This is a genomic window from Myxococcales bacterium (assembly GCA_016712525.1).
Lineage (GTDB): Bacteria > Myxococcota_A > Polyangia > Polyangiales > Polyangiaceae > JAAFHV01.
In genome coordinates, this window is the sequence record JADJQX010000001.1 from 1835120 (window position 1) to 1892790 (window position 57671).

At 68.7% G+C, this 57671-nt stretch carries 44 protein-coding genes and 2 pseudogenes (2 of these 46 running past the window's edge); 17 read left to right on the forward strand and 29 right to left on the reverse strand.

Annotation, left to right across the window (positions count from 1 at the left end; translation table 11 throughout):
- A protein-coding gene (locus IPK71_07835; protein ID MBK8213646.1) for a hypothetical protein crosses the window boundary here: on the reverse strand, positions 1-121 show its 5' portion. It extends 1712 nt beyond the left edge of the window; the window shows 121 of its 1833 coding nt (coding positions 1-121); its start codon is at positions 119-121; its stop codon lies beyond the left edge, outside the window.
- A gap of 332 nt (positions 122-453) precedes the next feature.
- Between IPK71_07835 and IPK71_07840 the strand changes: the two genes are divergently transcribed.
- Positions 454-813: a hypothetical protein gene (locus tag IPK71_07840; protein MBK8213647.1), complete on the forward strand. Its 360-nt coding sequence runs from the start codon at positions 454-456 to the stop codon at positions 811-813.
- Positions 814-826: 13 nt separating this feature from the next.
- Here IPK71_07840 and IPK71_07845 read toward each other — a convergent pair whose 3' ends face one another.
- The gene (locus IPK71_07845; GenBank protein ID MBK8213648.1) at positions 827-1735 is read right to left on the reverse strand and encodes a LysR family transcriptional regulator; all 909 of its coding nucleotides are present in this window, start codon (positions 1733-1735) and stop codon (positions 827-829) included.
- 102 nt (positions 1736-1837) lie between these two features.
- Here IPK71_07845 and IPK71_07850 point away from each other — a divergent pair, with 102 nt between their 5' ends.
- The 4 genes from IPK71_07850 (at position 1838) to IPK71_07865 (ending at position 7573) form a co-directional block, all read left to right on the forward strand.
- Positions 1838-2956, forward strand: a complete 1119-nt coding sequence (locus tag IPK71_07850) for a homogentisate 1,2-dioxygenase (GenBank protein MBK8213649.1) — start codon at positions 1838-1840, stop codon at positions 2954-2956.
- Positions 2953-3987: a 4-hydroxyphenylpyruvate dioxygenase gene (hppD, locus tag IPK71_07855; GenBank protein MBK8213650.1), complete on the forward strand. Its 1035-nt coding sequence runs from the start codon at positions 2953-2955 to the stop codon at positions 3985-3987. Before IPK71_07850 ends, hppD begins: the two co-directional genes overlap by 4 nt.
- Positions 3988-4322: 335 nt before the next feature.
- The gene (locus IPK71_07860) at positions 4323-6191 is read left to right on the forward strand and encodes a PAS domain-containing protein (GenBank protein ID MBK8213651.1); all 1869 of its coding nucleotides are present in this window, start codon (positions 4323-4325) and stop codon (positions 6189-6191) included.
- Entirely contained in the window at positions 6188-7573 is a 1386-nt protein-coding gene (locus IPK71_07865; protein ID MBK8213652.1) for a sigma-54-dependent Fis family transcriptional regulator, read from the forward strand. The genes IPK71_07860 and IPK71_07865 overlap by 4 nt, the downstream gene beginning before the upstream one ends.
- Here IPK71_07865 and IPK71_07870 read toward each other — a convergent pair.
- The 4 genes from IPK71_07870 to IPK71_07885 all read right to left on the reverse strand — a co-directional run bounded on the left by IPK71_07870 (position 7540) and on the right by IPK71_07885 (position 12612).
- Positions 7540-8691, reverse strand: coding sequence for a hypothetical protein (locus IPK71_07870; GenBank protein ID MBK8213653.1), 1152 nt, complete (start codon positions 8689-8691; stop codon positions 7540-7542). The two genes, IPK71_07865 and IPK71_07870, sit on opposite strands and share 34 nt — an antisense overlap.
- A gap of 12 nt (positions 8692-8703) precedes the next feature.
- Positions 8704-9921, reverse strand: coding sequence for a response regulator (locus IPK71_07875; protein ID MBK8213654.1), 1218 nt, complete (start codon positions 9919-9921; stop codon positions 8704-8706).
- Between the two features lie 451 nt (positions 9922-10372).
- Complete coding sequence (locus IPK71_07880; GenBank protein ID MBK8213655.1) at positions 10373-10576, reverse strand: hypothetical protein; 204 nt, start codon at positions 10574-10576, stop codon at positions 10373-10375.
- Positions 10525-12612, reverse strand: coding sequence for a protein kinase (locus IPK71_07885; GenBank protein ID MBK8213656.1), 2088 nt, complete (start codon positions 12610-12612; stop codon positions 10525-10527). The genes IPK71_07880 and IPK71_07885 overlap by 52 nt, the downstream gene beginning before the upstream one ends.
- Before the next feature lie 150 nt (positions 12613-12762).
- Between IPK71_07885 and IPK71_07890 the strand changes: the two genes are divergently transcribed.
- Entirely contained in the window at positions 12763-13557 is a 795-nt protein-coding gene (locus IPK71_07890) for a hypothetical protein (GenBank protein MBK8213657.1), read from the forward strand.
- 4 nt (positions 13558-13561) lie between these two features.
- Here the strand turns inward: IPK71_07890 and IPK71_07895 are convergent, their stop codons facing one another.
- From IPK71_07895 to IPK71_07905, 3 genes are all read right to left on the reverse strand, one after another.
- Positions 13562-14680, reverse strand: coding sequence for a beta-ketoacyl-ACP synthase III (locus tag IPK71_07895; GenBank protein MBK8213658.1), 1119 nt, complete (start codon positions 14678-14680; stop codon positions 13562-13564).
- A gap of 154 nt (positions 14681-14834) precedes the next feature.
- A complete protein-coding gene (trxC, locus tag IPK71_07900) occupies positions 14835-15257 on the reverse strand; it encodes a thioredoxin TrxC (protein MBK8213659.1) in 423 nt (140 codons plus the stop codon).
- A gap of 33 nt (positions 15258-15290) precedes the next feature.
- Positions 15291-15848 (reverse strand): hypothetical protein, encoded by a 558-nt coding sequence (locus tag IPK71_07905; GenBank protein MBK8213660.1) that lies wholly within the window; start codon positions 15846-15848, stop codon positions 15291-15293.
- 236 nt (positions 15849-16084) lie between these two features.
- Between IPK71_07905 and IPK71_07910 the strand changes: the two genes are divergently transcribed.
- The gene (locus IPK71_07910) at positions 16085-17014 is read left to right on the forward strand and encodes a hypothetical protein (protein MBK8213661.1); all 930 of its coding nucleotides are present in this window, start codon (positions 16085-16087) and stop codon (positions 17012-17014) included.
- Positions 17015-17079: 65 nt separating this feature from the next.
- Here the strand turns inward: IPK71_07910 and IPK71_07915 are convergent.
- A pseudogene (locus IPK71_07915) lies at positions 17080-19096 on the reverse strand (EAL domain-containing protein).
- A 679-nt stretch (positions 19097-19775) separates the two neighbouring features.
- Between IPK71_07915 and IPK71_07920 the strand changes: the two are divergent.
- Positions 19776-21002, forward strand: coding sequence for a hydroxymethylglutaryl-CoA synthase (locus tag IPK71_07920; protein MBK8213662.1), 1227 nt, complete (start codon positions 19776-19778; stop codon positions 21000-21002).
- Here the strand turns inward: IPK71_07920 and IPK71_07925 are convergent.
- Together IPK71_07925 and IPK71_07930 are read right to left on the reverse strand one after the other, a co-directional pair.
- Positions 20975-21565 (reverse strand): hypothetical protein, encoded by a 591-nt coding sequence (locus tag IPK71_07925; protein ID MBK8213663.1) that lies wholly within the window; start codon positions 21563-21565, stop codon positions 20975-20977. The genes IPK71_07920 and IPK71_07925 overlap by 28 nt on opposite strands.
- Before the next feature lie 121 nt (positions 21566-21686).
- Positions 21687-22370: an NAD(P)-binding domain-containing protein gene (locus IPK71_07930; GenBank protein ID MBK8213664.1), complete on the reverse strand. Its 684-nt coding sequence runs from the start codon at positions 22368-22370 to the stop codon at positions 21687-21689.
- 85 nt (positions 22371-22455) lie between these two features.
- Between IPK71_07930 and IPK71_07935 the strand changes: the two genes are divergently transcribed.
- Positions 22456-23361, forward strand: a complete 906-nt coding sequence (locus IPK71_07935; GenBank protein ID MBK8213665.1) for a LysR family transcriptional regulator — start codon at positions 22456-22458, stop codon at positions 23359-23361.
- A gap of 206 nt (positions 23362-23567) precedes the next feature.
- On the forward strand, positions 23568-23873 hold the full coding sequence (locus tag IPK71_07940) for a hypothetical protein (protein ID MBK8213666.1): 306 nt from the start codon (positions 23568-23570) through the stop codon (positions 23871-23873).
- 18 nt (positions 23874-23891) lie between these two features.
- Here IPK71_07940 and IPK71_07945 read toward each other — a convergent pair whose 3' ends face one another.
- From IPK71_07945 to IPK71_07960, 4 genes are all read right to left on the reverse strand, one after another.
- On the reverse strand, positions 23892-24263 hold the full coding sequence (locus IPK71_07945; protein MBK8213667.1) for a hypothetical protein: 372 nt from the start codon (positions 24261-24263) through the stop codon (positions 23892-23894).
- A gap of 191 nt (positions 24264-24454) precedes the next feature.
- Positions 24455-25024, reverse strand: a complete 570-nt coding sequence (locus IPK71_07950; GenBank protein ID MBK8213668.1) for a hypothetical protein — start codon at positions 25022-25024, stop codon at positions 24455-24457.
- A 27-nt stretch (positions 25025-25051) separates the two neighbouring features.
- Positions 25052-26509 carry a carbohydrate-binding protein gene (locus IPK71_07955; GenBank protein MBK8213669.1) on the reverse strand — a complete coding sequence of 486 codons (1458 nt, stop codon included), beginning with the start codon at positions 26507-26509 and terminating at the stop codon, positions 25052-25054.
- A gap of 117 nt (positions 26510-26626) precedes the next feature.
- The gene (locus IPK71_07960; protein MBK8213670.1) at positions 26627-27460 is read right to left on the reverse strand and encodes a hypothetical protein; all 834 of its coding nucleotides are present in this window, start codon (positions 27458-27460) and stop codon (positions 26627-26629) included.
- Positions 27461-27632: 172 nt separating this feature from the next.
- Here IPK71_07960 and IPK71_07965 point away from each other — a divergent pair, with 172 nt between their 5' ends.
- The 3 genes from IPK71_07965 to IPK71_07975 all read left to right on the forward strand — a co-directional run bounded on the left by IPK71_07965 (position 27633) and on the right by IPK71_07975 (position 31418).
- Positions 27633-28907, forward strand: a complete 1275-nt coding sequence (locus IPK71_07965) for a hypothetical protein (protein MBK8213671.1) — start codon at positions 27633-27635, stop codon at positions 28905-28907.
- Between the two features lie 36 nt (positions 28908-28943).
- Positions 28944-30503 (forward strand): HD domain-containing protein, encoded by a 1560-nt coding sequence (locus IPK71_07970; GenBank protein MBK8213672.1) that lies wholly within the window; start codon positions 28944-28946, stop codon positions 30501-30503.
- 525 nt (positions 30504-31028) lie between these two features.
- On the forward strand, positions 31029-31418 hold the full coding sequence (locus IPK71_07975) for a hypothetical protein (GenBank protein ID MBK8213673.1): 390 nt from the start codon (positions 31029-31031) through the stop codon (positions 31416-31418).
- A 16-nt stretch (positions 31419-31434) separates the two neighbouring features.
- On the opposite strand, the gene pap is transcribed toward IPK71_07975, so the two are convergent.
- Together pap and IPK71_07985 are read right to left on the reverse strand one after the other, a co-directional pair.
- The gene (gene pap / locus IPK71_07980) at positions 31435-32940 is read right to left on the reverse strand and encodes a polyphosphate:AMP phosphotransferase (GenBank protein MBK8213674.1); all 1506 of its coding nucleotides are present in this window, start codon (positions 32938-32940) and stop codon (positions 31435-31437) included.
- A gap of 130 nt (positions 32941-33070) precedes the next feature.
- Positions 33071-33679 carry a hypothetical protein gene (locus IPK71_07985; GenBank protein ID MBK8213675.1) on the reverse strand — a complete coding sequence of 203 codons (609 nt, stop codon included), beginning with the start codon at positions 33677-33679 and terminating at the stop codon, positions 33071-33073.
- Positions 33680-33909: 230 nt separating this feature from the next.
- Here IPK71_07985 and IPK71_07990 point away from each other — a divergent pair, with 230 nt between their 5' ends.
- From IPK71_07990 to IPK71_08005, 4 genes are all read left to right on the forward strand, one after another.
- The gene (locus IPK71_07990; protein ID MBK8213676.1) at positions 33910-35544 is read left to right on the forward strand and encodes a hypothetical protein; all 1635 of its coding nucleotides are present in this window, start codon (positions 33910-33912) and stop codon (positions 35542-35544) included.
- Positions 35545-35691: 147 nt separating this feature from the next.
- Positions 35692-38004 carry a protein kinase gene (locus IPK71_07995; GenBank protein ID MBK8213677.1) on the forward strand — a complete coding sequence of 771 codons (2313 nt, stop codon included), beginning with the start codon at positions 35692-35694 and terminating at the stop codon, positions 38002-38004.
- Between the two features lie 361 nt (positions 38005-38365).
- Positions 38366-39604 (forward strand): hypothetical protein, encoded by a 1239-nt coding sequence (locus tag IPK71_08000; protein MBK8213678.1) that lies wholly within the window; start codon positions 38366-38368, stop codon positions 39602-39604.
- A 973-nt stretch (positions 39605-40577) separates the two neighbouring features.
- Entirely contained in the window at positions 40578-41027 is a 450-nt protein-coding gene (locus IPK71_08005; GenBank protein MBK8213679.1) for a hypothetical protein, read from the forward strand.
- A 335-nt stretch (positions 41028-41362) separates the two neighbouring features.
- Here the strand turns inward: IPK71_08005 and IPK71_08010 are convergent, their stop codons facing one another.
- The 11 genes and pseudogenes from IPK71_08010 to IPK71_08060 all read right to left on the reverse strand — a co-directional run.
- On the reverse strand, positions 41363-41734 hold the full coding sequence (locus tag IPK71_08010; protein ID MBK8213680.1) for a hypothetical protein: 372 nt from the start codon (positions 41732-41734) through the stop codon (positions 41363-41365).
- Between the two features lie 103 nt (positions 41735-41837).
- Positions 41838-44480 (reverse strand): hypothetical protein, encoded by a 2643-nt coding sequence (locus IPK71_08015; protein ID MBK8213681.1) that lies wholly within the window; start codon positions 44478-44480, stop codon positions 41838-41840.
- 475 nt (positions 44481-44955) lie between these two features.
- On the reverse strand, positions 44956-45405 hold the full coding sequence (locus IPK71_08020; GenBank protein ID MBK8213682.1) for a DUF2314 domain-containing protein: 450 nt from the start codon (positions 45403-45405) through the stop codon (positions 44956-44958).
- Positions 45406-45546: 141 nt separating this feature from the next.
- Positions 45547-46488, reverse strand: a complete 942-nt coding sequence (locus IPK71_08025; protein ID MBK8213683.1) for a hypothetical protein — start codon at positions 46486-46488, stop codon at positions 45547-45549.
- Positions 46489-46889: 401 nt separating this feature from the next.
- Positions 46890-47693 carry a hypothetical protein gene (locus IPK71_08030; protein ID MBK8213684.1) on the reverse strand — a complete coding sequence of 268 codons (804 nt, stop codon included), beginning with the start codon at positions 47691-47693 and terminating at the stop codon, positions 46890-46892.
- Complete coding sequence (locus IPK71_08035; protein ID MBK8213685.1) at positions 47690-49000, reverse strand: AAA family ATPase; 1311 nt, start codon at positions 48998-49000, stop codon at positions 47690-47692. Before IPK71_08035 ends, IPK71_08030 begins: the two co-directional genes overlap by 4 nt.
- A gap of 258 nt (positions 49001-49258) precedes the next feature.
- Positions 49259-51901, reverse strand: a complete 2643-nt coding sequence (locus tag IPK71_08040; protein ID MBK8213686.1) for a DEAD/DEAH box helicase family protein — start codon at positions 51899-51901, stop codon at positions 49259-49261.
- 41 nt (positions 51902-51942) lie between these two features.
- Positions 51943-53016 (reverse strand): hypothetical protein, encoded by a 1074-nt coding sequence (locus tag IPK71_08045; protein ID MBK8213687.1) that lies wholly within the window; start codon positions 53014-53016, stop codon positions 51943-51945.
- A 15-nt stretch (positions 53017-53031) separates the two neighbouring features.
- Positions 53032-53832: a hypothetical protein gene (locus tag IPK71_08050; protein MBK8213688.1), complete on the reverse strand. Its 801-nt coding sequence runs from the start codon at positions 53830-53832 to the stop codon at positions 53032-53034.
- The gene (locus IPK71_08055) at positions 53781-54182 is read right to left on the reverse strand and encodes a hypothetical protein (protein MBK8213689.1); all 402 of its coding nucleotides are present in this window, start codon (positions 54180-54182) and stop codon (positions 53781-53783) included. Before IPK71_08055 ends, IPK71_08050 begins: the two co-directional genes overlap by 52 nt.
- Before the next feature lie 45 nt (positions 54183-54227).
- Positions 54228-57671 (reverse strand): annotated as a pseudogene (locus tag IPK71_08060) (type I restriction endonuclease subunit R); it runs 574 nt beyond the window's last position.

The following is a 57671-nucleotide window of genomic DNA, read 5'->3' on the forward strand; positions in this document are numbered from 1 at the left end:
CACTAGCGACCGCCGTCTCGTCGGAGGCCTCGAAGCCACATCCTGCGAGGAGCCCGAGGGAGACGAGCGGAGCCAGCGCGGCAAACCTGGTGAGCGGACGAATCGTGAAACGTCGAATCATGAGAAGGTCCTGTCGTTGGGGTTCGGCAGTCCCTTGAGCAGCAAGCGTGCCGCCCGGAATCACGCGAAATTTCCCGCGTATTCGGGCCGATGGTTGCCCAGGAGGAAACGTTCGCCGGAAGCCCTGTTGCCTCGACGGAGACGGCGCCGCGCCTCGCCGATCCCTCGAGGCGTCCGGCGTATGGGCGCTACCGTCGAAGCTCGTGGAGGGGCGCAGCGTGGCGTCTCGGGCGGAGTTCTCGCGCGCGGAACGGTCCGTTCCAGAGTCCGGCGTCGCGGCACTCCTGCGCCGGTGCGACGCTACGTGAGGGGGCTCTTTCGAGGAGGTTCGTCATGGCGCGTTGGGTCGGAGCTTTGGTGTCGGTCGGTGCTCTCGTCGCGGCGGTGGCGTGCGGCTCGTCGGAGGACCCTGCGTCGACGAACCTCGGAGCTCGCTGCTCGGCCGCAGCCCAGTGCGGCTCGGGGACCTGCATCACGAGCGGCGACTTTCCGGGTGGGCTCTGCACGAAGCGCTGTTCCGCTCAGGCCGACTGCCCCGACGGGTGGGCGTGTGCGACCGACTCGAGCGGGATCTGCCTCCAAAAGTGCTCGGGCCCATCGGACTGCGCCTCGTACGGCGCCGAATGGACCTGCAAAGAAGAGAGCCTCCAGGGCTCGAGCGCTGGCAAGGCCATGCTCTGCTCGGGGCGGTGACCTCCCCGGCGGCTCACCCCCACGCGGCGACGAGGCGCTCGAAGAAGAGCCGGCCCGCGCGGCCGAGCGGCTTGTCCTTCGGGTGCACGAGCACGGGCGAGAACGTGTACTTTCCACCTCCCTCGTAGGGCACCACCACGAGCGAGCCCGCCCGGAGCTCCTCCTCGACGAGCGTCACCGGCACCCAGCCGTAGCCGAGGCCGAGCATGATCGCCCTCTTTTTCATGGAGAAGTCGCTCAGGTAGAAGACCCTCGGCCCGCCGAAGATGCGTGTGTCGGAGATGCGCTTCGACTCGCTCGAGTCGTGCACGGTGAGCTCCACGTGGCGCTGGAGGTCGTCGAGCGACACGCTCTCCTCTTGCGCGAGCGGATGGCTTCGAGAGGCCGCGAGCACCACGTCGACCGGGGAGAGCGGGTGCTCGACGAGCGCGTCGGAGCGCGAATAGTCCTTCACGAGCATCATGTCGGCCCGGTCGCGCTCGAAACGATCCTGAACCCCTCCCAAGAACTCCACGCGGACCTGGATGTGCGTCGGCACGCCGTCCTCGACGAGGCCACGAAGCGTCGCGAGCACGGGATCCATCGGCAAAATGCCGTCCACCACGATCTCGATGCGGGGCTCCCACGCCTCGTGGAGGCGGGTCGCGAGTGCCTCGAGCCTCCGCGCCCGCGCGAGCAGCATGCGCCCCTCGTCGAGCACCACGCGGCCCGCCTCGGTGAGCACCGCCCTGTGCCCCGAGCGGTCGAAGAGCGGGATCCCTAGGCCGTCCTCGAGCTGCTTCACGGCGTACGACACGGCCGACTGCGCGCGACGGAGCTCGGCGGCCGCCGCGGCGAAGCTCTTGTGGCGATCGATGGCGTCCAGCACCTCGAGGGCGTCGAGGGTGAAGGGCACTCGTGCGCGCGCGACCGGGTCGGGCATGCGGGCATTTTGCCCCGAAATCGCGCCTCGTTCGGATTTTTCGATGAAGCCCTTCGAAAGCTTCTACTTTCGCATGCGCCCCGCGGACCGTACGCCGAGGTCATGCATCACGTACGAGGGGTCACGACCCGCCAGGCGCACGTCGACGTGCCCGCGGGAACGGTCGAAGAGGAGCTCGGTCGCAACGGGTTCTTCGGGAAAGTGTCGCACCTTTACCGCTCTCACCCTCCGGTGGCCTGGAGCGACGTCGAGGGAGACCTCCGGCCGCGCGCCCTCGTCGCGACCGAGCTGCCGGGCCTCGACGACAAGGCCGTGTGGCCCAAGGCTCGGGTGGCGTTCCTCGAGAACGACGACGTGGTCTTGCACATGGCGCGCATCGCCGCCCCGATGGCGAACGCGTTCCGCAACGCCGACGCGGACGAGATCCTCTTCTGCCACCAGGGCGGCGGCGTGTGCCGCACCGACTTCGGCCCCATTCGCTACGACAGGGGCGACTACGTGGTGGTCCCTCGGGGCGTCATGTACCGCCTCGTCCCGGACTCACCCTCGGTCTTCATGATCATCGAGTCGACCGACGAGGTGAAGCTCCCGGATCGCGGCATCCTCGGGCGTCATGCCCTCTTCGACGAAGACGTGATCGGCGTGCCCACGCCCGAGAAGGCCCCCGAGGAGCCCGGTCGCACGTCGTGGGGAGTGGACGTGCAGCGCCGCCGCGTGATCTCGAAGATCACCTATCCGTTCGACCCGCTCGACGTCGTCGGCTGGAAGGGAGATCTCTATCCGTACAGGCTCTCGACGAAGGACATTCGCCCCATCACCTCGGAGAAGTACCACCTCCCACCGAGCGCTCACGCCACGTTCGTGATGACGAACGTGATCGTGTGCACGTTCCTTCCGCGCCCCCTCGAGACGGGCGACCCGGGCGCCATGAAGGTGCCCTTCTACCACTCGAACATCGACTTCGACGAGGTGCTCTTCTACCACGACGGGGAGTTCTTCAGCCGCGCCGGCATGAAGGCCGGAATGGTCACGTTCCACCCGCAGGGCATCCACCACGGCCCGCAGCCGGCCGCGATCCGCGCGAGCGTCACCAAAGAGCGCACGAACGAGCAGGCCGTCATGGTCGACACCCGAAGGCCGCTCTCGGTCACCGCCGCCGGCGCGAGCGCGTCGATTCCCAATTATCACCTGAGCTGGACGAACGAGGAGATCTCCCGATGAGCGTGCTTTCGAAGAACCCCACCAAGATGCGAGGCCTCGCGTTCGTCGAGCTGTCGGGCGACATGGGCACCCTCGGTGAGCTCCTTGGCAAGCTCGGTTTCTCGGCGACCCGCAAGGATCCCTCGCGCGCCGTGACGGTGTACGAGCAGGGCGACGCGGCCTTCGTCGTGACCTCCGAGCCGGGCACGTACTCGGCCTCGTTCCGCGAAGCGCACGGGCCGTCCGTCGCGTCCCTCGGGTTCCTCGTCGAGGACGCGAAGCTCGCCTTCGAGGTGGCCGTGGCCCGTGGTGCGCGCCCGTACGACGGGAAATACGCGCTCTCCTTCGAGGCGCCGGCCATCTACGGCGTCGGGGGGAGCCTCGTCTATTTCGTCGACGGCACCTCCCGCCTCGGCGCCATCGTCGACGCGACGTGCTCCGCCAAGCTCGAACCCAAGGGGAGCGACGTCGGCCTCTTCGCGATCGACCACCTCACGAACAACGTCGAGAAGGGCGAGCTCGGGCGCTGGGCGAAGTTCTACGAAGAGGTGTTCGGCTTCACCCAGGTGCGGAGCTTCGACATCGTCGGCGCGAAGACGGGCCTCTACTCGTTCGCGCTCCGCTCGCCTTGCGGCACGTTCTGCATTCCCATCAACGAGGACAAGGGCGATAAGGGCCAGATTGCCGAGTATCTCCGCGAGTACAAGGGCGCCGGTATCCAGCACATCGCGCTCACGAGCCGCGATCTGCTCGCCACGCTCGACCGCATGGCGAATCAGGTCCCCATGCTCGACATCGACGCGACCTACTACGAAAACTGCTTCACGCGCGTGCCGGGGGTCCGCGAGGATCCGAAGCGTATCGAGGCGCACAACGTGCTCGTCGACGGCGACGCTGAGGGGTACCTGCTCCAGATCTTCACGAAGAACTGCATCGGGCCCGTCTTCTTCGAGCTCATCCAGCGCGAAAACCACCTCTCGTTCGGCGAAGGCAACTTCGGCGCGCTCTTCCGCTCGATCGAGCGTGATCAGGAGCGACGTGGCGTGATCTGAGACTCGAACCCGTGACCCCTCGTCACTGACCGGCCTCGGCCCCGACCTTCGTCGGAGTCGAGGTCGAGTCGCGATCCGCCTGCTTTTTCCGCGCGAAGCGCGGAGGTGGTGCGCGGCCGGCGTCGGGGACGACGAGGCGCGCCGTCGACGCTCCGCGACTCGCGAGCGTTCCCGCGGCGCCGTGTGTTGCCTGGTCAGCCGGGGTACCTGGGAGCGCGCAAAACGTTCGCGTAGCCCTGCCGTGCTGCGCAGATCTCTGGCGCGTCCCTGGGAGGCCTGGTACCACGAAAGGACCGCGCCTCGGCGTGGTCGTGGGGGGAAGGGGGAGCAGGGGCATGCGCATTTCGATGTCGACCATCGACGAGGTCCGCGCGACGGACGCCGGCGGCTCGGCGCTCGTGGCACCACGTGTGCTTGCGATGGTCGGCGGAAGTGGTATCTTGTTCGACTTAAGGTCGGTGCGTCCGTCCTGGACAGACGTGTCCACCCTCGAGGTCGTGGATACAGAAGAGCTGGATGTCTTCGTGGTCGATTGGGAGGGCGCCCGCGGACTCGAGGACCATCCACCGTTCCAAAGGCTCGTTTCGCGCCTGCCCACGCTCCTCATCGTCGACCCCGTGGACGCGGAGGCGGCGGGGAAGTTGGCCTCACGGTCAGGGATCCAGGCCGTGGCTCACCGCCCACATGCCGTGCCCGAGCTCCCGCGTCGTCTCGCCGTCCTCTCCGAGCTCCGTCGTCTGCGTCGCGCCCTCAAGGTAACGGAGGCTGCGCTCCAGAACTCGGTGACGGGGCTCGCGATCTCGGACCCGAACAAACCCGATAACCCGCTCGTTTACGTGAGTCCGACGTTCGAGCGCATGACGGGGTATCGGGCAAGCGAGGTGATCGGCCGAAACTGCCGCTTCCTCCAGGGTGGGGCGACGTCCCCCGAGGCGCTCGAGAAGCTCCGCCGCGCGACCGCGGAGAGCCGCACCGCCCACGTCGTCATCGAGAACTACCGTAAGGACGGGTCGACCTTCTGGAACGACCTCACCATCTTCCCGATCCGCGACGAGGACGGCCGGCACCTCTACTACGGGGGTGTTCAGCACGACGTGACCGAGCTCTTCGAGACGCGGGCCGAGCTCGCCGACGCGCGCCAGGAGCTGGACGACCGGCACGCGTTCACGCTCGCGATCCTCGAGGGGCTCCAGGTGGCCATCGTGACGACCGACGCGCGCGGGATCGTGACCTTCATCAACCCGGCCGCCTGCGCGGTGATCGGCGCCGGACCCGAGTTGTGCCTCGGGCGCTCGGCCGAGTCCGTGCTCCAGCTCCCTTCGGCCGCTCGCGAGTGGGTCGCGACGCGCGTGCCCGGCTCGATGCGCGTCGAGTACGTGATCCGCGCCGAGGGAGGCACTACGCGAGAGGTCGGCGCGAGCATTCGCCTCGCCGAATACTCGCGCGAGGGGATAGGCCACTTCTTCGTCTTCCGCGATCTGGCGGAGACGCGGCAGTCCGAGCGTATCGAGCGCCTCGCGGCCGTCAGCACGATGGCGGCGGGTTTCGCGCACGAGGTCCGCAATCCGCTCGCGAGCGTCCGCATGTTCGGTGAGCTCCTCCTCGCCGAGCTCGATGCGAGCGGGGAGCACCACGACATCGTCGGCCGCATGCTCTCGCAGGTGAACCGCATCGAGCGGCTCGTGCGGACGTCCCTCAGGCTCGCGCGGCCCGAGCGCCCGCGCAAAGGGCACCATTGGCCATCCGTGATCGTCAACGCCACGCTCGAGGCGCTCGTCCCGCGGCTCCGGGACATGAAGGGCGAGCTCGACGTACGCGTCGAGGAGGGCCTCCCGCGGGTCCTATGCGACGACGCGCAGGCAGTTCAGATCCTCGTCATCCTCATCACGAACGCCCTCGACGCCACCCAGGACCCTTCGGGCGTGCTCCTCCGTGTGGGCACGCGCCGCGAGCCGACGGATTTCGACTCGCCCGCGAGGCGTGTCGTCGTGTTCTCCGTGGTGGACACGGGCCCCGGCGTGCCCGAGCACCTCCGAGCGTCCATCTTCCATCCGTTCTTTACGACGAAGGCGCAGGGCACGGGGCTCGGGCTCTCGATCGCCCAGCAGATTGCCCACGAGAACGGCGGGCGCATCGAGCTCGTCCCAGGTGACGGCGGAGGCAGCATTTTCACCTTGATCGTCCCCACCGAGGTGTCCGAATGACCGATCGTATTCTCGTCGTCGAAGACGATCCCGACTTCTCGTTCGCCCTCTCGAGGGTCTTGCGGTCGAACGGGTACGAGGTGCGCGTGGCGTCCGATGCGCAGGATGGCCTCAAGGCCGCGCGCTCCGCCTCGTTCGATGTCGTGCTCCTCGACCTCGGCCTCCCCGACGTTTCCGGGCACGACGTCCTCTCTTCGTTGGTCGAGGCCGACGCGCACGTCCCCGTGGTGGTGCTGAGCGGCCACGACGACGCGGCCTCGGCGGTGCGCGCGATGAAGATCGGCGCCTGGGACTACCTGACGAAGCCCACGTCGTCCGACGAGCTCCTGCTCGTCCTCGCGAGGTGCCGTGAGCGTGTCATGCTCCGCCAGCGCATCGAGGCCGCGAACCGCAACTCCGAGGCGACGAGCGCCGTGGGCACCTCGGAAGCTTGGCTCGACGCGCTCGCAGCCATCCGCGCCGCCGCCGCCTCTCCGCGTACGGCCGTGCTCGTGACCGGAGAGTCAGGGACCGGTAAGGAGGTGTGCGCGAAGCTCGTGCACTCCTGGAGCGAGCGGGCGAGCGAGCCGTTCGTCACCGTCAACGCGGGGGCCTTCGCGCCCTCCGTGCTCGAGAGCGAGCTCTTCGGTCACGAGGCGGGGGCGTTCACCGGCGCGCGTTCGGTGCGTCGCGGCGTGTTCGAGCTCGCGCGAGGCGGGACGCTCTTCCTGGACGAGCTCGGCGAGCTCCCGCTCGACCTCCAACCCAAGCTGCTCCGCGTCCTCGACGGGCACCCTTTCCGGCGCGTCGGCGGAGAGCGTGACATCGCCACCGACGTGAGGCTGGTCTCGGCGACGAATCGATCGCTCGAGCGTGAGGTCCGCGAGGGGCGATTCCGCCTCGATCTCTACCATCGTCTGCGCGTCGTGGAGATTCACCTTCCTGCGCTCCGTGAGCGCGGCGAGGACGTTGCCCTCCTCGCGGCTCATTTCGTCGGCGAGATCTCTCGGACCCTCTGCGTGGCGACGCCGATGATCTCGGACGACGCGCTCGACGCGTTCCGCGCGTACGATTGGCCCGGGAACGTGCGCGAGCTCCGCAACGTGATCGAGCGCGCGCTCGTCCTCCGGCGAGGGCACGAGATCTCCTTGCGTGACCTCCCCGCGGACATCGTGGCCGCGTCGAAGCGCAACCCGGCGCGACCTTCGGGGTTGCACACGCTCGAGCCCCAGGTGGGCCGGGTCCGCACGCTGGACGAGGTCGAGCGAGAGCACGTGATGAGCGTGTTCCGAAGTACCGAAGGAAACCTCTCCAAGTCCGCGAGGGTATTGGGTATTTCTCGCATGACGTTGCGAAAGAAGCTGCGCGACTACGGGGTCGTACCCGACGCTCGTGAGTCCTGAGAGGCGAGGCGAGGCGGGGTCGCTTGCGCCCCCTGCGTAGCGCCCAGAGAGCCGAGCGCGCGCCGCACGAGCGCGAGGTTGCGACCTGGGCGATCGAAGCGCAGGTAGAGCACGACGCGCGGCTCGGCGCCTCGCAGGAGCACCTCGAACCGGTCGTCGCCCGAGATGACGACCTCCTCGACGTCGTCCGCGAGCGGGTCGGCGTCGCCCGTGTGTGCGAGTGCTCTCCATAGACCCGACAGCTCGGCGCGTGGGCTTCCGGGTGGGTAGGTGCCAGTGGTGTCGATCGCGATCGCCTCTCGTACCCCCTCGATCTCGAGGGCACGGGCGACGAGGCTCGCGCCCACGCGACGAGGCTCGTCCAGCTCGGCGAGCCACTCGTTCATCGTGTCCACGTCGAAATCGACGTCGTCCTCGGGGGCGTCGGAGAAGGGTTCGTCGTCGAAGAGGTAGAGTAGCGTGGGCATGCCGCATCGGATCGTGCGCTCTCTCGCGAGCGGCGGGCGCGCGCCGACGACCTCGACGCGAGGCGCTTCGTCCGAGATGAGTGGGATCCCGCTCGCGGCGACGAGCCGAGCCATGGCGTCCACGCCGCGCGCGTCACCGAACACGGCGTCGATGGGCTCTCCACGCTCGACCCAGAGCTCGACGAAGGCGCGGGCTCGCTGGCCGTCTGCGGGTTTGTCGCTGCGCGCCAGGATGCGAATGCAGCAGGTGACGCGCCCCATCCAGGCCGCGCGGAGCACCGTCGTGAACTGGACGCGGGGGGCTGTCTTCGTGCGGCCGACCGCCGGCGCGAGGGCGACGAGGTCGGCGATGGTGCCGTATCCGGCGATGCCCGGATCGCGTCCAACGCGCGATGGGGCGGGGATCTCACCCGTGACACGGAAGAAGAACGTCGCGGCCGAGCCGCTCGAGGCGAGCCGCGCGACGACCGCGAGGCAACCCTCGAGCGCCGGGTCCAGGGCGAGCACGTCGTACTTGCGCGTGTTCTCCCCGACCTCGTTCGGTGTCGCGACGGTGACGCCGAAACCACCCGCCCGGAGCGAGGTGACGACCGCGTCCGCGCCGCGAACGTCGTCGACCACGTAGAGCAGGGACGGGTGGTCCTTGGGCATCGCGTCCTCCCGTCAGAGCACGAGGTCTCGTTCGACGTCGGCCAGCGTGATGCGCGCCATGCCGAGGTTGGAGCGGGTGCGGTCGAGCGCGAGGTAGAAGAAGACGTTGGGCTTCGTCTTCAGGGGGCGCACGAGGTGGTACTGCTTCCCGAGGGTGATGAGGATATCTTCGATATCGTCTTTCAGGTTCAGCGCCTTCGCGGCCTTGCGCTTGGCGCGGACCACCTCGGAGTTCGTGGCGCCGGCGACCTCGAGGTTCAGCGGTCCACCACCCTCGGTGGCCAGCACCATGCCGCTCTCCGAGTCGCAGAGGCACGCGCCGATGAAGCCGTCGAGAGAGTCGAGCTTGGAGAGAGAATCTTTGTAGTTTGCCATGTGTGTTACCGTTCCTTCTTGGGTATTCGTCTCGAGGCCCGTCGGGGGTGTGGAGGTCCCGTCGGGCGGGCGATTCGTGGGGAGCGCGGGGGGGGCGAGCGTCCAGCCGCTGTGGAGCTCGCCGTCGGTGCTTTCGGGGTCGGTCGCAGGGGCGCTGCGCGAGTCCTCGTCGGACAGGCGACAGGCCTCCATGAGGAGCTCCATCCACGGCGCGGAGATCGTCCTCTCTGTCGTGACTTCTCCTGCGCGCATGGAGAACGAGCCGCCTTGCCAGGTCATGATCTCGTAAAAGGCAGAAGCCCCCGTTTTGCTCCCGGCGACGGCGTGGGGGATGATTCCCCGATCGAACCATATCGTGCCGGAGCGATCGGGACGCTGGACCTCCAGCGCGCCGGTGGAGTTGGAGAGCGCATAGAGTTGGATGATGTCGGGGAGCGTCTGGACCAAGATCGCGCCGGAGAACCCGACCTTCCCTCGGGTCACGGCCCGCTCCAGGGCGCCCACGAAGTGCCCGAAATCGAACGGCTTCTCGAGGAACTCGATGGCGCCGCCTTCGATGACCTTCTCGCGTATCTCGCGGCTCGGATACGCCGTCATCACGATGACTGGCAATCTCGGGAAGAGGGATCGCGCGGCGAGCACGAGGTCCATGCCGCTCATGGCCGGCATACGGAGGTCGGCGACGAGCACGTCGAACGGGGTCCTTGCGAGGAGGTCGAGCGCGTCGTGCCCGCTCGTCGCCGTCGAGACACGGTACGCGGGGCGCTCCTTGCGGAGCCGCTGCGATACGGACCACAGGAGCTCCTCTTCGTCGTCGACGACGAGCAGCTGGGCGGTGGTAGGTGTCTGTTCCATTCCGTCGGCTCCCGGGCCAACGTAGTGCAGCGCGTATGCCAGCGACCGAAGGTCAGGATTTGCCGGTTATTCGCCGTGTGTCGGTGCGACGTGGCTCGATCGTGGTCGGCCAGAACGTTGCCGCTGGCCAGCCTCTGGCCACCACGCACGAGGCCCACGACGGACCTCGGTGCCCGGCGCCTGGGCTGGCCTTGCCTGCGGACCGCGCGCGGCCCACGCCGATGAGGAGATGCACCTCGCGCGCGTGCACCCGTGCCCCCGAGCTGCGTCTCGAGAGCGCACCTTCTCCGCCATGTGGGGGCGGCTCAGCTCCCTTCCGCGTGCGACGCCGAAGGTCCCCCGCTCCAGATCTTCGCGAAGAACGGTATGAGGCCCGGCTTCTTCGAGCTCGTCCAGCGCGACGACCCCCTCTCGTTCGGTGGGCTCGCGTCGCGTGCTCGGTCGGTGACGCTCACTTATTCGGGGTACAGCGTCCGGCTTTGCATAGGCAACCCTTTGCGCGACACTCGGGCTCCGCCAAACAATTGCGTCCACACGCCCCGCAGTTCTGAAAGTCGGTGTCGAGGTTCACGCATCGATTCCTGCATGCGCGCCACGACGAGCCTAGCTTGGCGCAATCGAGGCACTCCCTGTCATGCTCCGCGACGTGCTGCACACCTCGGGTGGGCTATTGCATGGCTTATTGCAGGCGCCGCAGCGCGCGGTGGTCTGCTCGACGCACTGGCCGTTGCAGTAGATGTACGCGTTCTGATGGGAGAGGCCTCGTGAGCAGGTGCAGAGCCCCGCGGCCTTGTCGCAGAACGTCGACTCCGTCGTGCAGTCGGAGTCTTGCTTGCACCGAATGGGCAATCGGGTCGGGTCGCCGGTGACGACGGGCGGAGGTGGCACGGGGCTCGAAGAACCCGACGCGCTGGGCGTCGGAGGGGCACCACCGTCGCTGGGTCGGTTGGAGGGGCCGGGTTTCGCCGGGAGAGCGCGCCCCGAAGGTGCTGCGGTCGCGGCTCCGGGATCGGGCGCGGCGTTGGACGTCTCCGTGGGCTCGGCGAGCGCCGTGGACGGGGTCGCGGCGCTCTTGCCCTTCGGCAGCGAGGCCGCGGCGTCGGGCGGATCCTCGGTCGTTCGCGCGAAGAAGACACCTACGATCACTGCGGCCAAGCCGAGCATCGCGACGATGCCAATCGCAACGCCGATGACGACGCCTTTCCCGCCGCTCGTGGACGCGCTCGCCGCGGGGGTCGGCACCGGATATCCCCCGGACGAGAGCTGCCCAGGAGGGAACGTGCCCTGAAAGCTCTCGGGCGGCCGCTGCATGGAGCCCGGCGGGTAGGTGCCGGGCATCGACGGAGGCGGGCCATGCATCGACGGAGGAGCCTGCATGGAGCCCGGCGGGTAGGTGCCGGGCATCGACGGAGGCGGCCCTGGCATCGGCGGCCGTTGCATGGAGCCCGGCGGATAGGTGCCTTGCATCGACGGCGGTGACCCCTGCGGAGCGCCCCCGTATGGCATCGAGGGTGGAGGCTGCATGGAGCCCGGTGGGTAAGTGCCGGGCATCGACGGGTGCGACGCTCGGGGCGCGGGCTGGCCCATCGCCGCGGGACCTCCGAAGCCGGCGTGTGTCGCGGGAGCGTAGGCCGCGTTGGGCGCGTGGAGCGAAGGAGCGCCAGGGAAGGGCGCGCCGAGGCTCGGCGCTGGTGCCTGCGGGGCGGGAGCGGCCTCGATGCGCGACCGATCGTTCACCGTGGCGGTCGTGTCGAGCGCGACGCCGGCCGCGAACGTCGCGGGGGCTCCGGACCCTAGCGCGAGGAGCCCGCGCTCTACCTCGGCCGCCAGATCCTCGATGCGTGCATGACGCAGGTTTCTGTCGGAGGCGAGCGCGCGCTCGAGCGTGGCGCAGAGCGGGGCCCCGAGCTCCGGCGCGACGTGGGCGACCGGGAGCCTTCGACCCGAGAGGATGGCGGCGATCACGGCCGCGCCCTGATCTTCGTAGAGCGTCTTGCCCGTCGCGAGGGCGATGAACGTGGCCGCGGCGCCGTAGATGTCCGCGCGTGCGTCGATCGTGGCGTTGCCGCCCACTTGCTCGGGCGCCATGTACGAGGGCGTGCCGAGGATGGTGGCGTGATCGGTGAGGGGGCGCTCTCCGCTCGAGGTGTCCTTCGCCAACCCGAAGTCGACGATCTTGAGGATGGGGCCGAGCGGGCCGCCGTCCACGATCATGAGGTTTTGAGGCTTGATGTCCCGGTGGACGAGCCCGAGCATGTGCACGGCGGCGAGCCCCGCGAACATCTGCTTGGCGAGCGGCAGCACCTCGCGCGCCGAAAAGGGCCCGCGGAGGCGCAAGAGCTCGCCCGCGTTCTGCCCCTGCAGGTACTCCATGGCGAGGAACGCGACCTCACCCGGGTTCGCCTGAAAGTCGACGATGCGCACCACGTGCGGGCTCGCCACCTGCGCGAGCGTCCGCGCCTCCCGCAAGAACCTCGCGCGGAGCTCCGGATCGGCGCCCTCGTCCTCGTGGAGGAGCTTCAGCGCGACACGATCGCCGAGGTCTCGCCTGCGCGCCTCGTACACCTCGCCCATGCCGCCCGCGCCGAGCTTTCGAATGAGCTCGTAGCGGCCGCCGAGAATGGCGCCGATGGCACTGGACGTCGGGTTCATGGAGCGCGTATTCGACGGACCTGCGCGCGTATGCTTCACTTGCATACACCGTAGGATGCCAATTCTTCATGATCGCACGGCAACACCGCGCGCGAAAGTTCTCGTTTGCCAACCTCGGGCCTTAGTGCGTTTCTTAGGTCGCGCAGGTCGCGGCCGAACAGGGGCTCACGCATGGTAAGCGCGCGTGCCATGGACGCCCGCGCACGGGCTTGGCTCGCTCTTGGCGGGCTCTTCACGGGCGTGGTGGCATGCAGCGGTGCGTTCTCGGCAGCGGAGCGTGACGCGTCGGTCGACACGGGGGCACCGACGCCCTCCCCGACGGTCGAGCCCGCGCCTTCCGAAGGTGGTCCGGTGTCCGAAGATGCCTCGACCGAGGCCTCGACCGAAGCCGGGGCGTGTGTGGTCCTGACGTTGGACCCCGCGTCCAAGCTTGGCCCGGTCCTCTCGGGGCGCGCGCGTGTCGACGGAGGCACGCTGACGTTGCTGCCGGGCGACCCATTCGCATTCAACCAGTCCGGCACTGCCGTCTTCTCGTTTCCGCCTTCGACCAAGGTCAAAGGCGCGTTCGCCGTGGTGGTCGGGCGCGCACCCTCGAGCGGGTACGGAGACGGCGCGGCCCTCGCGTTCTACCCGAGCGCACCCGGCGCACCTTCGCGAGGGCTCTTCGGTCTCGCCGCGGGCCCCGCCGTGGGTGTCTTCTTGGAGTCGTACCGTGCCTCGATGAGCGCGGCGAAACGCGACCAGGCCACCGCTGGCGATTTCACGACCGTGCGCCCCACGAATCGCCTCTTCGGGCTCGACGATCCCCCGTTCCGGAGCGAAGTGAGCTTCGTGCTCGAGGCGGGCAGGCTCACCCTCTCGGTCGGGGGAGCCGTCTCCACGGCGCACCGAAGCTTCTCGGCGCTCGCGTTCGGCGCGGCGTGCACCCTCGAGAACCCTCAGGGCTTCGCGATCACCGATTTTTCGGCCACGGCGTGCCCGTGACGAATCAGGCCCGGCGCACGACGACGCTACCGGCCGAATAACCCGCGCCGAACGAGCACACGACGCCCACGTCCCCGCTGACGAGATCGGCGCGGTTCGCGTGGAACGTGATGATCGACCCGCACGAGCTCGTGTTGCCGAACTCGTGGAGGAGGGAAGGGGCCTCGGTGGCCGTGAGATCGCGCCCGAGCACCTTCTTCGCGATCCACTCGTTCATCGTGCCGTTCGCTTGGTGCAGCCAGAGGCGCTTGATCGAGGGCGGCGCGATCCCGAGCGAGTCGAGGTGGCCGGAGATGAGGTCGGCGACCATGGGCGAGACCTCTTTGAAGACCTTGCGCCCCTGCTGCACGAAGAGCTTGTTGGGCTCGTCGCGGTGCTCGGGTGCGGCGCGGTTCAAGAAGCCGAAGTCGTTGCGGATCGCGTTGGAGAACTTGGTGACGAGCTTCGTCCCGAGGATCTCCATCGGCGCGGACGCCTTGGTCTCGTCGAGCTTCTCGAGCACCACGGCGGTGCACGCGTCGCCGAAGATGAAGTGGCTCTCGCGGTCGCGGAAGTTGAGGTGCCCGGTGCAGATCTCGGGGCTCACGACGAGCGCGCGGCGGGCCGAGCCCGAGAGGATGAGATCGCGCGCGGTGCCGATGCCGAACGTGGCCGACGAGCACGCGACGTTCATGTCGAACGCGAACCCACGTGTGCCGAGCGCGGCTTGGACCTCGACCGAGATGGCCGGGTAGGGGCGCTGCATGTTCGAGCACGCGACGAGGAGGACGTCGATGTCGTTCGGGGTGAGCCCGGCTTGCGCGAGGGCCTTCGACGCGGCGTCTTTCGCCATGTCGCACTGGAGCGAAGGTTCGTCGGGCGAGCGCTCGGCGATGCGCGGCGCCATGATCTGCGGGTCGAGGATCCCCTCGCGGTCCATCGCGTACCGGCGCTCGATGCCCGAGGCCTTCGAGATGAACTCGGCGCTCGATCGTTCGAGCGCGCGTTTTTCGCCACGCTCGATGGCCGACGCGTTTTTGGCGTTCTCCGCGTCCACCCAGGCGTTGAACGAGGTGACGAGCTCCTCGTTGGAGATCGAGTAGGGCGGCGTGAAAAGGCCTGTTCCGGTGATCGCGACGGGCATGAGGGAGAGACCGTCTAGGGGTGAAGCCGCATGTCTGCAAGCTGCAAACGCTGCGTATTTTCTTCTCCGCCGTGGCTCGGCGCGTCAACGGGAGCGCTCGAACGCTCGAGCGCCGCGTCAACCCGCGAGTGCGTAGCCCGTTACACCGTGACGGTCACACCCCGAGCCGCTCGACGAGCGCGCTCGCCGGCATGGCGCCGGACACACGAGCCGCCTCTCGGCCAGAGCGAAACGCGACGAACGTCGGGATGCTGCGGATCGCGAAGCGCCCGGCGATTTGAGGCACGGCGTCGGTGTCGACCTTGGCCACGACGAGCCCGCCGGCGCGGCTCTTCGCGAGCTTCTCGAGCTCGGGTGCGACGGTGCGGCAGGGCCCACACCACTCGGCCCAGAAGTCGACCACGACGGGGGACGGCGCGTCCCTGACGAGCTCGTCGAAGTCCTCGGGGCTCGTGATGGCGACGGGGCGATCGAGCGGCAAGAGGCGCTCTTTGCAGGCTGCACATTTCGCCTTGTCGTGCAGGCGGGAGGCGGGGAGGCGGTTTTGGGCTCGGCAGGCGGGGCACGCGACGATCATGGCGCTACGAACGTGTGTTCCTTTCGCGGAGCGTCAACCCACGTCGTGTGGAGACCGCGCGCTCGTGCTCCGCGTCGCCTCGAAGAGCTCAGCGAGGGCATCGAGCAAGGCCCCATCGACACCACACCCTGGAAATCCTAGGCGTTTGGCCCCTTCCACCAAGGCCGCGTCGAGGCCTGCGAGCTCTGGTACGAGGCGCTCGAGCATCGTCCTCGTGCGCGCCGCTTCGTCGACGAGGCCCTCGATCTCCGCGTCCTCGAGGGCTCGATCGCACACGTAGTGGTTGCACGTCGTGGGGCGGAGCGTGTGCGCGATGGTGCAGCCCTCTCCCTCGGCGAAAAATGTGCAGGATGCACCGGCCTCGCCGCGCACACGCCGCGTGATCGCGAGCCCCTCGGCCATGGGGGTGAGATCGCCCCGCCCGATCGCGTCGAGGAGGAAGGCCTTCCCTCCGGACCGTACGACCCAGGCCACGTCCGCGAGGCCGTACCTCGGCGGAGCGACGCAACAGCCCGACGGCCCGTAGGGGCAGCTTCGGCAGAGCGACGAGGTGGTGAGGGTGTCGAGCCCGGCGAGCGTGAGGCGGAGCACGACCCCGACGAACCACGGCGCCTCGTAGCGGGCAAGCCCTCCGCGCAGGAGGTCGCGCTCGTCGCTCCCGGGGGACGCCGCACCCTGAACGTCGTGGTGTTCACCGAGCCCTCGGGACGTCCACCCTCGAGGGCCAAAAAGCGGCAAAATCCGCGAATTTTCGGCTGGCATCGCCCGTGCAAAAGCACTCGTCACACACGGCGGACGGAAGTCCAGCCCACAGGGAGGTCTCGCTCATGTCGCTTTCTCGCATCGCCATCGTCTCCTCGGTTCTCCTCACGGCTCTCGTCGCGTTCCCGGGCTGCAAGAAGCTCGAGACCTCCGACGGCGACAGCCTCGGGACCTCGGAGGACCTGCTCGTCACCGACTCCGAGGCGGACGACGAGCAAGAGCAGAGCGAGGAGGTCACCGACGACGCGACGAGCGGCGCGTCGACCGAGGCCGAGGCCGAACAAGGTGTCGATCCGGCCGCGAGCGCCGACCTCGACGCGCAGATGACCAAGGTCAAGGACAACCCCGGCCGCTTCTTCCAGCCCGCGGGCTGCATCACGACCACCATCGAGAAGACGGCCACCGCGCGCATCGCGACGCACGTCTTCAACGGGTGTACGGGGCCGCAGGGCAAGCGCAAGTACACAGGCACCGTGAAGGCCACGTGGACCTCGCCGGGTGCGGGCCAGCTCCAGGTGGTGCGCGAGGCGAAGGGCTTCCAGATCGAGCGCATCGACGACGGCGTGGTCCTCACCGTCGATCGCACGGTGACCGTGGCCTTCAAGAAGACCGGCACGGTGTACACGAAGGCCCGCAACGTGCAGATGTCGGGCACGACGAGCAACGGAAAGAACGTCTCCCGTACGGCGAGCTGGAACGTCTCGTACGACGCGTCGACCCGCTGCATCACCCGTGACGGCAGCTCCACGGCGACGCACGAGGGCCGTGAGCTCACGCGTACGGTGACGGGCTACAAGCGGTGTGGTGTCGGCTTCCTCGGGTGCCCCGAGAGCGGCACGCTCACCGTCAACCGGAAGAAGGGCGTCGGCGACGCGGCGCAGGACCTCACGGTCACCCTCGAGTTCACGGGCTCGGGCGGCTACACGGTCACGGGCGCGAATGGCCGCACGGTGAACCGCACCATGCGCTGGTGCCGCGTGGCCGCGGCGAAGTAGCCCCGAATCAGGAGCGCAAAGCGACGCGAGGGGTGCGCTGGTGAACGGCGCGCCCCTCGGCGCATTTACGGCGGCACGACGAGGAACTTCTCGAACGCGGCGGGGGGCACCGCGGGGCTGAAGAGATACCCTTGGTACTCGAAGCAGCCCTTCTCGCGGAGCCACGAGAGCTGCTGTTCGGTCTCGACGCCCTCGGCCACCGTCTTGAGGCGCAGCATCTGGCACATCGTCACGATGAGCTCGGCGATGGGCGAGGCGCGGTCGAGCGCGCTCACGAACGCGCGGTCGATCTTGAGGGCGTCGATCGGGTATTTTTCGAGGTAGGCGAGGTTCGAGTACCCCGTGCCGAAGTCGTCGATCGAGATCGAGAAGCCGAGCGTCCGGAGCGACTCGAGCACGCTCATGGTGCGGTCGTCGTTGCCGAGCAGCACGGACTCGGTGATCTCGAGCTCGAGGCGCGTCGGATCGCACTCGGTCGCCACGACGAGGGCGCGCATCGACTCGAGCAGCTTCGGATCGGCGAGCTGCCGGGGTGAGAGGTTCACCGAGATTTTGAGGTCGTGCCCCGAGGCCTTCCAAGCCGCCTGCTGACGGGCCGCCTGCTCGAGCACGAGCTCGCCGAGCGCCCCGACGAGGCCGCTCTCTTCGCAGACGGGGATGAATTCGCCCGGCATGACCATCCCGCGAGGGGTGGCGCCAGCGCACGAGCGACTCGGCGCCGCAGACGCGGTTCGTGCGCGCGTCGACGCGAGGCTGGTAGTAGACGACGAACTGGCGCTCCTCGAGGGCGACGCGGAGGTCGTTCTCGAGGGAGATGCGGCTTCGCGCCTTCTGGTCGAGGTCTTGGGTGAAGAAGGCCACCCCGTTGCGCCCGTTCGCCTTGGCGCGGAACATGGCCATGTCGGCGTGCCGCATGAGGGTCTCGATGTCCCCGCCGTCCCTCGGGAATACACTCACCCCCATCGTAGGTGTCACCCGCACTTGCGTGTTGCCCACGTTCGCCGCGCGCGTGAGCGAACGGACGAGGCGGTCCGCGAGCACGGTCACGTGGTCGAGCACGTCGGTCGAGGCGGCGAGCACGAGGAACTCGTCTCCACCCAAACGGGCCAGGAGGTCTTCGGCGCGGAGGACCTGGCGCAGACGGCTCGCCACGTGGACGAGCAGCTCGTCTCCCACGGCGTGGCCGAGCGCGTCGTTCACGTTCTTGAAGTGATCGAGGTCGATGTGGACGAGCGCGGCCTGCTCTCCGCGGGCGCGCACCTCGTCGAGGCGGTCTTGGAACCTTCGCGCCACGTAGGTTCGGTTGGGGAGGCCCGTGAGCTCGTCGTGGTGGGCGAGGTACTGCGCGCGGGCTTCGGTCGTCTTCAGATCGTCGACGTCGACCTCGCTGACGAGGAGCGCCTCTTTGCCCGTCACGGCGTCGCGGCACGTGCGTGCGGTGATCTCGTGCCAGCGGACACCTTGGCTCGTGCGAACGCGCGCCACCGTGCGCCCCTCGCCTTGTTTGTCGAGCTGGGCTTCGAGCGCCTCGTGCTCTTCCGGGACGACGAACCGCTCTCCGTGGACGAGGCCCGATTCGGGCGCGGCTGCGCGCGCGGAGGGGTTTCGATAGAGCGCGTAGCCATCACGATCGTAGAGGGTGATCATGACCGAGGTGTGCGTGAGCGCCTCGGTGCTCCGGAGCACGTCGGGGTCGGCGTGGTGAACGGCGAGGCTCTCGCAGAGCATGGCCATGCGGCCGTCGGGCAGGCGGTACCCGCTGAACACGCACTCGATCGAGACGGGCTGGCCCTTCGGGTAGAGTGTCCACACCTCGCTGAAGGACACGCCCGGCTGCCGATCGAAGTCGGACTGGTACTGGAGGAGGCGCTTCGCGACCGAAGGGGACATGTCGCGCGACATGTCCCGGGAGCACAGCTCCTCGAGCGAGTTCGCGTTCCAAACGGCGAGGGCGCTGGCGTTGGCCCAGTGCACGCGAGCGCGGTCGATGTCGAACACCCACAGCGGCTGGCGCACCTGCCCCATGGCGGTAAACGCGTCGGTGGCGGGCGGTGGGTAACTCGGCTTACGGGCGAACGGCATCGCTGCGGTCCTCCACCCGGCAGAAGAGACCGGAATCGTCAGATTACATCGAGTTCCGTGCTCGTCACGCAAGGACTTCGGCGCGACCGGGCACGGAAAATGGGCGCTCACGTGATTTCGAGGGTTTGGCGCGAACGTCGGTCGGTCCTCCCACGTGATTTCGAGGGTTTGGCGCGAACGTCGGTCGGTCCCGCGGCGCGTCGGTCGGTCCCGTGGTCCCGTGGCGCGAACGTCGGTCGGTCCCGCGGTCGGTCCCCCGGTCGCCCCGCCAGGGTCGAAGGGGCGTTCGTCCGTCCGGTGCCCCCCATCGCTGGAGGCCCGCCCGACTCGGCGTCAAGCCACCCCGGCCAAACCGTCCCATCGCCCGCCGCGCCCCCAACGTGTGCCAAACCACGCGCCGAGGCACGCCGAGCTCGCACCTGGCACAACATGAAAATCCCCGAGAACAACGACGTGCTCCATCGCCCGAACCCGGCCTCCAAAGGCCCTTTCTGCGCCTTGAAGAGACCCGAAAATGCCACCCATTTATCGAGAACAAATGGGTTTTTTTGCCCGTTTGCCCGCGGAGCGCCGATGGCGCGCGACCCTTCGTGGCACACATGGGACCCCTTGGTGTGCCTCATCGACCGTTCGCGCCGAAAATCCGCAACGCATTGCGTCGTTGGGCTATCCAAGGGGGATGCGTCACTCACCCGTGGGTCTCGACTCGATCGCCTTCGCCGTCCCGGAGCACTACGTCGACCTCGTCGACCTCGCCCGCGCCCGCGGGGTGGACCCGGCCAAGTACGTGGATGGGCTCGGCGTCCGTCGCATGGGCATCGCCCTCGGTCACGAGGACCCGGTCGCCCTTGCGGCGAACGCGTGCCGTCGCCTCTTCGATAAGGGCGGCGTCGACCCGGCTCGTGTGGGCCTCGTCATCGTGGGCACCGAGACGGCGGTCGATCACTCGAAGCCCGTCGCGGCGTACCTTCATGGCCTCCTCGGGCTGCCCACGGCGTGCCGGAGCTACGAGACCAAACACGCGTGCTTCGGCGGCACGGCCGGGCTGGTCACGGCGCTCGACTGGATCGCGTCGGGCAGCGCGCGCGGCCGCACGGCCCTCGTCGTCTGCACGGACATCGCGAGGTACGCGCTCGCGTCCCCCGGTGAGCCTACGCAGGGCGCGGGGGCCGTCGCGATGCTGGTGTCCGAGTCGCCTCGGCTGGTCGCCCTCGAGCCCGGCCTCGGGGGCTCGTACTCACGCGACGTCTCCGATTTCTGGCGCCCACTCTACAGCAAGGACGCGGTCGTCGACGGGAAGCTCTCCGTCCAGTGTTACCTCGACGCGCTCGCCGGCGCCTACGAGGACTGGGAGCGCTGCGCCCGAGAAGCGGGCCGCGACCCGAGCGATTTGGCGCGGCGCTGTTACCACGTCCCCTACGGGAAAATGGCCAAGAAGGCGCACCGCCACTTGAGCACGATTCGTGGCCTCTCCGAGGCCGAAGCGGACGCGTCGTTCGAGCGTGAGGTCGGCGCGTCCCTGCGATTTTCCGCCGAGGTGGGCAACGTGTACACGGGCTCGCTCTACCTCGCGCTGGCCTCTCTGCTCGACGCCGAGGCCGCGGAGCTCGAGGGCCGTCGCGTCGGTCTCTTCAGCTACGGCTCGGGCTCGTGTGCCGAGTATTTCGCGGGGACGGTGCTCCCCGGGGCCGCGCGGCACGTCGCTCGGCTCGCCCTCGCGGAGCCGCTCGCCGCGCGCCGTCGCCTGGAAATTGCCGCCTACGAGGCCGTCCGGCGCGCCGACGCCGAGGTCGATCGCAGGCCCCTCTCCGCCGCAGACACGTTCACCGACATCGCCTTCGCCGGAGTGTCGGGCGAGCGTCGCGTGTACGTGGGAGGTCAGATGCCGCCGTCGACGTCGACGTAGACCTGCGGCTGCGACGTCGTCGGTCCCGGTGGCGTGGGCGACGATGCGTTCGTCGCGTGGCCCTTTTTCGTCGGCTTCGCGGGCGCGGGCGCGGGCGGGACCTCGGGGGCCTCGCTCGTCCGTGGCGTGGTCTCGACCGGGGGTGGCGAGATCGGCGGGGCCTGGGGGCTCTCGGCGACCGGTGCGGCGACGTGCACCGGGGGTGGCGCCAACGTGGGGACGTTCGGCTCCGGCGCCGCGCAGGCGGCGAGCACGACGGACGAAACCGCCGCGACCGCGGCTGAGCCCGAGCGCGCCTTCGCAGGCGGGTGCACGTGGCCGTCCGCGACACGAATGGCTCCGTCCGAGACGCGCACCTCGAGGTGCACACACACCTCTTCGCCGCGCTCCCTCCTCGCGACGAGGGCGATGGCCCCGGCGCGGGTGAGCTTCGACACGTCGACGACATGGCGCTCGCACGACGCGCAATACCGCTCGTTCGGCGAGGCCTGTGTCATCGTGGCGAAGCCCACCGTGCACGGCTTCTTCGGTCGGAGCGCCTCGGCGAGCGGGAGCTTGCGCATCCCTCGGAGCGTAGCTCACGCGCGCCGCACGGGCAGCACACGCGGCGCGGTGCTCGTGTCGTGATGGGCTCCAACGCCTCGAAACGAATCGATTTTTTGCCTGGGCGGGGGCCGGCTCGTGTTACCGCACGACCTTGACGTTGAACATCGGGTTCTTCGTCGCCATGTAGGTGCGCGCCCAGAGCGTGACGTAGGCCTCGGTCGCCCGCGCGTTCGTGAGATCGCCGAGGTCGAGCACGTCCTTCCAGCCGAACCACTCGGTGAGGATACGGGTCGCTTCGGCCTTGGCGCTCGCGTCGTCGCCGCACACGAACATGGTGTGCTCTCCGCCCGCGAGCATCCCGGGTGACACCATCAAGAACGCGTTCACCGTGTTGAGCGTCTTCACCACCTTCGCCTTGGGGTACGCGCGCTGGATCTGCTCGCCGAGCGAGTCCGTGTTGGCGACGGTGAGGGACGGGGGCATGCCCCGCGAGAAGTCGAGCGGGTTCGAGATGTCGAGCAGGAGCTTCCCCTCGAGGTTCGTGGCGCCCGCGAGCGCGAGGCCATCGAGCGATCCCGTCCCCGAGAGGGCGTTCACCACGATTTGCCCGTGCGCCGCGGCCTCGGCGAACGGCACGAGGGAGACCTTGGGGTGCGTCTCGAGCCACACGCGGATGGCCGGGCCGCCCGCCATGTCGGGCTCGTTGCGAGCGAGCGTCTGCGAGACGTCGCGCGTCCCGAGCTTCACGGCGTGTCCGAGCGCCGAGAGCTTGTCTGCGATGGTCTTGGCCACGATCCCCGTCCCGAGCACTGCGATGTTCATGATCGAATCTCCTTGCTCGAGAGCCTAGTCATGTCTCGTGGGTTGACCATCGAAGCTTGGAACACTTATCGTCAACCCTAGGTTGATGAAAGGCCTCCGCCCCGACCTCTTCGCCGGCATCGTGCCCTTCGTCCGCGTGGCCGAAGAGAAGAGCTTCGCCCGCGCCGCGGCCAGCTTGGGCCTCACCACGGCGGCCGTGAGCAAGGCGGTTCGTAAGCTCGAAGACGACATGGGCGCCCGCCTCTTCGACCGCACCTCGCGCGTCGTCGCGCTCACCCGCGAAGGCGAAGAGATCTTCTCTCGCTGCCAAGAGGCCGTGCTGGCCGTGCGCGGGGCGCGGGCGGCGATCGAGGGCCGGAGGCGCGAGCCGCGGGGCGAGGTGTCGGTCACGATCCCCTTCATTTTGGCGCCCTTCGTCGTGCGTGGGCTCGCGCGGCTCTCGTCCCGCCACCCGAAGCTCGTCTTCCGCGTCGACGTGAGCGATCGCGTCGCGAAGCTCGCCGGCGAGGGGTACGACGTGGCCGTGCGCACGGGGCCCCTCCGCGACTCGGGGCTCGTCGCGCGGTCGCTCCGGCGCACACGTTGGGTCACCGTGGCCTCGCCGAGCTACCTCGCCAAGCACACAGCGCCGCGTACGCCCGCCGATCTCTCGGCGCACAACGCCCTCCGGTTCGTCGCCCCCGACGGGAAGCCCCGTGACTTCGTCTTCCGCGAAGGCGAGCGCGACACGTCCGTGGCGGTCTCGGGCAACCTCACCATCGACCACGGCCCCCAGCTCCTCGACGCGGCGGTCACCGGCCTCGGTGTCGCTCAGGTGCTCGACTTCATGGTCGACGAGCTCCTCCGCCAGGGCTCCCTCGTCGAGGTGCTCGCAGGCGCCTCCGCGCGAGGGCCCGACGTGTACGCCGTGACGAGCCCCACCCGCGCTTCGTCGGCCAACGTCCGCGCTTTCGTTGGGTTTTTGGTCGAGGCGCTCGCGTCCCCCGCGTGAGGTCCGGCGGCCCGTCTTGTGTCGCATCAAGTGACACGTGGGCCCTTGGGACGGCTTTTCGTGTAGACTGGAGGGGTGGTGCCGGTTCGGTCGAACGTTCGGCCGTGCTCCGGAATCGAAAAGTTTCGTGAGGTGGGAAGCGCGAGGCGCCTCCATTTGCTCCACTCCACGAAGCCGCCATGGTTCCCCGAGCGAAAGGACGACGCGTGAACGAGCTCGACAAAGTGGCCCTCGAAGCCCTCGCCGCGCGCGTCGCTCGTGAGCCGTCGGCCCTCGTGCCCGAGCAGCGCCTCGAAGAAGACCTTCGCCTCGGCTCCAAGGGGCTCTTCCTCCTCGCGCTCGAGGTCGGCGATGCGTTGGGGCGCGTCATGACCTTCGACGCCCTCGCGACCATTCGTACCGTGGGCGACTTCATGGCGCTCGTGCGATCGGCCCCCACCGACGACGAGGCCTTTCAAGGCGAGCCCGTGCCGTCGCTCGTGCCTTCGTTCGTGGCCGCCTCGAGCGGCTGACGGAGAGCGCCTTCCTGTCTAGTGCACCGGCTTGTTGAAGCTGACCCTGTCGCCCTTCTGGACCGCATCCGTGGCCTCACGGACGAGGTTTTTGTCGAGGTCGAGGCGGTACGTCGTGCCGTCTTTCCTGGTGGCTGCGTTCTGGGGGACCGTGAAGCCGAGCGCTCGGCATTTGGCTTCTCCCGCCGCACCCTTCTCCGGGAAAAACTCGGTCCGGGAACCTGCGAGGCAGACGTTCTTCGCATCGTTCACGGTGCACCACCCCATCGACATCGAGTAGACGCACGTTCCGGTTGGCTCGGGACCGCATGCGACCACCCAGCTCGCGACGACGAAGAAGCAGCCGAAGAGGAGGTGCGTGGATCGTGACTTGGCAGTGCGCGTGAGCATGGTTCGTGGAGGCTAACCGTCCCCGTCGAGGCCATGTGGAGAACCTTCACGAAGGTGCCGCGCCGACCACCCCCACGCCTGGCTCCCCCACGGTTCGTTGCTTGGGGGCTCGAGCGCGAAAGAGACTATCCTGGGATATGAGCCCTACGCGGAGGCGGGGCTCGAAGGCGCGTGCTCTCGCTCGTGCCCCGTCACCCCGCGGGCGGTGGGGGCAGTTCCTTGACGCACGTGAAGCGCTTGCCTTCGTGCCGGCACTCCATGCCTTTGCCGCAGTGCTCGTCGGTCGCGCAGGTGTCGGCCTCGGAGCGGCAGAAGCTCCCGAGCCCCGAGCCCCACTTTCCTCCGAGCGCACACTCGCGCCCGCCGCAGTCCTCGGGGCCGCGGCAGTCGCCCGGGACGCAGAGGTTCGGAGGACCGCACACGCAGAGCGCGCCAGGGCAGTCGGCGTCCTTCGCGCATTGGCTCTTCACGCAGGCGCCGACGGGCTGCCCGCGGACGTACGAGATCCTGCAGTGGGCGCCCGGCTCGCAGGGCGGGCAATGGGCACCGGGCGGGAGCTCCGGCGGAGTCGCGCTGCCGCAGGTCGTCTCGCGGAGCTTCGCGGTCGTGTACGGGACCGACGGGGTGGGGCGGACGAAGGGCCGTGGGGCGTCGCCGGCGCTCGCGTCTCCCGCCTGCGTGGCGGGCTTCGTGCATCCGTAAATGGTGGCCACCGCGATGGCCACGACCCCCGCCACGACGCCCCCTCGCGACTCCCTCATGACTGGACCGTAGCAGACGCGGGAGGTTCAGCGCGGGGTCGCGGGGGTCCAGTTCTGGCTCGTGTCGCCGGCGAGGCCCTGGAGCACCATCGCGCGCCCGGTCGCGGGCACCGTCACCACGCGGTTCGGCCCGGGCTCCCACTCGATCGCGCCCGAGGCCTTCTTGACGATGAACTTGTACTCTACACGTGCCCCGGCCGTCAGATCGGTGGGGGCGGCCCAGTTCGGGAAGAGGTCTTGTGCGGTCTCGGCGCGCACGCTCTTCGCGGTGTCCCAGGCTCCGAGGCGCGGGTCGGAGCCCACGACGCGCACCTCGTCGCCGAGGCTCGTTTTGTCGTTCACCACGTGGAAGACCACGGGCGAGAGCGGGCGCTTCAGGGTGGCGTCGTCGCCGGTCGTGTCGCGAGCGGCGTAATACGAGAGGAGGTCGGCGAAGTTTTGCCGGAATTTGCGCGTGAGCTCGGGGCGGTCGTCGATGACGAGCAGATCTTCGTCGCTCTGCTGGGTGCCGTTTTTGGTCCAGTTCGAGGCGCCCGTGAGCACGCGTTTGTCGTCGATCACGGCGTACTTGTGGTGCATCGCGGAGTAGAGCCCGAGCTTGTTCGCGGCCCGCACGACGAGCCCTCCGGCCGCCTCGAGGGCCTCGTCCCCGCGCGAGAGCCCCGCCTGCTTCTTCTCGGCCACGAGCCTCACTCGAACGCCGCGCCGCTGCGCGCGCACCGCCGCGTCCATGACGTTCGGCATGGTGTACGTGTACATCGCGATGTCGACCGAGGTCTTCGCCCCGTCGATCGCGCGCACGATCACGGGATCGAGCTTCTCCTCGGGGGAGAAGTGCAGCTCGAGGCCCGGAAGCACCACGCCCCCGTCGACCGTCTTGGGCTTCTCGCCGATCACCTCGAGGATCTGATCGCGGTATTTTTTGGCCACCTCGGGCTCGCGGAAGACGACCATGTTCTCGTCGTTTACGAGGGCCGCGGTCTCGTTCCAGTTGAACGAGCCGGTGAGCGTCGTCGTGCCGTCGATCACGGCGGCCTTCAGGTGCATGAGCGAAGTCGAGCCCGGCGGAGACACACGCACGATCTTGATACCCGCGGCCTCGATGGCGTCGTCGCCGATGTTGTAGGGCTGCTTCGCGTTGTCCTGATCGACCGCGACCTTCACCGTGACGCCGCGCCGCGAGAGCTCGACGAGCTTGGCGATGACCTTCTCGCGGCGAATGTTGTAGTGCGCGATGACCACCTCGCTCCGGGCCGTGTCGAGCAGGCAGAGCACCTCGTCCTCGGGGCGATCGAAGGGCGCGAAGTAGACCTGAGGCCTGCCGGGCGCGACCGTCGTAGGCGCCTCGCACTTTCCGGTGAGGGACTCCTCCGAAGACTCGGCCTCGTCGCCTTGGGCCTCGGCCGTGCACCCCAGCGGACCTGCCGCCGCGAGACACAAGAGGGCGAAGGGGGCCACGAAGGCGAGACGAGCGAGCTTCGGCATCGTGCCTTTGTGGCACGTTCACCTACCTTTGTCGAGGCGAGCCGGGCGAAAATGGCGCGAGGATCACCTGGAAAAACCAGGGATCTGACAAAAACGTCACGCGTAGCTGCGTTCCGGTCAGCGGGGGCAGGTCGCGATGGTCACGTCGTCGACGTAGAAGCCCGGCGCCTGCACTCGGCCCGAGGACGCCGAGAACAGGAAGGTGCGGTACGTGCGGGACGGGTCGGTGTCCGTCGTGGTGCGCGTGACCGTGGTGGTCGGGCTCCCGCTCTCGAGGAGCACGGGGCCGTTCCGGCTCGTCAGGGTCGTGACGTAGGTGCCTCGCGACCTTCGAACACGCACGTCGACGGCGAGCTCTCCGTCGGTCGTGACCTCGGCGAGCGTGCCGAGGTCGTTCCGGACGTTGTTGTCTCGGATCTCGTTCTCGGAGAAGGCGCGCGGGGGGTCGTACACGTCGAGGATGACGCCGCGCCCGCGCTGCCCGCGGGGATCGTCGGTCATGCCGAGCGCGCGGCCCGCTTGGATTTCGAATGGGCCTTGGAGGGGGAGCTCGAGCCAGCTCACGGCGAACCCGTCGGCGCGCGAGCCGATGGGCCCGAGCGACCCCGTGTGCACGGTGAACGCGACCTCGAAATCGACGAGGGGCGACGAGGCCGTGAAATAGGCCGCGCCGCGGCCGTCCCGGTCGTCGCGGCGAACGAGCGTCAGGCGGTCCCCCTCGGCCCGCGTGTCGCGGCCGATCGTGTCGAGATCCCCTTCGTCGTCCGAGAACGACTCGTTCAGCAGCGTGGTGCACGGGGGGAGTGGAGTCGCGGCGTCGGGCGCGCGTGCGTCGAGGGGCGTGGCCGCGTCGCTCGAGGAGATCGACGACTCTTCGATCGCGAGGGAGAGCCCGCAGGCCGAGGCGACGAGCGTGAGCCCTAGGGCGGTGGCGACGGAGAGTGGCTTCATGCGATGGTCCTCGCGCCCCCGAGAAGGCCGAGCGCGCTCGACCCACGAACCTCTACGGTAGCAGCCTTTCGGGTGCGTGGAGGTAGGCCGCCATTTGGCGGATGGCTCGGACCCTGTCTCCCTCGTACATCGACCCACAACGGAGGTCGTGATGTCGAATACCCGCTGGTTCGTGCCCCTTTCGGTCCTGTTTGCTCTCGCCGCGTGCTCGGCCGCGGTGGAGGAGCCCGACACGAGCGAAGAGAGCCAAGACGCGATCTCGGTGAACAACCTCTATCGGCTCGTGCGCGGCAACGTCGATCGGTCGCGCCCGGACCCGGCGAACCCCTGGGCCCAGCGCGATCTTGCCCTCGGCGAAGAGAACCGCCTCCCGGGCGAGGACGAGGAGCTCGCCAGCATCGCCCGCCTCGTGAACCGCTTCCAAGATCACGCGAAGAAAGAGTCGGGGGCGAAGGAGCTCGCGCGCGCCTTCCACGCGAAGTCGCACGCCTGCACGCGTGGGTCGCTCCGCATCGATCCGCAGGAGCTCCCCGAGGGCGCGCGTGTCGGGCTCTTCGCGCGCGCGGCCGAGTACCCGACGTGGGTGCGTTTCTCGAACGGGGTGGGCCAAAGGCAGTCGGACAAGAAGCTCGACATGCGCGGATTCGCCATCAAAATCATGGGAGTACCGGGGAACCGCATCGTCACCGTACCGGGCGACGAGTCGGCCACGACGCAGGACTTTTTGCTCGCGAACCAAGACGTCGGGCCCGCCTCGGACGTGCGCCACATGATGGCGTTCGGCGAGGCCATGATGGGCGCGAACGACAGCTCCACCATCCTCGGGAAGATCGACAACCTCGTGCAGGCGGGGTCGTTCCTCACGCGCGACGAGAACGTGCGCATCGTCGATTTTCTCGCGAACCGCGTCCTCGACAAGACGAAGAAGGTCGGGAGCCTGCTCGGCGACACGTACTCCACGGGCGCGCCGAACGCGCTCGGCCTCGAGGCTGGAGACACCGCGAAGGCCCGTGCGAAGGGGGCGTTCAAGCTCGTGGTGAAGACGGGTGTGCTCGAGGGCTCGCGCTGCGCGCCGGTCGTGATCGAGCCGAACACCAAGGACCCCGAGTTTCTCCGAAAGGACCTCGCGGCTCGCTTCGCGCAGAGGACCGTGTGCGCCGACGTGTTCGTGCAGATGCAAGAGGACCCTCGCGCCCAGCCCATCGAGGACGTGTCGGTCCCTTGGACCAGCAAGCTCACCAAGGTCGGGCGCATCACGTTCGAGCCGCGAAACCTCGACGCCCCCGCCGTGGCCGCGGATCGCGAGCGCTGCGACGACTTCTCGTTCCGTCCTTGGCACACGATCGACGTGCACCGCCCGCTCGGCAACGTGATGCGCGCGCGCCGCGTCGCGCTCCCTTCGAGCGCCAACTACCGCGACGCGATCCGCGCCGAGCCCACACCTTGAGCTGCGTTCGCTATCTCACGTAGGCTCGAGGTGCGCATGAGCCAGGACAAGAACGACACCACGGAGAGCGGAGCTCGCGAAGGGCTCCTCTCGGCGCTCTCGGCGCTCGGCTTGGCCATCGACATGGCCAACGGCTCTCCCGAGACCACCGCGCTCCGTGGCACGTGGGTCGCCGTCGTGGCCGCCGAGGAGCTCGGGCTCTCGAGCCAAGAGCGCGCGGAGGCCGTGCTCGGTGCGCTCTTTCGCTACCTCGGGTGCACCTCGTACGCACACGAAGAGGCGCGCTCCCTCGGAGACGAGCACGTCGCGGCCCGCGTGCTCGCGCCGCTCGACAAGCTCGATCGCGGCCCGATCGCCAAGGCGGTGCTCCAAGATCTCCCCGGGGACGCGTTCGAGCGCGCGATGCGCGCGGCCAAGCTCATGGCCGAGGGGGCGGCGTTCACCGCGGGCTACGAGAGGAGCCACTGCGAGGGCGCGATGTTGCTCGCTTCGCGCCTCGGCGCCGGGCCCGGCGTGCTCTCGGTCCTCGCGGCCCTCCACGAGCGATGGGACGGAGAGGGCGGCCCCGCGAAGCTCTCGGGCAGCGCGATCCCGGTCGCCGCGCGTGTCGTGCACCTCGCGCGCGAAGCGACGGTCCACTTTCTCTTGCGCGGCGAAGAGCCGGGGGTCGTGCGCTGCCTCGAGCGCCGCGCGAAGGGCCAGCTCGATCCCGAGATGTGCCGCGCGCTCGCCTCGAGCCCTCGGTTCTTGGGCGCGTTCCGCGAGGGCCCGCTCTGGGAGAACGTGCAGGGCGCCATCGATCGTGCGCTCGACGCCGGCTGCGAGAGGGTGCCCACGAAAGACGACGTGATCGAGGTCATGGGCGACTTCGCCGATCAGAAGTGCCCTATTTTTCTCGGGCATTCACGCCGTGTGGCCGCGCTCGCTCAAGGGGCGGCCTTGCGCCTACGGCTCGACCCGCTGCGCTCGCGCTGCCTCGTTCGCGCCGCGTGGCTCCACGACGTGGGGCGTGTCGGAGTGCCGAATCGTGTGCTCGGGACGCGTGGTCCGCTCGGGCCTATCGAGTGGGAGAAGGTGCGTCTTCATCCGTACGTGGGGGAGCGCATCGCGCAGCACCTCGACCCGGGCGTGGCGCGGATCGTGGGCGCGCACCACGAGCGCCTCGATGGCTCGGGGTATCCGAAAGGAGAGCGCCCGGACCTCATGGCCTCGGTGCTCGCCGCGGCCGACGTGCTCGCCGCGAGCGGAGAAGATCGCCCGCACCGACCTCGCTTCGACGTGGCCGCGAGGCACGCGCTCCTCACCGAAGATGCGCGCGCCGGGAGGCTCCCGCAAGAGGCCGTCGAGGCCGTGCTCGCCGCCGACGGCGCCGACGTGGACGTACCCCGCCCGAGCCGCTCCCCCGAGCTGTCGTCACGGGAGCGCGAGGTGATCTCGCTCGTCGCCCGTGGCCTCTCGAACAAAGAGATCGCCCAGGCGCTCGGCATCTCCGCGCGCACCGTGCAGAGCCACACCATCCACGCGTACGACAAGCTCGAGGTGCGCACGCGCGCCGGCGCCGCCCTCCGCGCCTCCGAGCTCGGCCTCCTGAGCTGAGCCCCGCTGGTACGTCAGGGGAGGCGGTGCACAGAGCTGGGCGCGTGGGGCGTGGTCCTGGGCGGCTCCGTCGTAGGGCTGGGCCGGTGCGGCGCACGCCTGGGCGACTCGGGCGTGGTGCTGGGCCGGTGGCGCATGGTGCTGGGCGGCTCCGTCGTAGGGCTGGGCCGGTGCGGCGTACGCCTGGGCGGCTCGGGCGTAGGGCTGGGCGGCTCGGGCGTAGGGCTGGGCGGCTCGGGCGTAGGGCTGGGCGGCTCGGGCGTGGTGCCGGGCACGTGCGGCACATGCCTGCGCGACTCGGGCGTAGGGCTGGGCGCCTTGCGCATGCCGCTGGGCGCTCTCGGCAGGTGGCTGCGCGATGTGCCGGGACGTTCGGGCGTGGAGTCGGCGGCACCGTGACCGAGGCGCTCTCGAGGCGTGTGCCAACGTGCGCCGAGATCGTGGCCCCTCCGCCGAAAGCACTCGTAGTTTCCGTGGGTTGCGGCGGGTCGTCGTTTCGGCATGAGGGCTGCAAAACGGGGAAGCATGAACCATCACCCCGCCAAGCTCGTCGCCGCGTTCGTCCTCTCGTCGCTGCTCGCTGCCTGCGGAGGTCGCGTCGAGCCCTGCCCCGAGGGGTCGTGCAGCCCGAGCCCCTCTCCGACGGACACTCCCACCGCGCTCCCCACCTCGTCGCCGCCCGATCTGCCCACCGCATCGCCTGCGCCCACGCCGCTCCCCGCTCCGTCGCCGTCGAGCGATCCCGATGCCGACCCCGACTGCCCCGGCCCCTACATGGGGCGCGCCCCCGACGGACGCTGCGTGTGGTCGTGCAGCGAAGGCACCCAGCCCGCCAACGACGCGAACGTGTGCGTGTGCCAGCCGGGCCTGCGCGAGGTCGGTCGAGACGAGTTTGGCCGGCGCGTGTGCCGGTGAGCGCGAGCGCTCGGACTTAGCGCTTCTTCTCGAACGCGGCGTCGATGGCGTTCGTGAGGGTGTCGAGCACCTTGCGACGGGCGAAGTGTTTGTCGTTCGCCTCGACGATGGTCCACGGGGCGAACGACGTGCTCGTGCGGTCGATCATGTCGGAGGCCGCGAGCTCGTAGTCGTCCCATTTGTCGCGGTTTCGCCAGTCTTCGGCGGTGATCTTGAACTTCTTGAAGCGCGTCTCTTCGCGCTCCTTGAAGCGCCGGAGCTGCTCTTCTTTGGTGATGGCGAGCCAGAGCTTCACCACGATCGCGCCGTGCTCCACGAGCTGCCGCTCGAAGTCGTTGATCTCGGCGTAGGCGCGCATCCACGCGTCGGTCGTGCAGAAGCCCTCGACGCGCTCGACGAGCACGCGGCCGTACCACGAGCGGTCGTAGATGGTGAATCGCCCGCGGGGAGGGAGATGCCTCCAGAAGCGCCAGAGGTACGGCTGCGCGCGCTCCTCTTCGGTCGGCGCGGCGATCGGGATGACTCGGTATTGGCGCGCGTCGAGCGCCTGCGTGACACGACGAATGGCGCCGCCCTTGCCCGCGGCGTCGCTCCCTTCGAGCACGACGACCACCTGACGTTCCTTCATGGCGTCGCTTCGGCTGAGCGTGTTGAGGCGGGCGAGCTGCTTCGGGAGGCCCTTCTCGAACTTCTCCTTCGAGAGGCGTTTTCCCGCGTAGTCGAGCGTCTGGAGGATGCGGACCCCGTCGACCGAGGGGACGAGCGGCGGCGCCTTGGTGACGGCGCGGGTCGGCGCCTTCTTTTGCTTCTTGGCGTCGAGGCGCTCGCGGAGGGCGGTGAGGATCTGCGTGGCGACGGTGAGCGCGCGGTAGTTCGGGCACGAGCCCTCGACCACGAGCCACGGGGCCTCTCCGGTGCTCGTCTGGCGGAGCACCCGCTCCGAGACCTTGGCGAACTTGTCGTAGCTCGCGAAGTTCTTCCAGTCGGTCTTGGTGACGCGCCAGCGGGTCTCTTTCTTCTTCGCGAGCTCGGCGAGGCGCTTCTTCTGGGCGGTCTTCGACAGGTGGAACCACAGCTTGAGGACGAGCGCGCCTTCGTCGGTGAGCATGCGCTCGAAGTGGTTGATGCCGTCGATCGCGGACTCGAGATCCCCGCTCGAGATCTGGCCACGCACCCGCGAGACGATGGGCGCCGTGTACCAATTTCCGAACAAAATCCCTATTTTCCCCTTGGGGGGCAGCGCCCTCCAGAAGCGCCACATGGGCGGGCGCTCGCGCTCCTCTTCGGTCGGCGGGCCGAAGGCGTGGTTCTCGATGTGGCGCGTGTCCATCCACTCGTTGAGGAGGTTCACGGTCTCGCCCTTGCCGGCGCCGTCGACTCCGTTCACCAGCACGACGACGGGGAAGCCCTTGTCGGCGATGAGGGCGTACTGCGCCTCGAGGAGCTCGGCACGCAGCGTGGCCGCGCGCTTCGCGAAGGTGGCGTCGTCGATCGTGTGACCCAGCTCGGCAGACTCGAACATGGTTCCACCGTATCGCGTCCGTCGTCACCCGTGTGGGGGACCTCGAGAGTCCGCTCGAGGCCAAGGGCGCGCCGTTTGCGTGTGGGCTCGCGCCATCGCGCGGACCTTGCCGAACGAGCCTTCCAGGCCTTCACGGAGCGAAGGGATCGAACGCGTAGCGAGCGGCGAGAAAGCCACCGAAACCTAGGCCGACGGCGACGAGCAAGACTGCGCTGACGATCGACTGGCGATGAACCCGTGAGAGCTCGAGCGCGAGGTCGTTCGGCCAGGGGGCGGAGCCGGAGGACATCACCTCGACGAGGCGTTCGACGAGGCGCGCGCCGTCGTTCGCCAGGTAGACGATGGAGACGTCGGGCCCGGCCTCGACCTTCGCGACGAGCGTGGCGCGAGGGGCGCCTCGCGCGTCGACCGCGCGCTCGACCCGCACCCCGAGCAGCCGAGCCCGACCGGCCTTCGTGCGAAGCTCTCCCGCGCCGACATCCACGACGAGTGCCTTGTTCCCAGGGAGCCAAGGCACCACCGCGAGCGCGATGGCGAGGAAGCCGTACGCCGCCAAAAGCACGTACCCGCCCGTCGCCAGAACGTACCGCCCCGAGAGCTCGATGGCCACGAGGGATGCCGGGACGACGCCCACGCTCGCCGCGATCAGCAGCGATGGCAGGCGAGCCGGCTCGAGCGCGACGCGTCGCGCCTCGGGGTCGACCACGAGCGTTCGATCGAAGAGCCATGCCGAGGCCATACCCGACCTCCTACGCACGCGAGGGTGATGGCCTTCCCTCGACCGGGAACCGCCTCGAGAGCGAACCCTTCGGCGGCGCGCCTCTTGCGCGTGGGATCGCGCCGAGCACGCGGACCTCTACGCTGAATCGATGAGCAGGCTGATCGGTTTGCCACGGGTCTGCGCATGGCCATTCGCGCAAATGGCGGCAAGGAGCCTATGGCGCAGGAGATGCAGAGCAGCGCGCCGCGATGGGCGACGTGGGGAAGCAGGGAGTGTGGGCGCGCCGAGCGATGACGTTCGTGGTCGTCGGCCTCGGCGTGCTCGGCGTGGTCCTTGGCGTCCACTCGCTGCTCCTGCCCTTCGGAGACGACCAAGGGCTCTACTTCTACGTGGCCCGAGAGTGGCGGCACGGCCTCGTGCCCTACCGTGACGTCTTCGACCACAAGCCGCCGGGGATCTACGTCGTCCACAGGATCGCCCAGTCCCTCTTCGGGGAGTCGCTCGCGAGCAGCAAGATCGTGGAGCTCGGGGCGGTGCTCGCGCTCGGCCTCGTCGCGACGCGCCTCGTCGTGCCGCGCGGAAGGCGTGTCCCACGGGGCCTCTACGCGGCGAGCGCGACGCTCGCGAGCCTCGCGCATTATGGCCACTTCGACTTCTGGAATTCGTACCAAACCGAGATTTGGTACACGCTCTTCGGAATGGCCGCGATCGCGGCGGCCCTGCACGTGAAGGCGCTCCGTCGAGCCTTCTTCGTGTTCGGTCTCCTCGCGAGTCTCGGCGTCCTCATGAAGCCGATGAGCGTGCTCTACTCGGGAATCGGGGGGCTCGTCCTCGGGTGGCGGGTCCTCTACGACGGGGGGCGGCAAGGGACGCACGCCCGCCTCATGGGGGCGGCCCGCTCTGCCCTCGGGCTCGTGCCGTGGGCCGTCCTCGGCGCGGGGCTCCCGCTCGTCCTCGTCGTCGCCTACTTCGGTGCCCACGGCGCGATGGGCGCCATGATCGACATCGTCGTCCACGGGAACAAGCACTACGCGAAGGCGTTCAAGAACGTCACCACCCTGGCCGACGTGGTCCGCCTCCACCGGGACGAGCTCACCTTCCTCGGGGTGCTCGGGCAGCTCGTCGTCGTGACCACGCTCGCGCGCGTGGCGCTCGGTGCCATGGGCCGGAGGCGGGAGCTCTTTCTCCGCGGCGGGCTCGGCCTCGCGCTCATCGTCGCGGCGAGCGCGGCGGTCACGGTGCAGCAGAAGTTCTTCGGCGTGCACTGGGTGACGGCGTTCGGCCCGCTCACGTTCGGGCTCGTCGCGCTCGTCTACGAGGGGCGGCACGCCCTCGAGAAGCGGCTCGGTCCGGCGCTCGCCACGGCGCTCCCCGTGGCGCTCATCGGTGCAGGATACATGTGCACGCCGTACGACCTCCGCGTGCTCTCGCGGGAGCAGGGCGCGGTGCTCGATCTCGTCACCGGGCAGGCGACGCGGGAGCAGTTCGCGCGGCGCTTCTATTCGCCCCCCATGGGCTACTACCAGGTCGACGTGGACGCCGTGAGCGCGTACCTCAAGGCCCACGCCCGCCCGGGGGACAGGGTGTGCGTGCGCGGGTTCGACACCCAAATCTACGCCCAGACGGGCCTCCGCTACGGAGGGAGGTTCTTCTGGACGAACTACATCTGGCACCCCAAATCGTACCGCCACCACGACTTCGTCGCCGAAGATCATGCCTATTTCGAGAAGGCGAGGCCGAGGTTCGTCGTCACCGAGGTCCAGAACCGAGGGCGTGGGATGCTCGAGTCGCGCGAGACGTACTATCCACTCGGCTACGTCGAGGTCATGACGACGGGCTCGCTCGACGTGCTCGAGCTGCACGAGCTCGGCGCTTCGCGGTAGTCCAAATCAGCGGGCGTACCTCGGAACCCGCCGCTCCGAGACCCGAGCGTGCGGGGTGCGCCCGCGGCCGTGCGCCTGGGACCCCGGCGCGCCGCGCTCCTCGCGAGAAGGCTGGCCAAACCGCGTCGCTTGAAGGAACATCGTACCGTGGTCGCTCGTAGCGTCGTGGAGGATGAGACCCAGCTCGCCGAGTCCATGGTGGAGCTCGTGGCGAGCAGCGGCAAACGCGTGCCCCGAGAGGGCGAGGGGCTCCTCGTCGGGCGCACGCTCGCGGGTCGCTACGACGTCTTCGCGTTCCTCGGCGCAGGTGGCATGGGCGAGGTGTACCAAGCCCACGACCGCGAGCTCGACGAGCCCGTCGCGATCAAGACCTTGCGCAAAGAGCTCGCGAGCCGTCCGGCGCTCGTCGAGCGCTTTCGCACCGAAGTGAGGCTGGCGCGGAGGGTGACGCATCCGTCGGTCGCGCGTGTGTTCGAGCTCCACGACGCCGACGGGATCCGCTTCGTGACGATGGAGCTCGTCGAAGGGGAGCCGCTCTCGGACGTGCTGGAGCGCGAAGGGGTCCTCGCCCCAGGCGCGGCCGCGCGTGTCACCGCCGAGGTCGCGAGGGCGCTCGCCGCCGCCCACGCCGCCGGCGTCATCCACAGGGACATCAAGCCCGACAACGTGCTCGTGCGCTCGAACGGGCACGTCGCCGTGGCCGATTTCGGCATCGCGTTCGCGCTCGGCGACACGAGCGTCGATCTGGTGGGGACGCCCGCCTACATGTCGCCGGAGCAGATCAAGGGTGAGCCGACCGGACCGCTCTCGGACGTGTACGCGCTCGGAGTCACGCTGTTCGAGCTCCTCACCGGCACGATCCCGTTCGACGGCGCGACCGTTCCGGAGGCCATGGGCGCGCGTCTCGGCAAGGCGCCTCCCGACCCTCGTGCGCGGCGGGCCGATCTCCCCGAGGGGCTCGCGCGTCTCGTCGTGCGCGCCATGGCCGAGGCGCCCGAGGCACGCTTCCCCGACGCCGCAGCGTTCGCGAGCGCGCTCGAGGACGTGGCATCGTCCCTCGACGGGCGCGCGCTCGTGCTCGGGCGTCCTCGGGATCCTCGGCGTGATCCGGCGCCCACCGTCGTCATCGCGCCCTTCACGGACGGGGACGAGGACACGGGCCCCGTGCTCGGCGCCGTGCGCGAAGAGCTCTTGCTCGGCATCACGCGGCTCTCGGGCGTACGGCTCTTGCTCGACGAAGGCCCGTCGCGCGCGACGTTCACCGTCGACGGTCGGGCGCTCCCGGGCGCCGTATCCCAGGTTGCCTTCGAGGTGCGTGCGACGTCGGACGAGAGGCCCGTGCTCACGGGGCGTTTCCCCCTTGCGGCTCACCTCGTGCCTCGCCTCACCGACCTCCTCCTCGAGAGCCTCGCGCTGGCGACGTCGGGCACGCTCCGCGCGAAGCACCCGGACGATACTCTCCCACCCGGTGCGCTCGAGCCTTGGCTCCGCGCGCGCAGCGCCTTTCGCCGCACGTTCTCGTTCGACGATGGTCGCGTGGTGAGGCTCTACGAAGAGGCGCTCCGGCACGCCCCGGATCACCCTGTTTTGCTCGCCGGCCGCGCGATGGCGCTCCAGCGGTTCGCCTTCTTCGCGCCGATCGGCAAGGCCGACTTCGAGACCCCGCGGCGAGACGTGGCGCGGGCGCTCGCGATGGGCCCTTCGCGCCCCGAGCCGCACCTCGCCGCAGGCCACCTCGCGCTCCAGGGGGACGATCCGGTCTCCGCGGCACGTCACTTTCGCGCCGCGCTCCACGCCGCGCCCGCCTGGCCCGATGGCCACGAGTGGCTCGGGCGCATGTTGCTCGAGGCCGGGTTCATCGAGGACGGCCGCGCGCGCCTCGAGGCCGCGATGCTGCGCGATCCCGAGCTCTACTCGGTCCGCTGGGAGATCGCGCGCGCCGACGCGCTCGACGGCGACTGGGACGAGGCGAAGCGGCAGCTCGATCTGCTCGAGCAGAGCGACGGAAAGAAGGTCGATCGCTGGTTCGGTCTGCTCAGGCTCGCGTGGTGGAGCGGCGACGCCGAGTGGATCGCGACCGCCATGCGGGAGGTCGAGCGGCTCATCGTGGCGGGGATCTTCGACCCGGAGCTCTCGCGGGCCGCCCTCGACGCCATGCGCGGGGACTGGCCCTCCGCGCGAGACGTGCTCGCCAGGAAGGCCCTCGACGAGACGCACGCGAGCCACCGTCGCAACGTGCTCTACGCGCAGATCACGTGCGACGTCGCCTCGGCCTCGGGAGACGTCGACCTCGCGCTCGCTGCGCTCGACCGGGCCGTCACGTTCGGCCTCTTCGACATGCACTGGCTCGCGAAGAGCCCCGGCCTCCGCGCGCTCCGGGCCGATCCTCGGTCCTCGCGGCTCTTCGCGATCGTGCGCGAGCGCGCCGCCCGCATCCACGACGCCCTCCGCGGAGGGTGAGCGCGCCGGGCCCTCCTTGCCGAAAGTGCATGTTGTTCCGAGGGGTTGGGAAGGTTCTCGGAACTCCGGCGTACGACGTGGGATGACGTCTCGACGGTGGGCAAAGCGGGGTCTCTGGGTCTTTGGTCTCCTGTGCGCGGTCGCGTGCGGGAGCGAAACGTTCGACCCGGGCGTCGGCTCTGGCGCCGAGCCCCCTCGTCAAGGCTCTCCCGATGGGAGCACGGGCGACGGCAGCGCGGCTGGCGACTCCAGTGCCGCGACGGACAGCGGTCTTCGGCGTGACGGTGCAGCGGAGACCGACGGCGGGGCGGGCGACGGCGGGGCGAGCGACGCAGGGCCCCTCGATGCGCGGACGTGCCCGGTGGGCCCTGCCGATGGGTGCTGCCCGCTCGCGATCGTGCACGGGGGGGCGGACCCCGACTGCCAACCGCTCGACTGCGCCGTCACCACGAAGGGTGACCCGATCCCGATCTACACGCCCGAGCCCGCGTGGCGAGGGCAGGTCGCGGCCGCGTGGTCGGGTCGTGAGCTCGTGCTCGCGCGGGCCGTCGAGGTCTACGAGAACCTGAGCAACGTCGCGGACATCGTCGTTCAACGGAGGGACGCCGCGGGCGCCGTCACGGGGCCCGACGTGGTGCGTCGGCTCGCGGGGCTCCCCCCGGGAGCGACGTGGGCCGAGCTCGCCCTCGACCCGTCGGGAGACCTCTTCTTCGCGTGGCAGTGGCGCCAGGACCAGCTCTACAGGCTCGCGCGGCTGCCGGCGGCGGGCGGGCCGCCCACCTGGACGACCGCGCTCGGCTACGGGTGCAACGCCGTCGGAGGCGCGCTGCACCTCTTCGTCGACGGGGCGCGCATCGTGGCCGGGATGGCGCAGTACACGTGCGCGGGGAGCACCTGGCAGCCGCGTGTGCACGTGCTCTCCACGGCGACCGGGGCATCGGCTGTCACACCGGGCAAAGAGGCGCTCACCGACCTGCGCGATGGCACGCGCTCCGACCTGCACGGCGGTGGAGGCTTCGCGTTTCATCCCACGACGCGCACGCTCGACGTCGCCTACGGCCGCAACTTCGAGGACGATTTGCGGATGCGCACGCTCGACCTCGCGAGCGAGGTGCTCTCGGCGCCTCGGCCTGTGATCGTGCCCGCGGCCGACTACCATACGGCGCTCGCGTTCGACGGTTCGAGCCACGCGCTCGTGACGCGCGAACGCGCAACGTCCGGTCTCACCACGTCGTACACCTTCCGGCTCGTGGGCCCCGCCGGCGTGACGACGACCCAGCCGCTCGCGTCGTTCGGGCGCGACACGGACGCCCTCGAACCGCGTGTGCTCTACACGGGAGACTCGTACGTGGTGCTCGTGCCGTACGTGGTCTCGTTCACGCAGAACACGTCTCCCGAGCGCCTCTCCCACCGCACGCGGGTCTTCCGTGTGTCCAAGGCAGGGGCCATCCTCGAGTCGTTCGAGCTCGACGCGTCGCCGTCGATGTTCGCCACGGTGGTGCGCGCGGGCACGCGCCTCGCGTTCACCTTCGTGCGCCCGTCCGGGCCCACCGGGACGACGAGCCAAGGGTTCCTGCGGTACCTCGGCTGCGGCAACTGAAGGCTCAGGGGGCGCCGCTGGGGCACTCGCCGCCGCGCACCTCGGTGCGGACCACTCGGCCTCGCGGGATACGGATCACCTGCATCGCCGAGCTCTCGGGTTCGAAGGTTCTCGGCGCCCGCGCGCTCGGTCAGCTCGCGGATGGCGACGGCGTCGTGCACGTCCTGCGGGTCGAGGCTCTCGAGGGAGGTCTGCGTGATCTCTCGGAAGTGGGCCTCGCGCACGGCGAAGCCGTCGAGATCCCGCCCGATCGCCTCGACGAAGCGGTCCTCGAGCTCGACGCGGCGCGAGAAGAGGTCGTCGTAGTCGACGGCGAGGGCCACCTCGTCGAGCGCGGCGCCGAGCTTGGCCGCGAACCTCTGGCGAACGGCCTCGAGGTCGTGGGTCTTGCCGTGGCCGAGCGCGCGAGCGGCGTGGATCACGTCTTCGCTGGTGGGGTTCACCGCCACGCTCACCGAGAGCACCACGTCGGCGCGCAGGCTGTCGCGGCACCGGAGCGAGCTTCGGCCACGCCTCTCCAGCACGAGCTCTTTCGCGGAGAGAGCCACGATTTCGTGCGCCTGAAAGGGCAGGACGAGCCCACCGCGGAACGAGACCCGCGGCTCTCTGCCGGGCGCGTACACGACGAGCGCCTCACTCGCGCGCGTGTGCACGAGGGCGAACCGAAGGACGACCACGAGCCCCACGAGCACGACGAGCACTACCCCCAAGGCTACCCCGAAGACGACGAGCGTCATGAGGCGACGGTACCATGAGGGTGCGGCGTGGGTGATCGATGCACGTCGGCCACCTCCAGGCGTGGGACGGATCGATCGTGGTAGGGCACTCACTACCTCCTCGCGTTGCCGGCTCGAAGTCGGTGCCCATGATCTCAGCGCGACAACGCGATCAGGGACCGCGTGACGGCATCCTCCAAGACGTCGGCGTTTTATGCGACCCCGTCAGATGGCGCGTTCGTTGCTACGCGCCGATCATGGGACGACGGATTGCTCCTCTGGGCCTCCTGCTTCTAGGGCTGCTAGCGTGCGGCGGCAATACCGACCATGGGGAGCCCTCGGTCCGGGCGCCTGCGGAGAGTGCCCAACCCTCGCCTCAGCCCGCGCCAACGATCCCTCCCTACGGCTGCGCGAAGGCTGGCAACTGCCCCGGCATCCTGTTCGAGTCCGAGCAGGACTGTCTCGACACGGTCGAGAACTGCGTGCGCTACAATGTCTGCGGTCCGTACGCGTTCTGCGGACTGGGCAAGTGCAAGAAGCAGCCGACCTGCGACCCTGGAGATGTGCTCGTGACGTCGTGCCCAGCGGGCGGCGACTGCTACGACCGGAAGACCTGCACGGGCGGGGGCTATGGCTCGACTTCCGAGATGAAGGTCGTGTGCCAGCGCGCCGCAGATGCGGGAACCGACGCGAGCGACGGCGGCTGATCGCGGCGGAGAGGGAAAGGAAGCCGGCGCGAGTGCGTCGCCGGGTGGCGGAGCCAGTGGGGCGACCTGCCTGCTGCTCGCGTCGCAGCGAGGCACGCCCGAGCTCCACGTTCAGGACGGCCGACGGCTCCGGCTAGCTCGATCATGACGACCGCCGATCTCGACACACACACAAAAGCAAACACCTCGGCCCCGCGTGTCCGCAGGGCCGATGGGGGGTGGGGCTCACTGCGCAAGTCCGACGCTTCGAAGGGGCCGAGCCCATCCCGCCCGAGACCTCGGACGACGACGACGCCTGGCCCGCGGCATGTGGCGGCGACGAGGGCCCGTCTCGGCTAGGGCGACTCCCCCGTCGCTGCGTGCCGGAGCCGCGCCACGCACGCCTCTTCGAGGTCCACGTCGAGTCGTGCGCGCTCGAAGTCGACCTCGGTGACGAGGGACGGCTCGACGAGCAGCGCCGGCGCCGGGATCGTATCGGCGATCGTGGCCGAGTCTCCGCCGCCCGCCAGGAGCCGCGCCACGCAAGCCGCCCACGCGACGACGCGGTCCGCGCTCGCCTCGAGGTCTTCGAGCGCGGCGTACTCGACGCTGTCGATCATGTCCCCGCTCTCACGATCGATCGCCGCGAGGACGAGTCCCCCGGGGCTCGCCATCACGACGAGGTCACGCGACGAGGTCGCCGTGCCCTGGCTCTGGCTCCGAATCATCCACGGGACGGCCCTCAGCGCCTCACCCAGAACATCCCCTATTTCGGCAATCTTCAATCGTCGTTCCCTTCTCGATCGTCGGTAGATGGAGCCTCGCGTGAGGCTACTCCTGCGCGCAGAGGAGCTCTCCCTGGCCGGGAGCGACTCGCATGAAGAGATTCCCATTCTCCCAGCGGTAGGCCGACCCCGTCACGACGTCGAGATCGGGGACCGCCGGGGCGCCCTTCGGGTGACAGAAGGCACCCGCGACGCCGTCGATCTCGACGATGGGCGACACCTTGCCGTCCTCGGGCTGCCACACCCATTGGATCTTCACCGGTTCGACCCCGGGTTGGCTGAGGCTGAGGCGGTAGCGGTATCGGAGCCCGGAGATCATCCCCGATTTGTTGGTGAGCTGGTCCGGCCGGAGGGGGTCCGACGTGACGATCGCGCCATTCGCGCGCTCGATGCGCTCGAACTTGATGGGGACGCGATTCGCGTCGTACCCGGACGCGAAGGTCGAGTCCGCGAACGTCATGACGCCCCACGTGTACCTGCACGAGAGGCCATCGTCGACGGCCGAGGCGTCGACGGTCGTGCACTCGCCCGCGCTGACGTTCATGGGGTGATTCGGGACGAGCAGGCCGGCGATCCCCGAGATCGAGCCATCGTCGCGCACGCCGGACGACCACGGCGTGTCCGCCCACGGGGTGTCGGCCGTCTTGAGGTACATGAGGGCGCGTGGCCTGGGGGAGCCGAACGTCAAAGAGCGCACGCGGTTGGCGAATCGGTTCGCTCCGCCGATGTTCAAGAATGGGCCGGCGGGGACCCCAAATCGATCTTGGAAATCGGCGAAGTGGACACGTTCGAGATCGAACGGCCCGTCGTAGATGAGTGTGCCCGCGAAGTAGTAGAGGCGCACGGCCGGGTCGAGGCCCTTCGCGTACGTCGCGTCTGCCGCGGTGACGCCGTCGCTCGCCCCGACGACCAAGCCGTCGAGGATCTTCTGGTCGTACGCGAAGAAGACCGAGCGCCCGTTGTCCGCGGCGAGGAAGTGCGTGAAGGTGCCGCCGGAGCCTCGGTAGTAGACGCCGGTGGCGACGTTCTTCCACACCTGGAGGCTGTCGAAGGTAGGAGGCGCGGCGTCGTTGCCGCGTTTGGGCGCGTAGTGGACGGAGACGGTCTCGCGTGCGTCGGGGTGCCTCGCCCCGATACGGCACTGGTAGCCGTTGCCATTCGGTTGACACGGCTCCGCGAAGCGTTTGTCGCTCGTGGCGACCAGCTCGCCGTCCTCGGAGCCGTCCCAGTTCATGCCGACGACGGACGAGTGGGCGATGTTCTCGGCGAACCGGAGTGTCGGCGTCGTCGACGGGAATACCGTGTTCGCCGTGGCGCCCGTTGCGGGCCCGTCGCACCGGTTCGCGTCGCCGCCGACCCCGCAGTGGATGCCTCTGCTGAACGACATCCAGAAGCCCGTGCCCTGGGAGCCCGACGCGACGTTCCCCACGAGCTCGTTGTCGGGGTTCGATACCCAGAACGTCGCGGGTGCGCTGAAGCGCACGGGCTGGAGGCTGCGCATGTCCGAGTCGAGCAGGCCGAGCCCCGGGTCGACCCTGCGGGAGAGCATGCCCAGGTTGTGCACCAGCTTGTTGCGAACCTCGTTCCCGTTCTCGAGGAAGTAGCCGTGCCCGAAGTGGTCGAAGCAGACGTTGTTCGAGACCTCCACCTCGTTCGTCCCGTGGATGGTGACGCAGCGCTGGAACGAGTGGTGGATCGACGAGTTTCTCAGGAACTGGCCGGAGGCATTGCCGACGAGGTGCCAGTGAAAGGGGTATTCGGCGAGCACGCCGAGCTTGCCGCCACGCGCGATCTCGACCCCGTCGACGTAGGCCTTCCCGTCTCGGTGGACGACGATCTGCGCTCCGCGTTTCGTCGTGGCGAGCGCGCTCGGTTCACCTGCGGCGGCGACGACGATGGCGCGGGTCAGGTTCGCGATCTCGGGGCGTTCGTCGAGCGTCGCGCTGCGGCCACCCTCGGTGTAGACCTTGCGAAACGCGCTGTGCGTGTGCGCGAAGGGCGTCTTGACCGTGATGGAGCGGCGGTCGGGGGCGACGGAGTCGATCACGCGCTCCTCGGCCTCCTTGTAGTCGAAGCCGCTCGGGCCGAGGGCGATCGTGTCGCCTTCCTTCCAGTCGACGGCCGTCTCCAGCTTCACCTCACGGGAGCTCGCGGGCACGTCGGCGGCGATGCGTTGCCATCCGAACGTGGTCGCGCTGCCCGCGCCGAACATGCGGAGCGTGCCGCCGTTCGTGGCGGTGAGGGTCGCGGGGGTGCCCACGTGAACGTGATCGTGCCCCCCGGGGCTCGAGACGTCGTCTCTCAGCTGGACGGTGATCTTCCCGCGAAATCGAGCCGTGTCGCTCGCGCCGCACTCGAAGAGGGCTCCTGGCCCGTCCACCGTGATCGATCGCGCCGTGATGGTGATTGGAGGATCCTTCTCCGTGAAGTACGTCGGGCAATAGAGCTTGCCGTGAATGGTGAGGTTCTCGACCGAATAGGACTTGTCGATCGTGAAGGATTGCCCTGCCTCGATGGTGTAGTCCTTCGGCGCCTCAGGGTCGACGAGCTGCGAGAGCGGAGGCGGCCCTTCCTTTGGCACCGAGGGGACGAGATCGGCCGGCGAGTCGAAGCACCCGAGTGTGCCGAGCTGCGCCAGGAGCGGCGCGAGCGCCGCGAGGCGTAGGTTCTGTCGAGAGCGCGAAGTCATGAGGGCATCTCCTGCGTGAAGCCATGTGCAACAGCCACGCCACGCGCGTTGACCGCAAAGGTGCGCGAGTGCGGCCGCGTGGCGCTCGACGACGGCTCCGGCGTGGAGGGCGTCGTCTACGAGGGAAGGCTAGGGCTTGCACACAGGGGCAAGGTCAAGGGACGACGAAGGCGATTCTCGACGAGCGTGCGCTCCCGCGGTGATGACCGTCGGATCCGCCTCGCGGCGTGGCATATGGCCGGGAACGTGGTGCTCGCCGCCGAATGGGTCGATCGGGTCGAAGGGCGCCCGCGTCACGCGCGACGCGTTGAGCGGGGGTGCGATGGCGGATCGACGGTGCCCGCGCGTCACGCGCGACGCGTAGGTCGAGGCCGCTGCGGGCGGATCGCTGGATCGATCGTGCGTTCGGGGGCTCCCGTGCGAGTGCCTCGACGGGAAGACGTGCGTGCACCGGACCTGCCGGTGACGGGGCCTGTCACTTCTTGTTTTCTCTGTCGAGCAGCACCTTGACCGAGAAGCCCCCGACGACTTCCTTCGAGCCCGCGAGCCGGTAGAGCCAGTCCGAGATGTCGCGGCTCGGCACGGTCACCGCGTCGCCGAGCTTGTGGCCGATGGGGGCGACCGGGGCGTTGTCGATCCTGCCGGACACGGCGTCCGGACCGATGGAGGTGACCGTGAGCCAGATGTGCTCGACTCCGCCGCCCGTAGTGGGGAACGGGTACTTCACGGAGAAGATGTCGCCCTCCTTGCGGGCCTCGAACGCCTTGACGAGCTCCGGGAACCGGCGCTTGGCCTCGGCGCGCGCCGCGTTCATCTCTGGATCCGAGCTCGCGACCTCGACGACCGGATCTTGCTTCGACGATTTGCACGACGCAACGAGGGCCGACGCGGCGAAGATGGCGACGACGTAGGAGAGGTGGCGCATCGCGTACAACCTCTCACGCGAGGGGGCGCGCGGCAATCGCGATAGAGGAGCCACCTAGGGCTGACGCACAGCCATCGCACAAAACACGTCGGCCCCGCGTGTCCGCAGGGCCGATGGGGAACGTGGCTCACGTGACGGAAATCACGCGTCGTCGTCGGTTACGTCGTCGCCCGAGGTGTCCTCGGGCGCGATGGGCTCGTCGCCTTCGGAGGCGTCGGGTTTGCGCGCGGCGCGGCGTCGCTCACGCTCGTAGGCGCTCGTCGCCTCGCGGACGATCTCGGGGGTGGCGCGGAAGGCGTAGCGGAACACCTTGCGGGCGTTGGCGATGCGCTGGTCGAGGAGGGCGAGGTAGACGTCACGGACCTTCGCAGCCATGCCGGCCGTGGCGTCCGTGTTCGTCTTGCGGAGGCGGAGCGTATCGACCAGCCTCGCGGCCTCGTCGAGCATCGCCATGTCGAAGTCGGGAATGGTCGCAAACGAGCTCCTGTAGGTGCTTGCGTGCGCGGCGAACGACGCGAGGGCGTCGGCGAGCTCGGCGATCGAGTCGGGCTCGGTCTCGTGAGCCTTCTTGAGCGCGGCGAGCTCTTGGTCTTTTGCGTCCTCCACGCCGTCGTCCGCGTCGAACTCGGCGGCGACCCGGAGCTCGCGGTAGAGGTGCTTGGCGCGGGCGAGCACCTCCGGGTCGGCTACCGCGACGAGCGCTCGTGCCTTGTCGCGTGAGCCCTGCAGGAGGTCGACGAGGTGCAGGATCTCGGCGCTCGTGCTCTCGGGCAGCTTGTGGGCGAAGCGCGAGAGAGAAGGCACCTTCTTCGGGTCCGACGAGTGCCAGTACTTGGCAATCGTCGCGGCGAGGCCGAGCGCTTCGGCCATGTAGGCGGCGATGGGAACGGGGAGATCGGAGGGCTTCTTGCCTTTGGCCGCCGCGCTGGCCTCGGCCTTGATCTTCGCCACGATCGCCGGGGTGATGCCGGCGCGGAGGGCCTCTGCGGTCACCGGCGTGGGCGCCTCGGAGGAGGCCTCCGCGCCCTTGGTGTGCTTCGGGCCCTTCGAGCTACGTTTCGCAGAATTCAGTGCACTCTTCATGATGCCTTGCCTTGTGAAGCCCAGCGGAGATTCGCTGGATGCCCTCTCGTCGGCAGAGGCACACGAGGCGTTGCGTCCTTTTTTTCGGGGCGCGCGTTTTTCCGCGAACCCCAAGGGTGTCGAGGGGGTAGGGGTGCGTCCAGGCGTTCCGCCTGTCCTGGCTCGCGCGGCGCGCGCGTCGGGGGCGCGTGGGGGATGTCCTGGTTCCCGTAGGGGATGTCCTGGTTCCCGTAGGGGATGTCCTGGTTCCCGTAGGGGATGTCCTGGTTCCCGTAGGGGATGTCCTGGTTCCCGTTAGGGGATGTCCTGGTTCGGGGTTTTTGTGGGTAGGTGCGTGGTGGACGAGGTGGGACGCGCTCGGGTCCGGGCGAGTCGAGCCGGCCGTCCTGGCGTGGCCGTCGTCAGAGCGTTGGCAATACCAGCCCATGTTGGCGGCGCGTCATCTCGGGGACGTCCGTCGCGAGCACGTCGTAGGCGAGGCCCGCGAACACCGACGTCGGCTGAAGGTGCCGATCGACGTAGGCACCCCACGCCGCCCGGATCGTGCCGGTGTCGCCGGTCGTGACGGCATGTCGCACCTTGTCACGATCCGGCGTGAGGGTCGTCGTGACGTGAGTCGTGTAGAGCGAGATGAGGTCGGGGCGATCGAGCTTGCAGACACGAATCGTCCAGTCGCCTCTCAGGCTCCCGTTTCGCGCCCGTAGGGTCCACCGCGGGGCCACGCCGGGTCTCCGCTCCTCGACGTACTCGAGGTGATCGAGCCCGCTCTCGGTAGCAGGATCGATGAGGAGGGGCTGCTCTTGGCCGGGTGGCGACTGCTGCGGCGTGAGCGGCGTGCTGCCCACGGCCAGGGGGAATTTGTCGAGCTTGGCCGGCGACTGATTGCAGTTGCGGCACGAGAAGAGCAGGTTTTCCCACGTGTACGCGAGCCACCAATATCCGTGCGTCGAGGTGGAGCCGGGTTTGCGATCGGCGCGCACCGCGGGTCGAAAGTGCTCCACGTCGTTCCGCTTCGACTGCTCGCGATGCTCGCAGTAGGCACACTTGTAGTGCTGGGCGGTCCATAGGTCGTCGTGCGCGACCTTGTAGGTGCCCGGGAGGTCCTTACGGCTCGCGGGACCAGCAGGCTGAAGCGTGGCCAGCGCAGCCGCCCGGGCCGTTGCGAGCGCGGCGGGCTCGTTCGCGGGGCGGTGTACGCGAATCACGACGGGCTCCGCGCGACGGGCTCCCATCCCGGGTCGAGCCCCAGCCTTTGGAGCTTGGTACGGAGCGCCGACATCTCGGCGTCCTCTGCGTCGGTCCTCGCCGGGTTCCCCACGAGGAAGGCGTAGCGACGGTGGTCCTCGGCGATGTCTCGTGGCTCGAGCTCGGAGATCCCGAAGAAGTCTCGATAGAGCTCACTCCCGGTGAGCAGCATGGGCGAGACCTCCGAGCTGCGCGCCACGACGCTCCCTTCCTCGTCGAGGTCGAGCAGCACGACCTCTTCGGCGGTGAGCGCGGGCAGCACCATCGGCGAGTGCGTGGTGACCACGAACTGCACCTTGGGGAAGGCCGCCTTTAGCGCGGTGACGAGGCGCGCCTGCCACCGGGGATGAAGGTGGAGGTCGATCTCGTCGATGAGCACGAGGCCACGGATCTCCTTCGCGTCGATCTCGGTGCTCGGCCCCGCCTCGAGGAGCACGTGGCCAAGGAAGTCGGCAATCCATGCGATCGTCGACTGGTAGCCCTGGGAGAGCCAGGTCGCGGGAATGGCGACCTCGCCCTCGCCCGAGCGCATACGAAAGCGGCTCCCTTCCACGAGGTCCTGGCCCGAGCGAATCCCGCCGCGCCCGCGGAGCTCGATGTCGAGGGCGTCCTTCGGGAGCAGCTCACCGTGGATCAAGACGTCCCGGAGGAGGCGCGCGAAGACCTTGGGATCTTCGAGGAGGTCCGCGAACCCGGTCCCGACGATGGCACCGCGATCGAACAGGCTGAGGAGGCGCGCGCTCGAGGCGTTCGACACGGGCTCCACGGCACCGGGTCGGGGTAGCACCCGGTTGGTCCCGTACCCCGCGACGAACCAGTGTGGCAGGTTCCTTCCTCGCACCTCGAAGAGCGCATCGCCGCGTGCATCGTCCTTGTCGTTGCCGTCGTCGAGGTACGTCGACTCCCCCAACATCGAGGTCATGCCCGGCGGGATCGTCAGGTCGGACGACAGCAGGCTCGGCGCCTGGGCTCCGGCGCGCCTCTTCGGGTGCTCGCGTCGAGGCTCGAGCGGGAGAGTGAAGATGGCGTGGAGATGCGCCGCACGTTCGCCGCGCTTGTCCAAGAGGGACGCGAGATCGCCGAGCTCGTTGGCCCTCGCAGCGCCGCTCGCTGCGAGCGCGATCGCGCGAAGGATCGAGGTCTTGCAGCGCCCGTTCTCGCCGATGAGCACGGTCCACATCCGCGGCGAGCCGTCCGCGTGGACGAAGTCCAGGTGAAGCTCGCGGAGGAGCTTCACGTTGTCGATGTCGATGCTCTTCAGGTACACGGGCCGAGCATACCGCGGGCCGGGCCGCGAGGCGCGGAAGAGCGCTCGAGAGGGCTCCTTGGCGCCGGCGCCTTGGCCCTTGCGCACGCTTCGTGCGGGCGCCCGAGGCGCCTCAGGGGTAGGCCACGGGGAACGCGACGGCCATGGTCCCGTGGGCAGCCTCCGGAACGCTCACCTCGAAGATGGCCATCATGAGGCTCCACGCCGGGTGGTTCACGCTCCCCCCCTTGGTGAGGCGCGAGACGCGGGAGGGTCGACCTACCGCTGCCCCGAGGCGGACACGCGCACCGAGCGCGGGGTCCCCTCGGCGTCGCTGCCTTCGATCACGAGAGCGTCGGCACCTTGGTAGTCGCGGCGCTTCGTGCGGATGCGCGCGAGGAAACCGGGGAGGTGCTTCTCGACGAACCTCGGATCGTTGCTCGGCGCGAGCGTGACCTGCCACTCGTAGAAGCGCGCGCCCTTGGCCCCGATGGTCACGTCGCTCACGGCCGCGCACCGGTAGTAGTGATTCAGCGTGGCTCGGACGCATCGTGCCCAGGCGTCGCGGTCGCCGCGGTCCTTGTCGCTCGGCTCGATGCGCGCGCCGAAGTCGGGGTGAGGGCCGTGGAGCGGAGTGCGGTTCCTTCGGAAGTTCTCCTCGCTCACGCCCTTGTCGCTGTTGCAGCGTTTGCACAAGGTCTGGAGGTTCGCGAGATCGTTCCCTCCGCCGTGGTACACGGACTGGATATGGTCGACTTGAAGCCACTTCTTGTCGGTCGAGCCGCAGGATAGGCAAGTCCAGCCGTCACGTTGCTTCACGGCGAGCTTCACGTCCTCCGAGGGCTCCGGGAGAGGGTATCGCTCGGTGGGTTCGCTGACCGAAGCGCCGTGCGCCGACGGCTGGCCCCCTGTCGTCTCGTCGTTCTCGAGGCGGCGCGAGCGGAGCTCGAACTGATCACGGAAGGCCTCGAGCGTGCCGTAGATGGCCCTCCAGTAGCGGTCGACGCGATCGAACTCGTTGCGCACGAAGCCCGGGATCTCGCGGCGGCCGATGTTGCGCTCGAACGCTATCCGCGCCAGGGCGTCGAGGTCGTGGTGCCAGCGCTCGCCGAACGGGAAGAAGGTCGGCAGGTCCCCGAGGGACTGGGCGACGTGCCTGACGAGCTGGAACACGTCGTGCGTGAGGTCGCCGCCCATGCGGTCTTTCGTGGCGAGGCCGGCCTCGGCGCAGAGGGCCTCGATCGTGGCTCGCGTGGCCTCGAACGTCACGAGCGGGTCGACGAACGCCTTGAGATCGCGCTTCGCGAGGCCTTCGACGAGCGCGGCGAGCTTCTCTTGCTCGGCCTCGTACACCAAGACGAGGCGCTCCACCTGCTCGATGTCGCCGTCGGCGTCGACCTGGGTGTCGAAGCGCACGTGGTACCACCCCACGGGGACCGTCTCGAGGAACGTCACGGGCTGCGCGTGGGCGGGCTGGTACATCTGGGCCGCGAGCTTGCGCAGAAGATCGATCGACACGAGGTGGAGCGGGACGCGCTCCCGCGAGGGCGCCTTCGTGTCGGACGTGGGGCCTTCGTCGAGGCGAAATTCGGCCCAATTGATGAGGCCGCGCCAGTCGTCGATGAACGAGACGACGTACGCCTTCTCGGTGCCGCCGAACTTCGGGCCACGAAGGGCCCGGCCCACCATTTGGGTCATGAGGACGCGGCTCGTCGTTTGCCGCGTGAGGAACACGCTCTGCACGTCGGGGACGTCCGTGCCCTCGGTGAGCATGCGCACGTTGACGAGGACATCGAGCTTGCCCTCTTTGAAGGCGCGAATCGCCTTCGTATTGTCGTCCGCGGTGCGGCGGTTGCGGGCGTCGACGGTGGCGAGCTTGGCGTCGACGTGGGAATACACCACGTCGGCGCGGACGCCATGGCGGAGGAGGGCCGTGCGTAGGTAGTCGCACTGGGTCCAACGGTCGGCGAAGATGAGGGTCTTGCCGTACTTCTCTCGGTTCTTGACGTACGTGTCGACGATCACGTCGTTGCGGGCCTGGTTCTCGGCGAGCCACGCGACGATATCTTCTGGGATATCGGAGTACGTGCCGAGCCACCGTTCGAGCTTGCGCTCGTCGACCTCGGGGGCCACGTGCGTCTTGCACTCTTCGATGATGGGCTTCGCGAGGATCTGCGCGGCCATGAGGCTCTGCGCGGTCACTTGGTGAAGGATGCCCTGCGGGAAGAGCCGGCCGAGCCACCCTTTGCGGAGCTTGTTCTCGTAGATGGGCGTCGCCGTGAGGCCGAGCACACGAAGGCCCTTGATGCGCTCGCGCAGCGCCTCGACGAAGCTCGCGTAGGTGGGGGCGGGTGCGTGGTGGGCCTCGTCGAACACGACGAAGAGCTTGTCGCCGGCCGCCTCGACGAAGGCGAAGAGCGCCGCGTGATCGTCGCGAAAGCCCCCGGAGATCGTCTGAAGGGAGGCGATGAGCACGTCGTCCTCGGCGGAGACCGACGCGAGCTTGGCGTGCCCGGGCATGCCCGAGACGACGCGCACGCGTAGGGTCTCCTTGGGCTCGCGCACCATGGCCACCTCGACGGGGCGGTCGATCGCGCCCATGGGGCCGAACGTCTCGAGGGCTTGCTCGAGCAGGTGGTGCGAGTGGGCGAGCCAGAGCACCTTGTACCCTTCGGAGAGCGGCCATTCGCACAAGAAGCGCACGGCGGTGAACGTCTTGCCGCCGCCCGTCGGGAGCACCACGAGGCCGCCCCTGCCCTCGGGAGGGGAGGGCCGGTCGAACCAGGCTTTGAGCTTTTTGAGCGTCTCGACCTGATGGGCCTGAGCCTCCCTCACGGAGGCGCGGTGCATGCGGGCCTTGGCGAGATCGTACTCCCGCACGAAGGGGTTGAGGGGGGCGGGACCTGCGTTGGAGTGGCTCATCGTAGGGATAGACGCGCGGGGTGGCGGGCTTCTGACGAAGCTCAGGTGGGAAGGAGCTCTTTGTGCTCGGCGAGCCCGACGAACGAGGCAAGCTTCACGGCTTGTTTCGGGCGAAGCGCGAGGGTGCGGCAGAAAAAGAGCTGAACCTGCTCGGTCACGGCGTCCTCGACGCAGAAGATGCCGGGGGCGAGGCGAAGGGGGGCCTCACCCGGGAGCTCCAGGTACGCCCACCCCTTCGTCATGCGGTGGCTCGTCTCGGTGTGCCGCACACGAAAGCTGGGCGACTCGCCGTGCAGCACCCGCAGGCGGTAGCGGTAGGCTTTGGTCTCTCCCGCCTCGGTGCTGGCGACGCACACGAGCTCCCCCTTGAAGAGTGGGCCCATGGCGCTACGCAGGGCCTTCTCGGTGGCTACGAGCGCGGGCTCGACGGCCGTGTACGAGGCTTGAGGGGCGTTCGACGCGTGGTGGAGCTTGTTGCGGATCTGAACCGCCTCGACGAGGCCTTGAAAGAGAGCCTTGTCGTCGAGCAAATTCGCACCGACCTCGGCGACGGCGGCATGGGCGGCAGGCCGAAGGGCCGAGAGCCTTCGCGCGAGCTCGACCCACGTGCCGAAGGAGATGGGGGGACCGGGGGCCGTGTCGTTCGAGACGAAGGGCCCGAGGATGGTGTGGCACGCCGCCGCCGCGTCACCCTCGGGCTCGCGGAGCGCCGCGAGCTGGGCGAACACGATGTAGGCACACGCGCGCTCGAGCGCGTCGAGGCGGGAGAGCACCCGCTTGGCCTCGGACTGGCTGGCGATGAGCTTGTCGGCGACGACGAACGGGTGCGGGAGCTCCGGGGTCGCGACCGGAGGGGGCGGAAGAGGCGGGGGGGCCGGCGGAGCGTGGCGCAGCGTGATGGTGAGAGTGTCGTTCGGGAACGCCTTCTCGAGCGCAGGTGTGCAGACGAGCCCGTGAGCCTCGAACGCCTCGTGGATGTAGGCGTTCACGCGCGTCCCCCTGCGCGCGAAGCCGAACCACGCGACGAGCTCTTGCACCGTCACGCGGGCGGTCCCGCTGGCGCGGACGGGGCCGAGGACGGAGGTTTCGAAGGCAGGGGGTACCCAGGGGGTCATTGGGCTACGTGCTGGTTAGGACCCACCGTTTGCCCAGCGCTTTGCGTCTTCGCGTATCTTCGACTCATCGAAGACGATGTCGCAGGCATGAGCGAGGTCCTTGAGTGCCGCGATTTCCTCCTTGTGGAGAGTGCCGTCTACAGCCGCACACAGGCACGCTGCGCGGTAGAGCTCGGCAGCAACCTCCCGCGGTGTCCACCCAACCTCGCTCAGGTAGGCCTCGCGGTCAAAGTTAACGAGTCGCTCGACATCTTGAATCGCATCTGAATCCACGCCGAGCGCCTTCATTCGTGAAACTACGTTCTTGACGAGGAGAGCCTCCCGAACGTCGGTCTTGCGGTCCGCGTTTGTGATCATCCAGAGCGTGCGGAGAAGTAGCTTGGGGTCGTCCAAAGCAGCAACGTCGATCTGGTTCGCAGATTCTTTGATGGCGGACCTTCCACGGCATGTGGAACTTACGCGAAGCCCGATTGATCGTGTGGTTAGGTAGTTCATCCCCAAGCTGAGGGGGATTGTTACGAATGGGATTGCAAATTTGATAATGTTTCGCTGGAGAAGATGCTTTCCTATGATGGGAAACGCCCTTAGGGCAGCGAGGAGAGGGCCCTTTACGACTGTCTTGATCCCTTGCCGTGCGGCCTCGGGGGCCGCCCCCTGGACTGCGTTGCGCGCGAGCTCGCCTGCCTTGATTCCGAAGGCTGCCTTTAGGATGTCGATTAGGTCGATAGGGTCGTCGAGGTTCGGGGTGACGCCATACAGTGTCGCTATGTCGTACGCGAGGCGGAGCTGAATTTGGGTGGTGAAGAATAGGTCCATCGTGAAGCTTGCGACGGCTCCTGGGACTGTAACAGGTGACGCCCCGCCCCGCTTCCAATGGTGGCTGCGACCGCAGCGGAGTACGCCGAGGACGTCAGAAACCCCTCGATCGCCGAATAGTTGCTCGCTAGCTTGATCCGCAGATCGACGATGCCGTCCGCTGGAATGCCGGGGTACTTTTCGCGAAAGTACCCCGCGTTCACCTTCTTGCCGTAGCTGTCGAGTGAATGGTGAAGGAGAGTATGAAACCAGTTGCCGTCATTGACGGCATCCATTGTGATCGATTTGGCGAACTTGTGAAGTTCGTCCATGTCTTTCTTGACTGCTGCCTCGTCCTCTTTGTTGCTCAACCCGCTCCTTGCGCGTCTTGGCCGAAAGCACCCCAATCACCCCAATCACCCCACCACCACCTTGGCCCCCGAAGGCCCGCTCACCGCGGATCCCTCGACCTTATCCCCCTTCTCCAACCCCGAAATCTTCCGGGCCACGAAGACCTCGTGGCGGGCCATTTGGGCGTCGTGGTGGGCGAAGACCAAGGGGCCCAGGTCGAAGACCTCTTCGCCGTCAAGGAGGTAGCAGAAGGTGTCTTTGAGCTTCTGGGGCAGCGTCATGCGGCGCACGGGGAACATGTCCGAGGAGCCCTCGAGCACGCGGACGCTGAAGTGGTAGCGGTTCGGGTGGTCCATGTCCTCGAAGCGCACGGAGACCACGAGGCGCGTCTCGGTCAGGGGCGAAATCGCCTTCTTGAAGCGCTCCCAGAGCGCCGTGAGGCCCGGCTCGGCCTCGGCCACGAGCTCGCTCGTCGGCGTCACCGAGTGGGAGAAGACGTTGCGCTCCTCCACCACCTCGGTCATCACCTCGTTCATCAAGGGTGAAGGTTTGCCCTCGAGCGTCGAGAGGGCACGCACCGCGCGCACCAGGGCCGCGCTGCCCGGCGTGACCATGGCCGAGAGGCGCCACGCGAGCTCGTGCCACGCGCCCATCGAGATGGGTTTGCCGAGCACCTTCTTCAGGAGCGCGAGGGCCTTGTCCGGCATTTTGCCGCCGTTTTGCGCGGTCACGAGCGAGAGCGCGCAGCCGGCCATGAACGCGAGGGCCTTCTCGAAGGCGTCGCGGTACGTCTTCACGCGGAGGATCGCCTCGGGCTGCGTGGTCAAGAGGGCGTCGAACCTCGCGATGGGGTACGGGAACGGGCGCGCGCGGCTCGAGGGGGGAATCGAGGGGACGTCGTCGTTCGCGGGCTCGGGGCTGCTCAGGCGAATGCCGAGGCGCTTCGCTTGTTCGAGCACGTCGTCGGTGGCTTTTTGCTGGCCGTCCGGCGGGTAGCCGGTGCGCTTCAGCACCTTCTTGACCTCGATGCGCAGCTTGGCCTGCACGCTCTCTTTGCGGGTCCAGTCGATGGTGGCGTTTTCTCGCACCACCTGGGTCACCTCGCGGGCGATTTCGCAGAGCTGCACGTCGCCGAGCACCTTCACGGCGCTCTCGTTCTCGGCGAGGGCCTCGTAGAAGGCGGCTTCGTCTTTGGTGAGCTTGAGCGCGTCGCCTTGAGCGTCGGCCTCGCGCATCTTCTTGGCGAGCTCGATGAGCTCGGCGATGACCTGCGCCGCCTCGATGGTGCGGTTTTGGTACCGGCGCACCGCGTCTTCGAGCATCTCGGAGAATTTGCGCTGCTGCACCAGGCTGCGCTCCCCGCGGGCGCGCACCTCGTCGGCCAAGAGGCGCTCGAGCAGCATCGCCGCGAGGTTCTCGTTTTTCATGCCCTTGAGCTCGGAGAGGAACTCGGGGGACAGAATGGAGATATCGGGTTTGGGCAGGCCGGCGGCGTCGAACACGTCGAGCACGTCGGCCGTGACCACGGCACCCTCGACGATTTGGCGCACGGCGTGGCCTAGGTCTTGGCTCGGGGGGCGTTTGCCGCGCTCGAGCTTCACGAGGCCCACCTTCACGGCTTGGTAAAACGCGACCTCTTCGCGCACCTCTTCGCAAAACTCGTGAGGCGTGGCGAGGGCGAACGCGCGGGTCACCTTGTCGACCGCGGCGACGAAGATGTCGTACCCGTCTTTCTTGGGGGTGTCGCCCGGGGGCCGTTGGCTCGCTTCGCCCTTGGGGAGCTTCTTTTTGAGCACGTGCTCGCGCGCCGCGGCCAGGATCTTCAGGCGATCTTCGCGGCTGGCCTCGGCGATGCGCGAGACGTCGCACCCGTGGAGGGCGTCGCGGCATACCTCGAGCTCGCGGCGCAGCACGGTGACGGCGGCGTCTTGTTGCTCGGTGGTGTCGCCGTGGCCGCCGGCGCGGGTGTAGGTGCGCGTGGCGGCGCGCAGGGCCGCGGCGAGGCCGATGTAGTCGACCACGAGGCCACCGGGTTTGTCTTTGAACACGCGGTTCACGCGCGCGATGGCCTGCATGAGGTTCGCCCCGGCCATGGGCTTGTCCACGTAGAGCGTGTGCATGCACGGTACATCGAAGCCGGTGAGCCACATGTCGCGCACGATGACGAGCTTGAGCGGGTCGGCCGGGTCTTTGAAGCGCTCTTGCAGGCGGCGGCGGCCCTCTTTGCTACGAACGTGCGCTTGCAGGCGTGGCTCGTCCGAGGCCTTCCCCGTCATGACCACCTTGATGGCGCCGGCGTCGTCCTCGCGGTCGTGCCATTCGGGCCGGAGCGCGACGATGGCCTCGTAGAGCTGCGCGCAGATGCGGCGGCTCATGCACACGACGAGCGCTTTGCCCTCGAGGTCGCGCGAGCGCCGCTCGAAGTGGGTGACGATGTCGTTCGCGACGAGGGCGACCCGCTTCTCGGTGCCGACCAAGGCCTCGATGGTGGCCCACTCGCTCTTCAGCGCCTCGGCCTTCGCGTCTTCTTCGTCTTCGGTGAGCTCGTCGAACTGCTCGTCGACGTGGGGTTTTTCGGTCTCGGGCAGGTCGAGCTTGGCGAGGCGGTTCTCGTACGTGATGGGCACGACGGCCTGGTCTTCGACGGCGCGGCGCATGTCGTACACCGAGAGGGTGTCGCCGAAGACCTGGGTGGTGCTCTTGTCCTCGAGCTCGATGGGCGTGCCCGTGAACCCGATGAACGACGCGTTCGGCAGCGCGTCGCGCATGTGTTTGGCGAAGCCGTACGCAAACGCGCCCGATTTGGTATCGAGCTTTCCCTTGAAGCCGTATTGGCTACGGTGCGCCTCGTCGGCGATGACGACGATGTTGCGGCGCTCGGAGAGGGTAGGGTGCCGCTCCCCCTCGGCGGGGGAGAAACTTTTGAATCGTGGTAAAGAAGATGCCCCCCGAAGCCACCTTGAGCATGGCGCGCAGGGCCTCGCGGCTCTCGGCGTTCTTGGGCGGTTGGCGGAGCAGGGCCTGCGAGAGGGCGAACGTGCCGAAGAGCTGATCGTCGAGGTCGTTGCGGTCGGTCAGCACCACGAGGGTGGGGTTTTGCATGGCGCGCGAGAGCACGAGCTTGCGCGCGTAGAACACCATGCTGAGGCTCTTGCCCGAGCCTTGGGTGTGCCAAATCACCCCGATGCGGCGATCGCCCCCTGCGGCCGAGGCGCGCTCGGTCTCGAGCACCGCGCGGCGCACGGCGTGAAACTGGTGGTACCCGGCGATCTTCTTGACCACCCTGTCGCGCTCGGCCTCGAACGTGACGAAGTTCTGCACGTAGTCGCAGAAGCGGGCCTTCTCGAACACGCCGAGCACGAGCACCTTGAGCGGATCGGCGTCGTTCGGCTCGTCGCCCTCGCCGGCGATGGTGCGCCACTTGGCGTAGCGCGAGTCGTCGGCGGTGAGCGAGCCGATGCGCGCCTGCACCCCGTCGCCCGCGACGAGCACCACGTTCGGCCCAAAGA

Coding starts and splice junctions, on each gene's coding strand:
- IPK71_07840 (MBK8213647.1), top strand. CDS start 454: ATGGCGCGTTGGGTCGGAGCTTTGGTGTCGGTCGGTGCTCTCGTCGCG.
- IPK71_07845 (MBK8213648.1), bottom strand. CDS start 1,735: ATGCCCGACCCGGTCGCGCGCGCACGAGTGCCCTTCACCCTCGACGCC.
- IPK71_07850 (MBK8213649.1), top strand. CDS start 1,838: ATGCATCACGTACGAGGGGTCACGACCCGCCAGGCGCACGTCGACGTG.
- hppD (MBK8213650.1), top strand. CDS start 2,953: ATGAGCGTGCTTTCGAAGAACCCCACCAAGATGCGAGGCCTCGCGTTC.
- IPK71_07860 (MBK8213651.1), top strand. CDS start 4,323: ATGCGCATTTCGATGTCGACCATCGACGAGGTCCGCGCGACGGACGCC.
- IPK71_07865 (MBK8213652.1), top strand. CDS start 6,188: ATGACCGATCGTATTCTCGTCGTCGAAGACGATCCCGACTTCTCGTTC.
- IPK71_07870 (MBK8213653.1), bottom strand. CDS start 8,691: ATGCCCAAGGACCACCCGTCCCTGCTCTACGTGGTCGACGACGTTCGC.
- IPK71_07875 (MBK8213654.1), bottom strand. CDS start 9,921: ATGGAACAGACACCTACCACCGCCCAGCTGCTCGTCGTCGACGACGAA.
- IPK71_07890 (MBK8213657.1), top strand. CDS start 12,763: ATGGACGCCCGCGCACGGGCTTGGCTCGCTCTTGGCGGGCTCTTCACG.
- IPK71_07895 (MBK8213658.1), bottom strand. CDS start 14,680: ATGCCCGTCGCGATCACCGGAACAGGCCTTTTCACGCCGCCCTACTCG.
- trxC (MBK8213659.1), bottom strand. CDS start 15,257: ATGATCGTCGCGTGCCCCGCCTGCCGAGCCCAAAACCGCCTCCCCGCC.
- IPK71_07910 (MBK8213661.1), top strand. CDS start 16,085: ATGTCGCTTTCTCGCATCGCCATCGTCTCCTCGGTTCTCCTCACGGCT.
- IPK71_07920 (MBK8213662.1), top strand. CDS start 19,776: ATGCGTCACTCACCCGTGGGTCTCGACTCGATCGCCTTCGCCGTCCCG.
- IPK71_07925 (MBK8213663.1), bottom strand. CDS start 21,565: ATGCGCAAGCTCCCGCTCGCCGAGGCGCTCCGACCGAAGAAGCCGTGC.
- IPK71_07930 (MBK8213664.1), bottom strand. CDS start 22,370: ATGAACATCGCAGTGCTCGGGACGGGGATCGTGGCCAAGACCATCGCA.
- IPK71_07935 (MBK8213665.1), top strand. CDS start 22,456: ATGAAAGGCCTCCGCCCCGACCTCTTCGCCGGCATCGTGCCCTTCGTC.
- IPK71_07945 (MBK8213667.1), bottom strand. CDS start 24,263: ATGCTCACGCGCACTGCCAAGTCACGATCCACGCACCTCCTCTTCGGC.
- IPK71_07950 (MBK8213668.1), bottom strand. CDS start 25,024: ATGAGGGAGTCGCGAGGGGGCGTCGTGGCGGGGGTCGTGGCCATCGCG.
- IPK71_07955 (MBK8213669.1), bottom strand. CDS start 26,509: ATGCCGAAGCTCGCTCGTCTCGCCTTCGTGGCCCCCTTCGCCCTCTTG.
- IPK71_07960 (MBK8213670.1), bottom strand. CDS start 27,460: ATGAAGCCACTCTCCGTCGCCACCGCCCTAGGGCTCACGCTCGTCGCC.
- IPK71_07970 (MBK8213672.1), top strand. CDS start 28,944: ATGAGCCAGGACAAGAACGACACCACGGAGAGCGGAGCTCGCGAAGGG.
- IPK71_07975 (MBK8213673.1), top strand. CDS start 31,029: ATGAACCATCACCCCGCCAAGCTCGTCGCCGCGTTCGTCCTCTCGTCG.
- pap (MBK8213674.1), bottom strand. CDS start 32,940: ATGTTCGAGTCTGCCGAGCTGGGTCACACGATCGACGACGCCACCTTC.
- IPK71_07985 (MBK8213675.1), bottom strand. CDS start 33,679: ATGGCCTCGGCATGGCTCTTCGATCGAACGCTCGTGGTCGACCCCGAG.
- IPK71_07990 (MBK8213676.1), top strand. CDS start 33,910: ATGGGCGACGTGGGGAAGCAGGGAGTGTGGGCGCGCCGAGCGATGACG.
- IPK71_08005 (MBK8213679.1), top strand. CDS start 40,578: ATGGGACGACGGATTGCTCCTCTGGGCCTCCTGCTTCTAGGGCTGCTA.
- IPK71_08010 (MBK8213680.1), bottom strand. CDS start 41,734: ATGATTCGGAGCCAGAGCCAGGGCACGGCGACCTCGTCGCGTGACCTC.
- IPK71_08015 (MBK8213681.1), bottom strand. CDS start 44,480: ATGACTTCGCGCTCTCGACAGAACCTACGCCTCGCGGCGCTCGCGCCG.
- IPK71_08020 (MBK8213682.1), bottom strand. CDS start 45,405: ATGCGCCACCTCTCCTACGTCGTCGCCATCTTCGCCGCGTCGGCCCTC.
- IPK71_08025 (MBK8213683.1), bottom strand. CDS start 46,488: ATGAAGAGTGCACTGAATTCTGCGAAACGTAGCTCGAAGGGCCCGAAG.
- IPK71_08040 (MBK8213686.1), bottom strand. CDS start 51,901: ATGAGCCACTCCAACGCAGGTCCCGCCCCCCTCAACCCCTTCGTGCGG.
- IPK71_08045 (MBK8213687.1), bottom strand. CDS start 53,016: ATGACCCCCTGGGTACCCCCTGCCTTCGAAACCTCCGTCCTCGGCCCC.
- IPK71_08050 (MBK8213688.1), bottom strand. CDS start 53,832: ATGGACCTATTCTTCACCACCCAAATTCAGCTCCGCCTCGCGTACGAC.